Source organism: Acidovorax sp., from assembly GCF_046339755.1.
GTDB lineage: Bacteria > Pseudomonadota > Gammaproteobacteria > Burkholderiales > Burkholderiaceae_C > Acidovorax.
In genome coordinates, this window is sequence record NZ_JBKDTZ010000241.1 from 56026 (window position 1) to 110146 (window position 54121).

The 54121-nt window shown below is 69.0% G+C and carries 53 protein-coding genes and 5 pseudogenes (2 of these 58 running past the window's edge); 18 read left to right on the forward strand and 40 right to left on the reverse strand.

Translation table 11 applies throughout. From position 1 onward, the window contains the following. From phnE to phnG, 11 genes and pseudogenes are all read right to left on the reverse strand, one after another. A protein-coding gene (phnE, locus tag ACK59X_RS20915; protein ID WP_409960308.1) for a phosphonate ABC transporter, permease protein PhnE crosses the window boundary here: on the reverse strand, positions 1 to 768 show its 5' portion. The gene continues 39 nt to the left of window position 1, outside the view; only the first 768 of its 807 coding nucleotides appear in the window; it begins with the start codon at positions 766 to 768; the stop codon falls past the left edge of the window. Between the two features lie 25 nt (positions 769 to 793). Further along, a complete protein-coding gene (phnD, locus tag ACK59X_RS20920; RefSeq protein WP_409960309.1) occupies positions 794 to 1741 on the reverse strand; it encodes a phosphonate ABC transporter substrate-binding protein in 948 nt (315 codons plus the stop codon). A gap of 69 nt (positions 1742 to 1810) precedes the next feature. After that, positions 1811 to 2672: pseudogene (gene phnC / locus ACK59X_RS20925) on the reverse strand (phosphonate ABC transporter ATP-binding protein). A gap of 160 nt (positions 2673 to 2832) precedes the next feature. Beyond that, entirely contained in the window at positions 2833 to 3990 is a 1158-nt protein-coding gene (locus tag ACK59X_RS20930; protein ID WP_409960310.1) for an alpha-D-ribose 1-methylphosphonate 5-triphosphate diphosphatase, read from the reverse strand. 61 nt (positions 3991 to 4051) lie between these two features. Beyond that, on the reverse strand, positions 4052 to 4783 hold the full coding sequence (phnL, locus tag ACK59X_RS20935) for a phosphonate C-P lyase system protein PhnL (RefSeq protein WP_409960311.1): 732 nt from the start codon (positions 4781 to 4783) through the stop codon (positions 4052 to 4054). Then, entirely contained in the window at positions 4780 to 5571 is a 792-nt protein-coding gene (gene phnK, locus ACK59X_RS20940; RefSeq protein WP_409960312.1) for a phosphonate C-P lyase system protein PhnK, read from the reverse strand. The genes phnL and phnK overlap by 4 nt, the downstream gene beginning before the upstream one ends. 5 nt (positions 5572 to 5576) lie before the next feature. After that, positions 5577 to 6035 (reverse strand): N-acetyltransferase family protein, encoded by a 459-nt coding sequence (locus tag ACK59X_RS20945; RefSeq protein WP_409960313.1) that lies wholly within the window; start codon positions 6033 to 6035, stop codon positions 5577 to 5579. Next, complete coding sequence (locus ACK59X_RS20950) at positions 6032 to 6946, reverse strand: alpha-D-ribose 1-methylphosphonate 5-phosphate C-P-lyase PhnJ (protein WP_409960314.1); 915 nt, start codon at positions 6944 to 6946, stop codon at positions 6032 to 6034. Before ACK59X_RS20950 ends, ACK59X_RS20945 begins: the two co-directional genes overlap by 4 nt. Continuing rightward, entirely contained in the window at positions 6943 to 8055 is a 1113-nt protein-coding gene (locus tag ACK59X_RS20955; RefSeq protein WP_409960315.1) for a carbon-phosphorus lyase complex subunit PhnI, read from the reverse strand. The genes ACK59X_RS20950 and ACK59X_RS20955 overlap by 4 nt, the downstream gene beginning before the upstream one ends. A 4-nt stretch (positions 8056 to 8059) precedes the next feature. Beyond that, complete coding sequence (gene phnH / locus ACK59X_RS20960; protein WP_409960316.1) at positions 8060 to 8698, reverse strand: phosphonate C-P lyase system protein PhnH; 639 nt, start codon at positions 8696 to 8698, stop codon at positions 8060 to 8062. After that, positions 8695 to 9207, reverse strand: a complete 513-nt coding sequence (gene phnG, locus ACK59X_RS20965; RefSeq protein WP_409960317.1) for a phosphonate C-P lyase system protein PhnG — start codon at positions 9205 to 9207, stop codon at positions 8695 to 8697. Before phnG ends, phnH begins: the two co-directional genes overlap by 4 nt. Before the next feature lie 75 nt (positions 9208 to 9282). Here phnG and phnF point away from each other — a divergent pair, with 75 nt between their 5' ends. The 3 genes from phnF to phnN are packed head-to-tail and all read left to right on the forward strand — an operon-like array spanning position 9283 to position 11334. Then, positions 9283 to 10047: a phosphonate metabolism transcriptional regulator PhnF gene (phnF, locus tag ACK59X_RS20970; RefSeq protein ID WP_409960318.1), complete on the forward strand. Its 765-nt coding sequence runs from the start codon at positions 9283 to 9285 to the stop codon at positions 10045 to 10047. Beyond that, positions 10037 to 10765, forward strand: coding sequence for a DUF1045 domain-containing protein (locus ACK59X_RS20975; protein WP_409960319.1), 729 nt, complete (start codon positions 10037 to 10039; stop codon positions 10763 to 10765). The genes phnF and ACK59X_RS20975 overlap by 11 nt, the downstream gene beginning before the upstream one ends. Further along, on the forward strand, positions 10762 to 11334 hold the full coding sequence (phnN, locus tag ACK59X_RS20980; RefSeq protein ID WP_409960320.1) for a phosphonate metabolism protein/1,5-bisphosphokinase (PRPP-forming) PhnN: 573 nt from the start codon (positions 10762 to 10764) through the stop codon (positions 11332 to 11334). The genes ACK59X_RS20975 and phnN overlap by 4 nt, the downstream gene beginning before the upstream one ends. Here phnN and ACK59X_RS20985 read toward each other — a convergent pair. Continuing rightward, entirely contained in the window at positions 11331 to 11987 is a 657-nt protein-coding gene (locus ACK59X_RS20985) for a DNA-3-methyladenine glycosylase I (protein ID WP_409960321.1), read from the reverse strand. The genes phnN and ACK59X_RS20985 overlap by 4 nt on opposite strands. Positions 11988 to 12078: 91 nt before the next feature. Between ACK59X_RS20985 and ACK59X_RS20990 the strand changes: the two genes are divergently transcribed. Genes ACK59X_RS20990 through ACK59X_RS21005 form a run of 4 tightly spaced genes read left to right on the forward strand, consistent with a single transcriptional unit; the run spans position 12079 to position 14513 of the window. Further along, positions 12079 to 13194: an aminopeptidase gene (locus ACK59X_RS20990; RefSeq protein ID WP_409960322.1), complete on the forward strand. Its 1116-nt coding sequence runs from the start codon at positions 12079 to 12081 to the stop codon at positions 13192 to 13194. Beyond that, on the forward strand, positions 13187 to 13576 hold the full coding sequence (locus ACK59X_RS20995) for a polyhydroxyalkanoic acid system family protein (RefSeq protein ID WP_409960323.1): 390 nt from the start codon (positions 13187 to 13189) through the stop codon (positions 13574 to 13576). Before ACK59X_RS20990 ends, ACK59X_RS20995 begins: the two co-directional genes overlap by 8 nt. Before the next feature lie 8 nt (positions 13577 to 13584). Beyond that, the gene (locus tag ACK59X_RS21000) at positions 13585 to 14262 is read left to right on the forward strand and encodes a nitroreductase (RefSeq protein WP_409960324.1); all 678 of its coding nucleotides are present in this window, start codon (positions 13585 to 13587) and stop codon (positions 14260 to 14262) included. A 2-nt stretch (positions 14263 to 14264) separates the two neighbouring features. Continuing rightward, positions 14265 to 14513, forward strand: coding sequence for a hypothetical protein (locus tag ACK59X_RS21005; protein ID WP_409960325.1), 249 nt, complete (start codon positions 14265 to 14267; stop codon positions 14511 to 14513). A 2-nt stretch (positions 14514 to 14515) separates the two neighbouring features. Here the strand turns inward: ACK59X_RS21005 and ACK59X_RS21010 are convergent, their stop codons facing one another. The 3 genes from ACK59X_RS21010 to ACK59X_RS21020 all read right to left on the reverse strand — a co-directional run bounded on the left by ACK59X_RS21010 (position 14516) and on the right by ACK59X_RS21020 (position 16913). Continuing rightward, positions 14516 to 15598: an ornithine cyclodeaminase gene (locus tag ACK59X_RS21010; RefSeq protein ID WP_409960326.1), complete on the reverse strand. Its 1083-nt coding sequence runs from the start codon at positions 15596 to 15598 to the stop codon at positions 14516 to 14518. Positions 15599 to 15813: 215 nt separating this feature from the next. Beyond that, complete coding sequence (locus ACK59X_RS21015) at positions 15814 to 16545, reverse strand: IclR family transcriptional regulator (RefSeq protein WP_409960327.1); 732 nt, start codon at positions 16543 to 16545, stop codon at positions 15814 to 15816. A gap of 113 nt (positions 16546 to 16658) precedes the next feature. Beyond that, positions 16659 to 16913, reverse strand: a complete 255-nt coding sequence (locus ACK59X_RS21020; protein WP_179682334.1) for an acyl-CoA-binding protein — start codon at positions 16911 to 16913, stop codon at positions 16659 to 16661. Between the two features lie 151 nt (positions 16914 to 17064). On the opposite strand from ACK59X_RS21020, the gene ACK59X_RS21025 reads away from it, so the two are divergent. Beyond that, entirely contained in the window at positions 17065 to 18720 is a 1656-nt protein-coding gene (locus ACK59X_RS21025; protein ID WP_409960328.1) for a wax ester/triacylglycerol synthase family O-acyltransferase, read from the forward strand. A 4-nt stretch (positions 18721 to 18724) separates the two neighbouring features. Next, positions 18725 to 19285: a DUF922 domain-containing Zn-dependent protease gene (locus ACK59X_RS21030; RefSeq protein ID WP_409960329.1), complete on the forward strand. Its 561-nt coding sequence runs from the start codon at positions 18725 to 18727 to the stop codon at positions 19283 to 19285. Between the two features lie 6 nt (positions 19286 to 19291). On the opposite strand, the gene ACK59X_RS21035 is transcribed toward ACK59X_RS21030, so the two are convergent. After that, positions 19292 to 19870 (reverse strand): TetR/AcrR family transcriptional regulator, encoded by a 579-nt coding sequence (locus ACK59X_RS21035; RefSeq protein WP_409960330.1) that lies wholly within the window; start codon positions 19868 to 19870, stop codon positions 19292 to 19294. A 98-nt stretch (positions 19871 to 19968) separates the two neighbouring features. On the opposite strand from ACK59X_RS21035, the gene ACK59X_RS21040 reads away from it, so the two are divergent. Next, a complete protein-coding gene (locus tag ACK59X_RS21040; protein WP_409960331.1) occupies positions 19969 to 20436 on the forward strand; it encodes a DUF1348 family protein in 468 nt (155 codons plus the stop codon). Positions 20437 to 20439: 3 nt separating this feature from the next. Here the strand turns inward: ACK59X_RS21040 and ACK59X_RS21045 are convergent, their stop codons facing one another. Further along, the gene (locus tag ACK59X_RS21045; protein WP_409960332.1) at positions 20440 to 21537 is read right to left on the reverse strand and encodes a M14 family metallopeptidase; all 1098 of its coding nucleotides are present in this window, start codon (positions 21535 to 21537) and stop codon (positions 20440 to 20442) included. Positions 21538 to 21636: 99 nt separating this feature from the next. Next, complete coding sequence (locus tag ACK59X_RS21050) at positions 21637 to 22842, reverse strand: M20 aminoacylase family protein (protein WP_409960333.1); 1206 nt, start codon at positions 22840 to 22842, stop codon at positions 21637 to 21639. A 125-nt stretch (positions 22843 to 22967) separates the two neighbouring features. On the opposite strand from ACK59X_RS21050, the gene argE reads away from it, so the two are divergent. After that, positions 22968 to 24125 (forward strand): acetylornithine deacetylase, encoded by a 1158-nt coding sequence (gene argE, locus ACK59X_RS21055; protein WP_409960334.1) that lies wholly within the window; start codon positions 22968 to 22970, stop codon positions 24123 to 24125. Between the two features lie 128 nt (positions 24126 to 24253). Here the strand turns inward: argE and ACK59X_RS21060 are convergent. Next, positions 24254 to 24548 (reverse strand): annotated as a pseudogene (locus ACK59X_RS21060) (ABC transporter substrate-binding protein); the annotation flags it as partial. Positions 24549 to 24681: 133 nt separating this feature from the next. On the opposite strand from ACK59X_RS21060, the gene ACK59X_RS21065 reads away from it, so the two are divergent. Beyond that, complete coding sequence (locus ACK59X_RS21065) at positions 24682 to 26760, forward strand: molybdopterin-dependent oxidoreductase (protein ID WP_409960335.1); 2079 nt, start codon at positions 24682 to 24684, stop codon at positions 26758 to 26760. Between the two features lie 4 nt (positions 26761 to 26764). Here ACK59X_RS21065 and ACK59X_RS21070 read toward each other — a convergent pair whose 3' ends face one another. From ACK59X_RS21070 to ACK59X_RS21090, 5 genes are all read right to left on the reverse strand, one after another. After that, positions 26765 to 28387, reverse strand: a complete 1623-nt coding sequence (locus ACK59X_RS21070; protein ID WP_409960336.1) for an MFS transporter — start codon at positions 28385 to 28387, stop codon at positions 26765 to 26767. Next, complete coding sequence (locus ACK59X_RS21075; protein WP_409960337.1) at positions 28377 to 28787, reverse strand: DoxX family protein; 411 nt, start codon at positions 28785 to 28787, stop codon at positions 28377 to 28379. Before ACK59X_RS21075 ends, ACK59X_RS21070 begins: the two co-directional genes overlap by 11 nt. Further along, on the reverse strand, positions 28787 to 30676 hold the full coding sequence (locus ACK59X_RS21080; RefSeq protein ID WP_409960338.1) for an amidohydrolase: 1890 nt from the start codon (positions 30674 to 30676) through the stop codon (positions 28787 to 28789). Before ACK59X_RS21080 ends, ACK59X_RS21075 begins: the two co-directional genes overlap by 1 nt. A 98-nt stretch (positions 30677 to 30774) precedes the next feature. After that, positions 30775 to 31428: a hydrolase gene (locus tag ACK59X_RS21085; protein ID WP_409960339.1), complete on the reverse strand. Its 654-nt coding sequence runs from the start codon at positions 31426 to 31428 to the stop codon at positions 30775 to 30777. A gap of 50 nt (positions 31429 to 31478) precedes the next feature. Next, a complete protein-coding gene (locus tag ACK59X_RS21090) occupies positions 31479 to 32204 on the reverse strand; it encodes a pirin family protein (RefSeq protein ID WP_409960340.1) in 726 nt (241 codons plus the stop codon). A 184-nt stretch (positions 32205 to 32388) separates the two neighbouring features. On the opposite strand from ACK59X_RS21090, the gene ACK59X_RS21095 reads away from it, so the two are divergent. Beyond that, the gene (locus tag ACK59X_RS21095; RefSeq protein WP_409960341.1) at positions 32389 to 33291 is read left to right on the forward strand and encodes a LysR family transcriptional regulator; all 903 of its coding nucleotides are present in this window, start codon (positions 32389 to 32391) and stop codon (positions 33289 to 33291) included. Positions 33292 to 33322: 31 nt separating this feature from the next. Here the strand turns inward: ACK59X_RS21095 and ACK59X_RS21100 are convergent, their stop codons facing one another. The 10 genes and pseudogenes from ACK59X_RS21100 to ACK59X_RS21145 all read right to left on the reverse strand — a co-directional run bounded on the left by ACK59X_RS21100 (position 33323) and on the right by ACK59X_RS21145 (position 41094). Then, positions 33323 to 34006: a type 1 glutamine amidotransferase domain-containing protein gene (locus ACK59X_RS21100; RefSeq protein WP_409960342.1), complete on the reverse strand. Its 684-nt coding sequence runs from the start codon at positions 34004 to 34006 to the stop codon at positions 33323 to 33325. A gap of 43 nt (positions 34007 to 34049) precedes the next feature. Further along, the gene (locus ACK59X_RS21105) at positions 34050 to 35213 is read right to left on the reverse strand and encodes an iron-containing alcohol dehydrogenase (RefSeq protein ID WP_409960343.1); all 1164 of its coding nucleotides are present in this window, start codon (positions 35211 to 35213) and stop codon (positions 34050 to 34052) included. A 230-nt stretch (positions 35214 to 35443) separates the two neighbouring features. Beyond that, positions 35444 to 36052: pseudogene (locus ACK59X_RS21110) on the reverse strand (TetR/AcrR family transcriptional regulator); the annotation flags it as partial. Between the two features lie 111 nt (positions 36053 to 36163). Continuing rightward, on the reverse strand, positions 36164 to 36622 hold the full coding sequence (locus tag ACK59X_RS21115; protein WP_409960362.1) for a GNAT family N-acetyltransferase: 459 nt from the start codon (positions 36620 to 36622) through the stop codon (positions 36164 to 36166). Between the two features lie 83 nt (positions 36623 to 36705). Further along, a pseudogene (locus ACK59X_RS21120) lies at positions 36706 to 36924 on the reverse strand (LysE family translocator); the annotation flags it as partial. Between the two features lie 97 nt (positions 36925 to 37021). Next, positions 37022 to 37486: an SRPBCC family protein gene (locus tag ACK59X_RS21125; protein ID WP_409960344.1), complete on the reverse strand. Its 465-nt coding sequence runs from the start codon at positions 37484 to 37486 to the stop codon at positions 37022 to 37024. 95 nt (positions 37487 to 37581) lie between these two features. Beyond that, positions 37582 to 37923 (reverse strand): DUF6176 family protein, encoded by a 342-nt coding sequence (locus ACK59X_RS21130; protein WP_409960345.1) that lies wholly within the window; start codon positions 37921 to 37923, stop codon positions 37582 to 37584. A gap of 103 nt (positions 37924 to 38026) precedes the next feature. Further along, positions 38027 to 39004 carry a Bug family tripartite tricarboxylate transporter substrate binding protein gene (locus tag ACK59X_RS21135; RefSeq protein ID WP_409960363.1) on the reverse strand — a complete coding sequence of 326 codons (978 nt, stop codon included), beginning with the start codon at positions 39002 to 39004 and terminating at the stop codon, positions 38027 to 38029. Between the two features lie 51 nt (positions 39005 to 39055). Then, positions 39056 to 40087 (reverse strand): TraB/GumN family protein, encoded by a 1032-nt coding sequence (locus ACK59X_RS21140; protein WP_409960346.1) that lies wholly within the window; start codon positions 40085 to 40087, stop codon positions 39056 to 39058. After that, positions 40087 to 41094: a fumarylacetoacetate hydrolase family protein gene (locus tag ACK59X_RS21145; protein WP_409960347.1), complete on the reverse strand. Its 1008-nt coding sequence runs from the start codon at positions 41092 to 41094 to the stop codon at positions 40087 to 40089. Before ACK59X_RS21145 ends, ACK59X_RS21140 begins: the two co-directional genes overlap by 1 nt. A gap of 118 nt (positions 41095 to 41212) precedes the next feature. Here ACK59X_RS21145 and ACK59X_RS21150 point away from each other — a divergent pair, with 118 nt between their 5' ends. The 3 genes from ACK59X_RS21150 to ACK59X_RS21160 all read left to right on the forward strand — a co-directional run bounded on the left by ACK59X_RS21150 (position 41213) and on the right by ACK59X_RS21160 (position 43693). Further along, positions 41213 to 41995, forward strand: a complete 783-nt coding sequence (locus ACK59X_RS21150; protein ID WP_409960348.1) for an IclR family transcriptional regulator — start codon at positions 41213 to 41215, stop codon at positions 41993 to 41995. Positions 41996 to 42014: 19 nt separating this feature from the next. Further along, positions 42015 to 43172 (forward strand): DUF3108 domain-containing protein, encoded by a 1158-nt coding sequence (locus tag ACK59X_RS21155; RefSeq protein WP_409960349.1) that lies wholly within the window; start codon positions 42015 to 42017, stop codon positions 43170 to 43172. Between the two features lie 224 nt (positions 43173 to 43396). After that, positions 43397 to 43693 (forward strand): DUF3567 domain-containing protein, encoded by a 297-nt coding sequence (locus ACK59X_RS21160; RefSeq protein ID WP_409960350.1) that lies wholly within the window; start codon positions 43397 to 43399, stop codon positions 43691 to 43693. 18 nt (positions 43694 to 43711) lie between these two features. Here the strand turns inward: ACK59X_RS21160 and ACK59X_RS21165 are convergent, their stop codons facing one another. Next, positions 43712 to 44779: an AbrB family transcriptional regulator gene (locus ACK59X_RS21165; RefSeq protein ID WP_409960351.1), complete on the reverse strand. Its 1068-nt coding sequence runs from the start codon at positions 44777 to 44779 to the stop codon at positions 43712 to 43714. Positions 44780 to 44880: 101 nt separating this feature from the next. Further along, positions 44881 to 46398, reverse strand: coding sequence for a PLP-dependent aminotransferase family protein (locus ACK59X_RS21170; RefSeq protein WP_409960364.1), 1518 nt, complete (start codon positions 46396 to 46398; stop codon positions 44881 to 44883). 115 nt (positions 46399 to 46513) lie between these two features. Between ACK59X_RS21170 and ACK59X_RS21175 the strand changes: the two are divergent. After that, a pseudogene (locus tag ACK59X_RS21175) lies at positions 46514 to 47215 on the forward strand (GNAT family N-acetyltransferase); the annotation flags it as partial. Positions 47216 to 47255: 40 nt separating this feature from the next. Here ACK59X_RS21175 and ACK59X_RS21180 read toward each other — a convergent pair. The 3 genes from ACK59X_RS21180 to ACK59X_RS21190 are packed head-to-tail and all read right to left on the reverse strand — an operon-like array spanning position 47256 to position 52099. Beyond that, the gene (locus ACK59X_RS21180; protein ID WP_409960365.1) at positions 47256 to 47819 is read right to left on the reverse strand and encodes a hemerythrin domain-containing protein; all 564 of its coding nucleotides are present in this window, start codon (positions 47817 to 47819) and stop codon (positions 47256 to 47258) included. Then, positions 47815 to 48480 (reverse strand): nitroreductase family protein, encoded by a 666-nt coding sequence (locus tag ACK59X_RS21185; RefSeq protein ID WP_409960352.1) that lies wholly within the window; start codon positions 48478 to 48480, stop codon positions 47815 to 47817. The genes ACK59X_RS21180 and ACK59X_RS21185 overlap by 5 nt, the downstream gene beginning before the upstream one ends. A 49-nt stretch (positions 48481 to 48529) precedes the next feature. Beyond that, positions 48530 to 52099: an LAGLIDADG family homing endonuclease gene (locus tag ACK59X_RS21190; protein WP_409960353.1), complete on the reverse strand. Its 3570-nt coding sequence runs from the start codon at positions 52097 to 52099 to the stop codon at positions 48530 to 48532. A gap of 173 nt (positions 52100 to 52272) precedes the next feature. Between ACK59X_RS21190 and ACK59X_RS21195 the strand changes: the two genes are divergently transcribed. Next, positions 52273 to 53124 carry a ChaN family lipoprotein gene (locus ACK59X_RS21195; protein ID WP_409960354.1) on the forward strand — a complete coding sequence of 284 codons (852 nt, stop codon included), beginning with the start codon at positions 52273 to 52275 and terminating at the stop codon, positions 53122 to 53124. A gap of 12 nt (positions 53125 to 53136) precedes the next feature. Here the strand turns inward: ACK59X_RS21195 and ACK59X_RS21200 are convergent, their stop codons facing one another. Beyond that, positions 53137 to 54121, reverse strand: the final stretch of a protein-coding gene (locus tag ACK59X_RS21200) for a putative bifunctional diguanylate cyclase/phosphodiesterase (RefSeq protein ID WP_409960355.1). It continues 1001 nt past the right edge of the window; 985 of the gene's 1986 nt are visible here — the last part of the coding sequence; its start codon lies beyond the right edge, outside the window — the gene reads right to left on this strand; its stop codon occupies positions 53137 to 53139.

The window sequence follows — 54121 nt, forward strand, 5'->3', positions numbered from 1 at the left end:
GATCACGCTCACGGTGACCACGATGATGAGCATCACTGCGCAGGTCTCGGCGTACTGGAAGCCGCGGATGATCTCCCACAGCACCACCCCGATACCGCCAGCACCCACCATGCCCACCACCGAGGCCGAGCGCACATTGGCCTCGAAACGGTAGAGCGTGTAGGAGATCCACAGCGGCATCACCTGCGGGATCACGCCGTAGATGATCTCGTGCAGCGCGCTCGCACCGGTCGAGCGGATGCCTTCCACGGGCTGTGGGTCGATGGCTTCCACGGCCTCGGAGAACAGCTTGGCCAGGGTGCCCGTGGTGTGGATCCACAGCGCCAGCACGCCAGCGAACGGCCCCAGGCCCACGGCCACCACGAAGAGCATGGCGAACACCATCTCGTTGATGGCGCGGCAGGCATCGAGCACCCGGCGCACTGGCTGGTTCACCCACCAGGGCGCGATGTTGGACGAGGCCAGCAACGCCAGCGGAACGGCGGTGACCACTGCGAGCGCCGTGCCCCACAGTGCGATCTGCAGGGTGACCAGCATCTCCTGCACGTAGATGCGCCACTGCCCGAAGTTGGGCGGGAAGAATTCGGCCGCGTACTGGGCCATGTTGCCCGAATCGCGGATGAGATCGAGCGGGCGCATGTCGGCGCCCTTCCACGATGCGGCCAGCACCAGCAGCAGGATGCCCCAGGACAGGTACCAGGCGAGGCTGCGCTTGGGCGCCGTGGTGCCCGCCAGGGTCGCGAGCGAAGGGGTCAATGCGGAAGACATGGTGGTCACTGGCCGGATGCGTTGCTTACTTCAGCGAGGCCAGCTGCTGGTCGATCTCGGCCAGGCGGGTCTTCTTGTCGGCGTCGGCCAGCGTGGTGTCGCCTTCGATCTTGTTGCGCTTGCCGAACAGGTCGAGCTGGCGGATGGGCATGAGCTGCGCGTTGGTCGATGGCTTGAAGCCCGAGAGCTTGGAGATCTTCATGACGATTTCCTTCTCACGCGCGTCGGTCTTGGCGTAGTTGAAGAAGAAATCCTTGATCTTGGTCTTCTGCGCCTCGGGCAGGTCCTTGCGCATCACCAGGGGGTCCAGCGGGATCAGCGGCGAGGTCCAGACGATCTTCAGGTCCTTGAACTTCTCGGGCTGGCGCTCCTTGAATTTCTCCAGATTCTCGCTGTTGTTGGTGGCCACGTCCACCTGCTTGTTGGCCACGGCCAGGGCATTGGTCTCGTGGTTGGCGCTGCGCACCACCTTGAAATGGGTCTTGGCGTCGACCTTGTTCTGGGCGAAGGCGTAGTAGCCGGGCACGAGGAAGCCCGAGGTGGAGTTGGGATCGCCGTTGCCCAGGCTCAGCGACTTGCCGTTCTTGAGCACATCGTCCAAGGTGGCCAGCGGGCTGTCCTTGTGCACGATCAGGTGCGAGTAGTAGCCCTGGGTGCCGTCGGCGTTGACCATCTGCGCGAACACTTCGCCGTTGGCGCGGTCCACGGCTTCCATGGCCGACTTGTTGCCCAGCCAGGCCACCTGCATCTTGTTGAAGCGCATGGCTTCGATCAGGCCGGCATAGTCGGATGCGAAGAAGGCGTTGATCTTGAAGCCGGTCTGCTTGGCCATGTCGTCCAGCAGGGGCTGCCAGTCGGCCTTGAGGTTCTGCGTGGCCTCGGTCGAGATCATGCCGAAGTTGATGTCCTGGGCGAGAGCGCCCGTCGTCATGCCCAGGCCGATGGCCAGGGCTGCGCACAGTTTCTTGAACATGGAAGCTCCAGTGAAAGAGAGAATGGTCGGAGGGAACGCGGAAACCGCGGAGAGAAATCGGGGGAAGCTTCAGGCAGCCTGGGCCAGGGGCTGCACCCAGCCGTTGGCGGGCTGCTGCACTGGTGCGGGGGCGGGGGCCTGCGGCAGGCTGGCACCCAGGATCTCGTCGGCCTGCACGCCATACAGCTCGCGCAGCAGCGCGGGCGTGAGGGCGGCCGAGGGGCCGTCGTAGACCACACGGCCCTGGTGCAGCGCGACCACGCGCGGGCAGTACTTGATGGCCACATCCACCTGGTGCAGCGAGACGATGACGGTGCTGCCGTCCTCGCGGTTGATGCGCGCCAGGATGTCCATGACCTTGCGCGAGGATTCGGGATCGAGCGAGGCGATGGGCTCGTCGGCCAGCACCACCTTGGCGCCCTGCACCAGGGTGCGCGCGATCGCGGCGCGCTGCTGCTGCCCGCCCGAAAGCGTGGAGGCGCGCTGCGCGTGGCAGTCGGCAATGCCCACCCGGGCCAGTGCCTCCAGGGCCAGGGCACGCTCGTGCGGGCGGAACACGCGCAGCCAGCCGCGCCATTTGGGCATGCGGTGCATGCATGCCCACCAGCACGTTCATCATCACGGGCAGGCGGTCGACCAAGTTGAACTGCTGGAACACGAAGCCCACCTGGGCGCGCACCTTGCGGATGTCGCGGTGGATGCGCCCGCCCTGCTGCACGCACTGGCCTTCTACCTCGATCAGCGACTGGCTGTCGCCATCGGCCACCACCAAGCCGGCCACGTGGCGCAGCAGCGTGGACTTGCCCGAGCCCGAGGCACCGATCAAGGCCACCATCTCGCCGGTCTGCACCTTCAGGTCGATGTCGCGCAGCGCGTGCTTGCCGTTGGCAAAGTGCTTGTTCAGCTGCTGGATGCGCAGGGCAATGGGCATGGAGAACTCCAAGTCGTCTATACAAATGCAGTGTGAAAGCGCGCCGTGACAGTGCTTTGACAGTTGCGGGAAATTTGAATGTCAATCAGCGCCGAGGCAGCGACCCTTAGAACGTGTTCACGATCTTTTCGAGGCCCCCGAAAAGATCGCAACCACGTTCTTAGAGCACGCGCTGCCCCTCGCGCCAGACACCGCGCACCACGGCCTGCTGGGCGCCGCCCGGCAGCTCCACCATGTGCACCTGGATCAGGTCGGCACGCAGCCCCGGCGCCAGCTCGCCGCGGTCCGCCATGCCCGCGGCGCGCGCCGGGTTGCGCGTGACGGTGGCCACCGCCTCGGGCAACGTGAGGATGCCGTCGTGCACCAGGCGCATCACCGCGCTCAGCAGGCTGCCGGGCACATAGTCGGACGAGAGGATGTCCAGCAACCCCTGGCGCGCCAGCTCGGACGCTGCGACGTTGCCCGAGTGCGAGCCGCCGCGCACCACATTGGGCCCGCCCATCACGGTCAGCAGGCCGCGCTCATGCGCCGCCTGGGCTGCGGCCAGCGTGGTCGGGAACTCCGACATGCCCGCGCCTTCTGCATGGGCCTGCTCCACATGCGCCACCGTGGTGTCGTCGTGGCTGGCCAGCGCGATGCCATGGGTGCGGCAGTAGTCCACGAAGTAGGCGCGGTGCGGCTCGGCGTACTGCGCCTGCAGCGTGGCGGCATGCTGCACCTGGCGCTCGAACTTCTCGCTGCTCCAGCCCTTCTTGCCGGTGTAGTAGGTGCGCGCCTGCTCCAGGTTCTCCCACTGGCGCTGGCCGGGGGTGTGGTCCATCAGCGAGATCAGCGACAGGCGCGGGTGCCCGTGGAAGGGGCCGAACAGGTCGATGGTGTTGGGCGCCGGCAGCTCGCAGCGCACGTGCAGATGGTGGTCAGCACGCAGCAGATGGCGTTCGGTGCAGGTGTCGATGGTGTCGAGCACCTGGTTCCACGCGCTGCCGCGCAGGCTCTCCGCGTCCGCTTCGCCCACGCCCAGGGCGTCCAGCACCGTGGTGATGCCGGCGGCGGCGATCTCGGCGTCGTGGGCCAGCAGTGCGGGCATCGCAGCCCATTGCACCTTGGGGCGCGGCATCAGGTGGCGCTCGAAGTTGTCGGTGTGCACCTCCACCAGCCCGGGCAGCAGGTAGTCGCCGCCCAGATCGATGCCCTGCAGCGGGGCCGTGCCGCCCGAGGCCAGGGCGTCGATGCGCCCGCCCTGCACCGAAAGCGAGCCCTGCACCACCTCGCCGGGCAGCACCATGCGGGCGTTGTGGAAGACGGCGGTGGCGCTCATTGGAAAACCTCCGTGCTGCGCACTGCGGTGCGAGCTTGCTTGGGGCGGCCCGGCGCGGCGCTCATGCTGCCACCCCGCGGAAGTCCGCCACGTTCACGCGGCGCGTGGCGACGGCGGCGCCCACGTGCGCATCGTGGAAGATGCCGACCAGCGCCGCGCCGCGCTCCACGGCCTCGCGGATGAGGGCGATCACGGTGTCGGTGTTGGCCGCGTCGAGCGAAGCCGTGGGCTCGTCGAGCAGCAAGAGGGGCTTGGGCTTGATCATGTTGCGCGCGATGTTGATGCGCTGCTGCTCGCCGCCCGAGAAGGTGGCCGGCGGCAGGTGCCACAGCCGTTCGGGAATGCGCAGGCGCGTGAGCCACTGGCGCGCCGCTTCGCGTGCGGCCTCCTGGGCGCTTTCATCGTCTCCCGCGTCTTCGGACAGGGGTTCGGCCACCACATCGAGCGCGCTCACGCGAGGGATCACGCGCAGGAACTGGCTCACATAGCCCATGGTGTCGCGGCGCAGCCGCACCAGTTCGCGCGGCGTGGCCCGGGTCACGTCCACCGCGGGGCCGGTGGCCGGCTGCACGGTGATGCGGCCAGCATTGGCGCGGTAGTTGGCATAGACCAGCTTGAGCAAGGTGCTCTTGCCCATGCCCGAGGGTCCGTCGAGCACCACGCATTCGCCCGGTCCCACCGCGAGGTCCACATGGGCAAGCACGGGCAGCTCGATGCCGTTCTGGTGGTGCAGGGTGAAGCGCTTGGCCACGCCTTGGAGTTCCAGGATGGGTGGTTGCGTGTTCGTCATCATGGTTGCAGTACCGAGGAAACGAGGAGCTGGGTGTAGGGGTGCTGGGGGTCGTCGAGCATCTGGTCGGTCAGACCCGACTCGACCACGCGGCCGCGCTGCATCACCACCATGCGGTCGGCCAGCAGGCGGGCCACGGCCAGGTCGTGCGTGACGACGATGGCCGCCAACTGCATCTGCCGCGTGAGCTGGCGCAGCAGGTCCAGAAGGCGCGCCTGCACCGAGACGTCGAGGCCCGAGGTGGGTTCGTCCATGAACACCAGGCGCGGCCGGGTGACCAGGTTGCGTGCGATCTGCAGGCGCTGGCGCATGCCGCCCGAGAAGGCGCGCGGCGCGTCGTCGATGCGGCTGGCATCGATCTCCACGCGCTGCAGCCATTCGGTGGCGGTGGCGCGCAGGCGGCCGTAGTGGCGCTCGCCCAGCCCCATGAGGCGTTCGCCCACGTTAGCCCCGGCCGAGACGTCCATGCGCAGGCCATCGGCCGCGTTCTGGTGCACGAAGCCCCAGTCGGTGCGAGCCAAGAGGCGTTGCTGTGCCTCGCTCATGGCCAGCACATCCTGCATGCTGCCGTCGCGCCCCTGGAAGTGCACGCTGCCCGCATCGGGCCGGCTGCGCGCCGCCACGGCGTTGAGCAGGGTGGATTTGCCCGAGCCGGACTCGCCGACCACGGCCAGCACCTCGCCGGGCCACAGATCAAACGAGGCGTCCTGCAGCGCCATGCGCTGGCCATAGCACTTGCCGATGCCGCGCACGCTGAGCAGAGGGGCGGGAGATGAAAGAGTGGCGTCCATATCGATCAGGGTTCTATGGAGAAGCTCAGGCCATGCTGCGCAAAGCCCAGGGATTCGTAGAAGGCATGCGCATCGGTGCGCTTGCGGTGGGACGAGAGCGCGAGCTTGTAGCAGCCGGCCTCGCGCGCCTGCTGCACGGCATGGGCAATCATCTGGCGGCCGATGCCCTGGCCCTTGCGGTCCGCGGCCACCACCACGTCCTCGACGATGGCCGAGGGCGCGCCCCGGTGCGCCAGGTTGTGCATGACCAGCAGGGCGTAGGTGCCGACCACGTCGGCACCGGGCTCGGCGCTCTCGCAGGCCACCCACAGGCGGTAACTGGGGTAGTCGCGGAACCGGGCCAGGATGGTCCGGGCCTCGTCGAGCGTGAGCACGTGCTCGGGACTTTCCTCGACGCCCTGGTACAGCGCCAGCACCTCATCAAGGTCGGACTCGGTGGCTTCGCGCATGAAGACCGCGCTCATGCGCCCTCCCCGGCCGCCAGGGCCTGCGCGGAGCCCTGCCGCTCCTGGCAGTAGTCGGAGTCGGAGCACACATGCATGCGCGTGCCCTGGTCGTCGGTAATGACTTCGTCGAGGAAGCTGTCCGTGGCGCCGCACAGGGCGCAGGGGCAGTCCCAGCGCTGCACCTCGAAGGGGTGGTCCTCGAAGCCCAGGCTCTCCACAGGCGTGTAGGGCGGCACGGCATAGATGCGCTTTTCGCGGCCCGCGCCGAAGAGCTGCAGCGCGGGGTTCATGTGCATCTTGGGGTTGTCGAACTTGGGGATCGGCGATGGCGCCATCACGTAGCGGTGGTTGACCAGCACCGGGTAGTCATAGGTGGTGGCGATGTGGCCGTAGCGCGCGATGTCCTCGTACAGCTTGACGTGCATCAGCCCGTACTCGGCCAGGCCGTGCAGGGTGCGCGTCTCGGTCTCGCGCGGCTCCAGGCGCTGCATGGGCTCGGGCACCGGCACCTGGTAGACAAGCACCTGGCCCTCGGCCAGCGGCGTCTCGGGAATGCGGTGGCGCGTCTGGATCAGCGTGGCCTCGGCCGTGCGCGTGGTGGTGGCCACGCCCGTGGTGCGCTCGAAGAAGCGGCGGATGTTGACGGCGTTGACCGTGTCATCCGAGCCCTGGTCGATGACCTTGAGGCAGTCGTCCGGCCCGATGATGGCGGCCGTGACCTGGATGCCGCCCGTGCCCCAGCCATAGGGCAGCGGCATCTCGCGCGAGCCGAAGGGCACCTGATAGCCGGGGATGGCCACGGCCTTGAGGATGGCCCGGCGGATCATGCGCTTGGTGCGCTCGTCCAGGTAAGCGAAGTTGAAGTGCCCATCGGTGGGCGCGGTATCGGCGGGCAGGCCCATCAGCGCGGGCTCGTAGGGCGCGTTCATGCGTCGTCTCCCAGGGTGGTTTCTTCGGAGGGGTTGGCCGCTGCAGCGGCGCGCATGCGGCGCACCAGCTCCAGCTCGGACTGGAAGTCCACGTAGTGCGGCAGCTTCAGGTGCTGCACGAAGCCCGAGGCCTCCAGGCTGTCGCTGTGCGAGAGCACGAACTCCTGCATCTGCGCGGGCGACTCCACCGGCTCGCCCAGCTCGTCGGCGCGCAGGGCACGGTCCACCAGGCCCATGGCCATGGCCTTGCGCTCGCTGTGGCCAAACGCCAGGCCGTAGCCGCGCGTGAACTGCGGCGGCTGGTGCTTGCTGCCCGCGAACTGGTTGACCATCTCGCATTCGGTGATTTCCAGCTCGCCAATGGAGATGGCAAAGCCCAGCTCCTCGGGCACGATCTCCACCGCCACCGTGCCCAGGCGCAACTCGCCCACGAAGGGGTGCGAGTGCGCATAGCCGCGCTGCGTGGAATACGCCATGGCCAGCAGAAAGCCTTCGTCGCCACGCGCCAGGTTCTGCAGCCGCGTGGCGCGGTTGGCCGGAAAGCGCAGCGGCTCGCGCGTGAGGTCGGCCGGGGCCGGGTCACCTTCGGGCACGGGGCGGGTCTCGATCAGCCCTTCCTGGTTGAGCAGGTCCACCACGCGGGGGGTGGCGGCCGGTGCATCGGCCAGAGGCGCCGCTGCCGGGGCAACCGGCGCGTCGCCCTGCGCCAGCAGCGTGAAGTCGAGCAGGCGCTGGGTATAGTCGTAGGTGGGCCCCAGCACCTGGCCACCGGGCAGGTCCTTGAAGGTGGCGGAGATGCGGCGGTGAAGCTGCATGCGCACCGTGTCCAGCGGGCGTGTGGTGCCCAGGCGCGGCAGCGTGGCGCGGTAGGCGCGCAGCAGAAAGATGGCTTCCACCAGGTCGCCTGCGGCCTGCTTGATGGCCAGGGCCGCAAGCTCAGGGTCGTAGACCGAGCCTTCGGTCATGACGCGGTCCACCGCGAGCTTGAGTTGTTCGCGTATCTGCGCCACGGACAACTCCGGCTGTGCGGTGTCACCCCGGCGCTGCTCGGCGAGCAGGCGGTAGCTGTTGAGGATGGCGGTTTCCCCGCCCTTGACGGCAACGTACATGGTTTCAAGCCTCCACAGCGGGGGAATCGATGCGGGTGGTGCGCGGCAGGCCGGCGATGTGCGTGGCGGTCGCCAGCACCAGGTCCACCCCGCGCGGGAAGGCCCCATGGTTCGCTGCCCACTGGCGCTCGAAGTCCTCCGGCAGCCCCGCCACGCACAGGTGCTGCGCCACCTGGATGCCGGGGCCCGTAAGGCGCCAGGCGCCGGCCCCTTCGACCGCCGGGGCCAGCACGGACACGTCGATCACGCAGGTGGCGGACTGGTCGGGGTACTCGTCGCTGCCACGCTGCAGGCTCTCCAGCAGGGGCATGCCGTCCCCCTCGGCCACCCAGGCAAAGCGCGCCTGTGCGGGCACATCCACCAGCACGCAACCGGTGTGAAAGCGCAGCCAGGTGCCGGCCTGGCTGGCCGCCAGTGTGGGCGAGAGCCACAGCGTGCATTCGCTGTCGAGCAGGGCCAGCAACACCGCAGCCGATGCGGCATGGCCGGTGGCGGGCACCTCGGCATCGTGCGCGATGGCCACCGGGCTGCCCGGCTGCGACAGCGCCTGCAGCACCGAACGGAAGACAGCCTGGCTGCCCAGCGCCTCGCTGGAAAATCCCGCACCCAAGGTGGACAGGGAGCTCGTGGGGGTGGCACTCATTGCTGGTCCTCCTCGCCGTTGGTGCCGCCGCTCTCGCGCGCCACCGTGAAGAAATCCACCCGCGTGCTGGCCGCGCGGGCCTGGCGCTCGGACTGCGCCTGGACCAGGTGGCGGCGGATGGGGTCGAGCAGGGTGGCATCGAGCGCGGCCTGGAGCGCCGGGTCCTGCAGCAGCGCGTCGGCCAGGGCGGCCAGTTGCACCTGACGGTGCGAGCGCCCGAGCACGTAGGCCACGCCCACGGTGGCATCGGCGTCCTCCGAAGGCTGCACGCGCAGCGCGCAGCGGGTGACCGTGATCTCGCCCAGGTTGAAGCGCTCGCCCGTGCCGCCGGCGCGGCCCTGCACCATCATCAGCCCGGTTTCGGGAGCACGCAGCCAGCGGGCGGGCAGCGCCGCATGGGCCTGCAGCGCGGGCTCCAGGATGCCGACCGGCGCCCGCGCCAGGAGCGCCATCCAGTGCGCCCGTGCAAGCGGCCTTCCAGGGCCCGGGTTGTCAAAGGCTTGAAACATGGAAGTGGTACTCTCAAAGTTGTATAGACAAATTGAACAACTGGCGCCAGCTTAGACCGGGCGCATGTAGGTTTCATGACAGCCAGCACCACGACCTTTTCCGAGCCTTCGTCCCCCGCCCCACGCCCGGCCCGCGACAGCTTCTGGACCCGCATCGCGGCCGAACTGGCTGAGGCCATCGGCAGCGGCATCTACTCCCCCGGCCAGCGCCTGCCGTCGGAGCACGCGCTGGCCGAGCAGTTCGGCGTGAACCGCCACACCATCCGCCGCTCGCTGGCCAGCCTGTGCAACCAGGGCCTGGTGCGCATCACCCAGGGCAGCGGCACCTATGTGGAAGATTTCGCGGTGGACCTGGCGCTGGGCAAGCGCGTGCGCCACCAGCAGGGCCTGGCCCAGGCCGGCCTGCGCGGCAGCCTGGTGGTGCTGCAGGAGCAGAGCGTGCGTGCCACGGCGGCCCTGGCCAAGGCGCTGCAGGTGCCGGCCCGCAGCCCACTGCTGCAGCTGCGCGTGATCGGGCAGGCCGAGGGCCAGCCGCTGCATGTGAGCGAGCGCTACTTCCCCCTGCCCCGCTTCGAGGGACTGGCCGCCGTGGTGCGCGAGACCGGCTCCATCACAGCCGGCTTCAGCGCCCACGGCGTGGCCGACTACACCCGGCGCGAAAGCCGCATCACCGCCGAGCTGCCCGATGCCGTCGTGGCCGCCGAGCTACGCCAGCCCGCGGCGCGGCCCGTGCTGCTGGTGGAGAGCCTGAACGTGGACCTCGAAGGCACGCCCATCGAATGGGCACGCGCCTGGTTCGCGGGCGATCGCGTCAAACTCACGGTCACCCATGACGAATAACGCCAATCCCACCACCGCCCACCGCTACGCGGTCTACTTTGCCCCCCACCCCGGCACCCTGGCCTGGCTCGCCGGCAGCCACTGGCTGGGCCGCTGCGCCGCCCAATTGCAGCCCCTGCCGCAGTTGGACATCCACGGCGTGGCCAGGGCCGAGCTGGAGCGCCTGACCGCGGCACCGCGCCGCTATGGCTGGCATGCCACGCTCAAGGCCCCGTTTGCGCTGGCGCCCGGGGTGGACTGGCTCACGCTGCACCACGCCGTGCAGACCCTCGCGCAGGGCTTGCGGCCCTTTGCCATGCCGCCCATGGTGGTGGAGCGCATCGGCGATTTCCTGGCCCTGGTGCCCGCAGCCTCGCACCCGGCCAATGCCGAGATCCAGGCGGCCGCGGCTGCTTGTGTGACCCAATTGCATCCCCTGGCCGCACCGCTGTCGGAACCTGATCTGGCGCGCCGCCGTGCCGCAGGACTCTCGCCCCGCCAGGACGAACTGCTGCAGCAGTGGGGCTATCCCTTCGTGTTCGAGGAATTCCGCTTCCACATGTCGCTGACCAGCTCGCTGTCGGATGCGGACGGCACGGTGGTGGAGCTCGTGCAGGATGCTGCGGACCAGTTCTTCGCCGACCTGCCGCCGCTGCGTTTCAACAGCCTGGCCCTCTTTTCCGAGCCCACGCCGGGCGCCGACTTCGTGCTGCTGGACCACGTGGAGCTGGGCGCATGAGCGGCACATCCGGCCGGCTGCTGTATTTCATGGGCCCCTCGGGTGCGGGCAAGGACAGCCTGCTCGACTGGCTGCGCCAGCACCTGCCGGCGGAACTGCCCGTGCAGTGGGCGCGGCGCACCATCAGCCGCCCTGCAGCATCCGGCGGAGAAGCCCACGAGAGCACGACACCCGATGGCCATGCCGCACTGCGCGCTGCCGGAGCGTTTGCTCTGCACTGGGAGGCCAATGGCCTGGCCTATGGCGTGCGCCACAGCGAGCTGGCACCGCTGGACCAGGGCCGCTGGCTGCTGGTGAACGGCTCGCGTGCCTACCTGCCCAAGGCGCTGGTGCGCTACCCTGCCCTGGTGGCCGTGCACATCACGGCCAGCCCCGAGGTGCTGCGCCAGCGCCTGCAGGCGCGGGGCAGGGAAAGCAGCGACGAGGTCGAGCAGCGTGTGCAGCGCGCGCTGCGCTTTCTCGCGCCGCCGGGCACGGCCGGTATCGAGGTGCGCAACGACACCAGCCTGGATGCGGCGGGCCAGCAGTTGCTGCAGGCCCTGGAACGTCTGCCCGGCTGGCCGGGTTAGGGAACGGTGAAGTCCGCCCGCGCCTTGAGCGCCTTCTCGCGCGCGTGGCAACCCTCCAAATGGTCGTTGACCAGGCCCATGGCCTGCATGAAGGCATAGACCGTGGTCGGGCCCACAAAACTCCAGCCGCGCTTCTTGAGGTCCTTGGACATGGCCACCGACCCCGGCGAGGTGATGAAGGTGCGCGCCACCTCGCGGGTGATGCGCTCGGGCCGCTCGCCGGCCGGTGGCTCGTAGCGCCAGGCGTAGTGCGCGAGCGAGCCGAACTCCTTGCGCAGTTCCAGCACGCGCTGGGCGTTGTTGATGGTGGAGGCGATCTTGCCCCGGTGGCGCACGATGGCCGCGTCCTGCACCAGGCGCTCCACGTCCTTGTCGGTGAAGCGGGCCACCTGCTCGGCATCGAACTGCGCGAACGCGGCCCGGAAACCCTCGCGCTTGTTCAAAATGGTGAGCCAGCTCAGGCCCGACTGGAAGCCCTCCAGGCACAGCTTCTCGAACAGGCGCCGGTCGTCCGCCACGGGAAAGCCCCATTCCGTGTCATGGTAGTGGCGGTACAGCGGCGTGGCCTGGCACCAGATGCAGCGCGGGCAGCCGGCTTCATCGGCGAACAGGCCATCGGAGATTGCGGGGCTGGCAGCAGTGGCATCGGTCATGGCAGCCATTCTAGAAACCTGCCACGCCATGCTCCTGACAAGCCCTCCCGACCCCGCAGTGAACGCCATGTGTCTACACTGGTCAACCAATATGCCCACTGCCCAGCCTTTCCGATTCCGCCCCCTTGGCACGCTGCTCCTCGCCGGGGCCAGCCTGCTGCTGTCCGGCTGCGCCGGCAGCACCCTGGGCTACTACTGGCAATCGGTGCGAGGCCATGTGCAGCTGATGGGTGCGGCCGAGCCGCTGGAGGACTGGATCGCACGCGGCGACATTTCCGTGCCGCTGCGCGAGCGCCTGCAACTGGCCCAGCGCGCCCGTGCCTTTGCCGTCACCGAGCTGGGCCTGCCCGACAACCCGAGCTACCGCCGCTACGCAGACCTCAAGCGCACGGCCGCCGTGTGGAACGTGGTGGCCGCGCCGCCCTACTCGCTGACCTTGCACACCTGGTGCTTTCCGGTCACGGGCTGCATCGGCTACCGCGGCTACTTCGACGAGGCCGATGCCAAGGCCGAAGCCGAACAGCTCGCACAGCAAGGCCTGGAGGTCGAGGTCTATGGCGTGCCCGCCTACTCCACGCTGGGCTACATGAACTGGGCCGGCGGCGACCCGCTGCTCAACACCTTCATCGGCTGGCCCGAAGGCGAGTTCGTGCGCCTCTTGTTCCATGAACTGGCGCACCAGGTCGTCTACGCCAAGGGCGACACGCTGTTCAACGAATCCTTTGCCACGGCGGTGGAGCGGCTGGGCAGCGCGCGCTGGCTGGCCCAGCAAGCCACGCCCCAGGCCAGCACCGCCTTCGCGGCCAGCGAGGCGCGCCGGCGCGACTTTCGCGCCCTGGCCCAGGCCACGCGCGAGCGCCTGGCCGCCATCTATGCACAGGACGATGCCGCCGCCCGGCAGGCGCAGAAAGCCGAGGCCATGCAGGCCTTCCGAGCCAACTCTGCCGCCCTGCGCGAGCGCTGGCAGGCCACGCCAGCGCAGACCGCAGGCTACGACCGCTGGGGGGCCGGCGCGAACAACGCGAGCTTCGGTGCCCAGGCGGCCGACAACGAGTTCGTGCCCGCCTTCGAGACGCTCTTCGAGCGCGAGGGCCGGGACTTTCACATGTTCTATGAAGCGGGAAGCGCGCTGAGCGAACAGCCGCAGGCGCAGCGCCACGAGGTGCTGCGCGCCCTGCTACCCAAAGAGGAGACCCCTGGTGCCTGACATCCACATCCACCGCGAACACCACCTGGGCTTCAAGGAAGCCCGCAAGGTCGCCTTCTCCTGGGCCGAAAAGGCCGAGGAGAAGTTCGACATGGAATGCACCTACGAAGAGGGCGACACCGAGGACACGCTGCACTTCACCCGATCCGGGGTCAAGGGCACCCTGCTCGTCAATGCGAAGCGCTTCGAGATGAATGCGCAGCTCGGCTTTCTCTTCGGCGCCTTCAAGGACCGCATCGAAGCCGAGATCGGGGAACAGCTCGACGCCTTGTTGAAAGCACCCGCGCCTGTCGCCAAGAAGACTGCGGCCAAAAAGAAGGCCACCGAAGCGGCGCCCGCCAAGGCAGCAGCCAAGGCGCCGGCAAAAGCCAGGAAGGCCTGAGCGCGGCCATGACCACGCCTGCGCACGACACCCTCTGCGCGCTGCTGCACACGCGCTACAGCTGTCGCTCCTTCCTGCCCGAAGCCCTGCCGCGCACCACCATCGAGCAGATCCTCGCCACGGCGCAGCGCACGGCCTCATGGTGCAATGCCCAGCCCTGGCAGGTGCACATCGCCAGCGGCGAGCCGCTGGCCCGGCTGCGCTCCGCCTTCCAGCAGGCCATCGCCAGCACGCCGCCCGCACCCGACCTGCCCTGGCCGCGCGAGTACCGCGGCGTGTACCAGGAGCGCCGGCGCGAGTGCGGCTACGGCCTGTACGAGGCATTGGGCATTGCCAAGGGCGACCGCGCCGCATCGGCGCGCCAGGCGGCCGAGAACTTCAGCATGTTCGGCGCGCCCCATGTGGCCATCGTGAGCAGCGACGAGGCCCTGGGCGTCTATGGCGCGGTGGACTGCGGTGCCTATGTGGGCAATTTCCTGCTGGCCGCGCACAGCCTGGGCGTGGCCTCGGTGCCGCAGGCGGCGCTGGCCTCCTACCCCGGCGTGCTGCGCGAGGTGCTGGGCATCGGAGCGGACCGCACCATCGTCTGCGGCATTTCCTTCGGCCTGGCCGACCCGGCGCACCCTGCCAACCAGTTCCGCACCACGCGCGCCGATCCGGCCAGCAGCGTGGTCTGGCGCGATTGAGCATGCATGCACCCGGCACCCGCGTGGTGCTGCAGCACTTCAACGGCACCGCCGAGGGCCCGCCGGACGGCAAGCCCTCGGACGGCTATTGGCGCCTGATCGGCAGCACGGGCACCGTGCTCAACCCCGCCAACGCGCAGGGCCGGGTGCTCGTGCGCTTTGACAACGACGTGGCGGTGCTGGGACTGGCCTGCCACAACCCCGAGCCCAATAGTTTGTTGATCGCGACTACCGACCTGGCCACGGCCTGAGATCAGGCCACCGCCTGGAGCCGTGCGGGCGCAATGCCCTGCCGCAGCGTACCGAACAAATCCTTGGGATCGGCCAGCTCCGGAATCAGCTGGATGCGTTCGCCCACGCCCAGTTCCAGCGCGGCATCGCGCATGAAGCGCAGGGCCGAGAAGTCTTCCAGTGCAAAACCCACGGAGTCGAACACCGTCACCTCGTCATCGCTGCGGCGGCCTGGCTGGCGGCCGGCCAGCACCTGCCACAGCTCGGTCACGGCGAAGTCGGCCGGCATCTGCTGGATTTCGCCTTCGATGCGGGTCTGGGGCGCGTATTCCACGAACACCCGGCCGCGCGTGAGCACCTCGGCCTGCAGCTCGGTCTTGCCGGGGCAGTCGCCACCCACGGCATTGATGTGCATGCCGGGCTCGAGCATGTCGGCGGTGATGATCGTGGCACGCGCCTTGTCGGCGGTGATGGTGGTGACGATGTCGGCACCGCGCATCGCCTCGACCGTGCTGGCGCAGACGGTCACCAACAGACCCGAAGACTGCAGATTGGCCCGCAGCTTGGCGGTGGCGGCAGGGTCGGTGTCGTACAGCCGCACCTCGGTGATGCCCACCAGGTGCTGGAAGGCCAGGGCCTGGAACTCGCTCTGCGCGCCGTTGCCGATCAGCGCCATCACCCTGCTGTCCGGCCGCGCCAGCGCTCTGGCCGCCACGGCCGACATGGCGGCGGTGCGCATGGCCGTGGTCAGCGTCAGCTCGCTGAGCAGCTGCGGCGTGCCCGTGGCCGTATCGGCCAGCACGCCGAAGGCCATCACGGTGGACAGGCCCAGGCGCGTGTTCCTGGGGTGGCCGTTGACGTACTTGAAGCTGTAGGTCGCGTCATCCGCGATGGGCATGAGCTCGATGACGCCGTCTTGCGAATAGCTGGCCACCCGGGCAGATTTGTCGAATTGCTCCCAGCGCAGGAAGTCTTTGGTGATGCAGTCCGCGATACCGGACAGGCAGGCCGCCAGGCCCTTGCGGCGCACCAGTTCCACCGCTTCGGGGGCGCTCAGGTACAGGGTGGATGCATCGGCGTGTGGGAGGGTGGTTTCGGCTCGCATGGTGTTGTCTCCGGTTCGGTGGCATCCAGTGTCTGGCGGGCGAGAGGCAATGTGAATCGGCAAAAATGTGCCGATTTGCAGGCTTTTTTGCCACAATGGCAGGTCTGATTTACTTTTTCGCCAAAAAACTGGAGGGACGTGCCATGGACCTGCCCGGACCGCTCCCTCATCGCCCTGCATCCACCTGACGACCTACCGGTGATGGGACGCTGGCGTCACCCGACCTGCCCACCCAGGCTGCGCGCGGCTTCGAGCACGCTCTTCACATAGCGCTCGTCGTAGCGGTGGGCCGGCATGGTCAGCGTGACTGCAGCGGCCAACGAGCCATCTGCCGCGAACACGGGCGCCGAGATGCCGGCCACTTCGCTGAGCCGGTCGCCCACGCTGGCCAGGTAGCCGTCGGCGCGGATGCGCGCGTACAGCGCCCGGTCGTGCCGCCCGAGAGAGTTGGAGAGCGCTGCATCGAAAGCCACCAGCACCCGCCCGCCCGTGCCCCGGTCCAGCGGCAGCAGGTCGCCCGCACGGATGTGGTCGCGGATCGGGTGCGGCGAATCCACGCGGAACTGGCACAGCCGCGCATCGCCCTGGCGCACATGGTAGGCCGCGCTCTCGCCGGTGGCGGCCACCAACTCCCGCAGCACGGGCAGCACCACCCGGTCGAGCGAGAACGAGGCAGCATACAGCGCATGCAACCTCGCAACCTCGGGGCCGATGGCATAGCGGCCATCGTCGAGCCGCTGCACCCAGCGCGCATGCTCCAGCGAGGCCAACAGGCGCAGCGCCGTGCTCTTGTACAGCCGCGTGCGCGTGGCCAGCTCTGTCAGGGCCAGGGGGCCGTCGCCCTGGCGAAAGGCCGCCACCAGGCTCAGGGCGCGGTCCACGGCAGCCGCGCCGCCCGGGGCGGCATCGGCATCGGCGACGGATTCGGAAACGGCTTTGCGGGGCATGGCAGTGGATTGCGCAAGAGAACGGGGTTCCGTTCATTGGAACACCTGCCCACCACCACGTCCATGAAAAAAGGCGGCCGAAGCCGCCTGGGGGTGCGAAAGCCTGCGGGGCTTCAGCTGAGTTCGGTGATCAGGTCGATGTACTGCTGCTTGGCGGCATCGGACTCGGTGCCCTTCAAGGCATTCCAGGCATCCCACTTGGCACGGCCCACCATGTCGGAAAAGCTGGGCTTCTTCTCGGTGTTGTCGCCCACGGTGGCTTGCTTGTACAGCGCGTAGATCTTGAGCAGCGTGGCGTTGTTGGGGCGCTCGCTCAGGTTCTCGGAATTGGCTTTGGCGGCTTCGAAGGCGGCGTTCAGGTCGGCCATGGGGATGCTCCTTGGATATCGAAAAATGGGGGAGGGAAAGAACGGTGTCGGCAATTCTTTGCGCCGTTGTATCTTACGGGTTCGACGGGATGAGAGGCCCCGCGATCCATAGAGGCAAGCCCCCAAAACGACCACAACAGGTGTACATCCGATGGTGACCCGCATTGCAGCTCCTGACGCCACCCGCCCCGAGGGCATCACCAACCCGCTGAACACCGCCTCCCAGGTCGCCCGCAAGGCCCGGGACACCACGGCAGCCGCGGCCCGCCGCAGTGCCCAGGCCCTGCCGCCCGCCGCGCGCAAGGCCGCCGGGGCGGTGCAGAAGAACGTGCGCCGCGCGGCCACCGGCATGCTGGGCCTGTCCGGCGAGCGCATGAGCAAGGTCGACACGGCCTGGCTGCGCATGGACTCGGACAGCAACCTGATGATGATCAACGGCGTGTGGACGCTGGCCCCCGGCATCACCTGGGAAGCGCTGTGCGAGCGCGTGCAGCAGCGCCTGCTGCAGTACCCGCGCTTTCGCCAGCGCGTGGTGGAGGATGCGGCCGGTGCCACTTGGGTGGAGGACCGCCATTTCGACATCGCCGCCCACGTGCTGCGCGAGACCCTGCCGCAGGAGCCCGGCCAGAGCATGCAGCGCGCCCTGCAGGACCGGGTGGGTGAGCTCGCCATGGAGCCGCTGGACCCGCGCCGCCCGCTGTGGCAGATGCACCTGGTCGAGAACTTCAGGGGCGACGATGGCCAGCTGGGCAGCGCGCTCATCGTGCGCATCCACCACTGCATTGCCGACGGCATTGCGCTGATCTCCGTCACCATGTCCATCGTGGACGGCGGCGCCGAGCCGCCCAAGCGCAGCCGCAAGGAGCGCGAGGCTGCCGCCACTGCCGAGGACTGGATCGCCGACGCGCTGATCAAGCCCTTCACCGGCCTCACGGTGAAGGCACTGGACCTGGCGGGCGACGGCGCGGCGCGCTCGCTCAAGGTGCTGGGCGATCCCGAAAAGGCCATGCAGCACGGCCTGGCCGGCACCATGGACATGGCGCGCGTGGCCTACCAGATGGTGAGTGACGCGGCCGCCCTGGCGCTGATGCCCGACGATTCGCCCACGCGCCTGAAGGGCCAGCCCGGCCAGGCCAAGCGCGTGGCCTGGTGCCCGCCGATTCCGCTGGAGGAGGTCAAGGCCATCGGCAAGGCGCTCAACTGCTCGATCAACGACGTGCTGCTGTCCTGCGTGGCCGGCGCCATCGGCGGCTACCTGCGCAGCCAGGGCGACGACCCCACGGGCCAGGAGATCCGCGCCATGATCCCGGTGAACCTGCGCCCCATGGAAGAGGCCTGGAAGCTGGGCAACCGCTTCGGCCTGGTGCCGCTGGTGCTGCCCATCGGCGTGGCCAACCCGGTGGAGCGCGTGTACGAGGTGCGCCGGCGCATGGCGGCGCTCAAGGGCAGCACCCAGCCCATCCTGGCCTTCGCCATGCTCGCCGTGGCCGGCCTGATGATCAAGCCCGCGCAGGATGCGCTGCTCAACCTGTTCGGCCGCAAGACCACGGCCGTGATGACCACTGTGCCCGGCCCCAAGGAGCAGCTCACCTTGTGCGGCTCGCGCGTCACGCAGTGCATGTTCTGGGTGCCGCAGTCGGGCGACATCGGTCTCGGGGTCTCGATCTTGAGCTATGGCGGTGGCGTGCAGTTCGGCGTGATCACCGACACCACGCTGTGCCCCGAGCCCCAGCGCATCATCGACGCCTTCGCGCCCGAGTTCGACCAGTTGTCGCTCCTGACGCTGATGCTGCCCTGGGGAGACTGACTTCGTGCGTTGGCTGGCCACTCTGGCAGCACTGGCACTGCTGCAAGGCCCCGCCAGCGCCACGGTGCTCCAGGAGCATTCGCAACGCCCTTACCCCGTTCAGGTAGTGCCCGGACAGACTTTGCGCCAGGCGCTGCAGGCCGCCACGCCCATCGTGGTGGACGGCCGGCGCTTCCACGGCTACACGCGCTGGAATGTGCGCTGGAACTACCGCTGGTGGCGCGAGGCCTCGGGCCGCTGCAGGATCACGGAGGTCACCACACGCCTGACCACCGAGGTGCAACTGCCGCAATTGCGCGGCGCAACACCACCGCAGCAAGCAAGCTTCGACCGCTACCTGCGCGCGCTGTCGCAGCATGAGCAGGGCCATGTGCAGGTCGGACGCGATGCGGCCCAGGCCATCGACCAGGGCATTGCCCGCCTGCCGGCAGCCGCCGATTGCGCCACGCTGGAGCGCCAGGCCGATGCGCTGGGCCGCCGGCTGCTGCAGGAGCATGTGGAACGCGAGCAGCAGTACGACCGAGACACCGGCCACGGCACATCGCAAGGCGCGCGGCTGGACTGAGGGCTGCTATGCGGCGCCCCATGCCGACAGCAGGCGCGACACGCTGGCCAGCACCGCGGGCACGGGCTCACCGAGCTGCACCCGCACGATGGCGCCCTCAACCACCAGGGCCAGCGCCTGGGCATCCTGCGCCTGCGTAGGCGATGGCGGCAACAGGGTGGTGGCCAGCAGGTCCGCCATGTCCTGCTTGTGGCGGCGGGCGATGGCATTCACCTCGGGCACGGTATCGCCCAGCTCGCTCACGCTGTTGATGAAGGCGCAGCCCCGGAAGTCCTCACGCCTGAACCACTCGCCCAACGCAGGGGCCAGTGCGGCCAATCCGGTGCCGGCCTTGCCATGGCGCGCCAGCGCATCGGCGAACCAGGCCATCCACAGTGTGTGTCGCATCTCCAGGTAGGCGCAGACCAGGTCGTTCTTGCTCGGAAAGTGCCGGTAGAAGGTCACCTTGGTCACGCCCGATTCGGCGATCACCTTGTCGATGCCGGTGGCGCGGATGCCCTCGCGATAGAACAGCCGGTGTGCCGTGTGCAGCAGGCGCTCGCGCGCAGGCAGGTCGTGGACTTCGGTGATGGGAGCAAGCAGCATGGCGCCATTGTAGACAATTCTGTCTACATGTGTGTATGATGGCGACGTAGACAGATCTGTCTACGCCCTATCGACCTGCCCATAACGAGGTGCTACCCATGGAATCCCGCCCACCCTTGCCCCCTTTTTCGCTCGAAACCGCCATCCAGAAAGTCCGCCTGGCCGAAGACGGCTGGAACTCCCGCGACCCGGCCCGCGTGGTGCTGGCCTACACCGAAGACACGCGCTGGCGCAACCGCGCCGAGTTCCCGGTCGGCCGCCCGGCTGCGCAGCAGTTGCTCGAACGCAAATGGGCGCGCGAACTCGACTACCGGCTCATCAAGGAGATCTGGGCCTTCAGCTCGCACCGCATCGCCGTGCGCTTCGCCTACGAGTGGCACGACGATGCCGGCAACTGGTACCGCAGCCACGGCAACGAGAACTGGGAATTCAACGACGCCGGGCTCATGGCCGTGCGCCACGCCAGCATCAACGACCAGCCGATCCAGGCGGCGGACCGGCTGTTCCACTGGCCCCAGGGCCGGCGCCCGGATGACCATCCGGGGCTGACCGAGTTGGGTCTGTAAAAATCAGCGGCTCAGGCCGTCAACCGCTTGGAACATCGATTGGCGGGCCTGGCTCACGATCTGGCCCTTCCAGGCGTCGGTATCGGTGTAGAAGGCTTCCATCATCTGCGCCTTGATCTGCTTGGCCTGCTCGGCCGGGGCCTCTGGGTGCAGGTTGAGCCACTGCTCGGCGCGGATCGCGTTCATCACGTCGAGCACGGGCACGGTGCCGTACTCCATCGCAATGCCGGTGCTCTCGGCGTGCGGGCATTCGTCGTAGACCGCGTTCCACATCAGCCCCGTGAGGAAGGCCGAGGTCGAGGAGCCGTCGTAGATCGAGGTCACCGGCGTGGCGCCACCGCCATCCCACCAGGCGCGGGCGCGCGCCACCGAGGCGGCATCGTCCTTGCCGGCGTAGATGCGTTCGCCATGGCCATTCGGCCCCAGGCCGGTGTGCAGGTCGATCCAGGCGATCTGCGAGGCACTCGCGCCGTGCTGGCGCAGCACCTGGCGCAGTGTGCGGTTGCTCCAGGAGGGCTCGGTGCCGCCGAAGAACAGGCCCTGCGGAAACTCGTGCTGGCCGCGCGAGATGGCGGCCTGCCATGCGGCTTCGCCCTTGGTGTCGATGTACTGCTGCACGGCGGCCAGGTTGTCGAGGCCCGGCGGCCATTGCTCGGGCAGCAGCCGGGGCTGCACCTCGCGGTAGGCCTCGTTCACGGGCAGGGGCTTGGAAAAATCCTGGAAGTTGCGGTTCAGGTCCACGGTCTCGTGCGTGAAGCGGCGCACATGCGAGAAGCCGTACGGGTTGAGCGCATGGATGTAGAGCATGGCCACACCCGCCGCATGGGCCTTGTCGCGCCACTCCTGGTCGTGCAGCGCAAACACCTGCACGCCCGTGCCGCAGTAGCCTTCCACGCCATGGCAGGCGCTGCTCACGATGAGCAGCTTCTTCGCATCGGCCGGGCCGTCGCGCACCACGTCCATGGCCAGATCCTCGCCATCGCGGCCCTTGAGCGGGTGCGCATGCGACTCGATGGGCAGGCCTGCTGCGGCAGCGCCCTCCAGAAACTTCTTGCGGGCCTGGGCGTAGCTGGGCGAAAAGGCGTCGACGATGCCGATCATGGGGGGGCTTGCTTTCGTGGGTGGGGTTGGCAGGGAATGCACGCGGGCCCACGCAGCGGCGGGCCCGGCAGGGGCGAGCGGCGCCCCCGGGAGGAGGCCTCAGGCGGCCGGCTGGGCCAGCCACTCCTCAGCGAGCTTGACCCAGTAGGTCGCGCCCAGCGGGATCAGGTCGTCATTGAAGTCGTAGCTCGGGTTGTGCAGCGTGCAGGGGCCGCCGCCATGGCCCATCTCGCGGTGCGCGCCGTCGCCGTTGGCGATGAAGCAGTAGGCACCGGGCTTGGCCTGCAGCATGAAGGCGAAGTCCTCGGCGCCCATGGTGGGCTCCTGCACCAGCACGTTGGCCTCACCCACGATGCCGGCCATCACCTTGCGCGCAAAGTCGGCCTCGGCCGGCGAATTCACGGTGGGCGGGTAGTTGCGGTGGAAGTGGAACTCGCAGGTGGCATCGTGCGCGGCGCAGGTGTGCTCGGCCACCTGCTGCATGCGCTTTTCGATCATGTCCAGCACCTCTATGGAGAAAGTGCGCACCGTGCCCTGCAGCTCGCAGCTGTCGGGCACCACGTTGGTGGCCTCGCCTGCGTGCACCATGGTCACCGAGATCACGCCCGCGTCCACGGGCTTCTTGTTGCGGCTGATGATGGTCTGGAAGGCCTGCACCATCTGGCAGGCGATCGGCACCGGGTCGATGCCGTTGTGCGGCAGCGCCGCATGGCTGCCCTTGCCGCGGATGGTGATCTTGAACTCGTTGCTCGACGCCATCACGGGGCCCGGGCTCACCGCGAACTGGCCCACGGGCATGCCGGGCCAGTTGTGCATGCCGTACACGGCCTCCATGGGGAACTGCTCGAACAGGCCGTCCTTGATCATCTCGCGCGCGCCGCCACCGCCCTCTTCCGCGGGCTGGAAGATCAGGTACACGGTGCCGTCGAAATTGCGGTGCCTGGCAAAATGCTGCGCCGCAGCAAGCAGCATGGCCGTGTGGCCGTCGTGCCCGCAGGCATGCATCTTGCCGGCGTGCTTGCTGGCATGGGCGAAGGTGTTGAACTCCTGCATGGGCAGGGCGTCGATGTCGGCGCGCAGGCCGATGCCGCGGCCGTTGGCGCCCCCGTCGCGCCCCTTGACGATGCCCACCACGCCCGTGGTGCCCAGGCCGCGGTGGATGGGAATGCCCCATTCCGTGAGCTTGGCAGCCACCACGTCGGCCGTGCGCACCTCTTCGAAGCACAGCTCGGGGTGGGCGTGAATGTCCCGGCGCACCGCTGCAATACTGGCCGCCTGGGTGACGATGGAGTCAATAACGTTCATGATATGTGTCCTTACGATCTGACAGTCTAGTGCGAGAGTGGTCCATGTGTCAGTCCGGGTTAGTCCGGGAGCAACGTGCGTGCCAGCCCTCCAGCGTCACCTCCACACGAGTGAGTACCTTTTCCATGATTTCACCGCAAGCCCTCGAACTGGCGCAAACCCTGGTGCGCATGAACACCGTGAGCCAGAACTCCAACCTGGAGCTGATCCACTTCATCCGCGACCACCTGGCCAAGCTGGGCGTCACGAGCCGCCTGACCTACAACGCCGACAAGACCAAGGCCAACCTGTTCGCCACGCTGGGCGAAGGCAAGCCGAGCGGCATCATCCTCTCGGGCCACACCGACACCGTGCCTTGGGACGGCCAAGACTGGACGATGGACCCCTTGAGCGCGCTCGTCAAGGACGGCAGCCTGTACGGCCGTGGCAGCGCGGACATGAAGGCCTTCATCGGCATCGCGGTATCCCATGCCGAGCAGTTCTTGAACAGCGACACCCCCTTTGCTGTGCACCTGGCTTTCAGCTATGACGAGGAAGTGGGCTGCTTCGGCGTGAAGGAGCTGATCGCCGACCTGCGCGATGCCAGCATCCGCCCGCTGGCCTGCATCGTGGGCGAACCCACGAGCATGGTGCCCGCCATCGCGCACAAGGGCGTGTACCGCTACAAGTGCTGCGTGCGCGGCAAGGAGGCGCATTCTTCGCTCACCCCGCATTCGGTGAACGCCATCGAGATGGCAGCGCGCGTGGTGGGCCGGGTGCGCGACATGGCCGAGGGCTTCGAGCGCGACGAGCCGCGCTTCGAGGGCTTCGACGTGCCGTTTTCCACCGCCAGCGTGGGCCAGTTCCACGGCGGCATTGCCGACAACGTGGTGCCGCGCGACGCCGAGTTCCGCTACGAATTCCGCGATCTGCCCACGGCCAACGCGGCGCAGATGCAGTCCGAGGTGCTGGCCTATGCGCGCTCGCTGGAACCGGCCATGCAGAAGGTGGCGCCGCAGACCGGCTTCAGTTTCGAGACCATCTGCGAGATCCCGAGCTTTCTGGGCAGCAAGGACGACGCCGTGACCCGCCTGGCACAGGAACTGAGCGGCGAGCAGGGCACCACCCTGGTGGCCTTCGGCACCGAGGCCGGCCTGTTCAAGAACGCCGGCATCCCCACCGTGGTGTGCGGCCCGGGCAGCATCCAGCAGGCGCACCAGCCCGACGAGTATGTGAGCCTGGAACAGCTGAGCCGCTGCGAGGCCTTCATGCAAGGCCTGGCGCGCACCAAGGCCTTCGGCTGAGAGGGACGTTCAAGTCCTCACCTGGCCGTCGCCGGCCAGGTAGCCCTCCAGGCTGGAGTAGTTGGCCTGCACCTTGTCGCCCCCCTTCCTGATGGCGTCCAGGAATTCGCGCGTGAGCTGGCGCGAGGGCCGAACAGCGCGAACACGTCGTCGGCCAGGAGCTTTCGGGTGTTCTCGGCACAGCGCTCAGGTTCGTAGCCATCGTCCAGCGTGCGGATCTCCACTGGGCATTGAGCTGGTCGAAGAACAGCTCGGCGCCTGCTGGAACTGGATGCCGAGCTGCGCGGTCGGGCCGGTGAGTGCGGCCGACTGGCCCAGCACGATGCGCCCTCGCCCTGCGCCCGGGCCAGTTGGAAGCCGCAGAGGGCCGCCGCCCCCACATCCTACTGAAAACTGCCTGCGCCCTATTGGTACCTTGTTCATGGTGAAATCCCGTTCCTGGGGTGTGGACCCCCGTGAATCGCCGCAAGCCGAGCGAATCATTCTTCTGGACATGCGTGCCACAAGCGCGCCCCCCACCCAGCCCTGCAGCCAGCTTAGCGACCAGCCCCGAAAAATGCCCATGATCGAAGCGCCCGCCCCTACCGAATCCGCGCCCATTTCCGTGCGCGGCGCCTGCCCCCACGACTGCCCCGACACCTGTGCGCTGCTCACCACCGTGGTCGATGGCGTGGCCACCCGGGTGCAGGGCAATCCGGAGCACTCCCACACCGACGGCGTGCTGTGCGCCAAGGTCTCGCGCTACACCGAGCGCAGCTACCACCAGGAGCGTGTGCTCACCCCGCTCAAGCGCACAGGCCCCAAGGGCAGCGGGCAATTCACGCCCGTTGGTTGGGACGAGGCCCTGGCCGACATCGCACAGCGCCTGTCCACCATCGCCGCGCACGACCCCGAAGCCATCCTGCCCTACAGCTACGCTGGCACCATGGGCATGGTGCAGGGCGAGAGCATGGACCGGCGCTTCTTCCACCGCCTGGGCGCCTCGCTGCTGGACCGCACCATCTGCGCCTCGGCCGGTGCGGAGGCCCTGGTGCAGACCCTGGGCGGCAAGGTGGGCATGAAGGTGGAGTTCTTCGCCGAGGCGCAGCTCATCCTGATCTGGGGCAGCAATTCCATCGGCAGCAACCTGCACTTCTGGCGCTATGCGCAGCAGGCCAAGCGCAACGGCGCCAAGCTGGTCTGCATCGACCCGCGCAAGACCGAGACGGCCGACAAGTGCCACGAGCACATCGCCCTGCGCCCCGGCACCGACGCGGCGCTGGCCCTGGCGCTGATGCACGAGCTGATCGCCCACGACTGGCTGGACCACGACTACATCGCGCGCCACACCCTGGGCTGGGACGGCCTGCGCGAGCGCGCCCTGCAATGGCCGCCCGAGCGCGCGGTCGAGGTCTGCGGCATCCCGGTGGAGCAGATCCGCCAGCTGGCCAGGGACTACGGCACCACGAAGCCCGCCGCGATCCGCCTGAACTACGGCATGCAGCGTGTGCGTGGCGGGGGCAATGCCGTGCGCGCCGTCACCTGCCTGCCCGCGCTCACGGGCGCCTGGCGCCACCGTGCGGGCGGCATGCTGCTGTCCAGTTCCGGCCAGTACCCGGTGCAGCGCGCCGTGCTGCAGCGCCCCGACCTGCTGGCGGGGCGCCAGCCGCGCACCATCAACATGTCCACCATCGGCGACGACCTGCTGCGCCCGGCCTCGCCCGGCTTCGGGCCCCAGGTGCAGGCCGTGGTGGTCTACAACAGCAATCCCGTGGCGGTGGCGCCCGACTCGGGCAAGGTGGTGCAGGGCTTTGCGCGCGAGGATCTGTTCACCGTGGTGCTGGAGCACTTCCGCACCGACACGGCCGACTATGCCGACTACGTGCTGCCCGCCACCACGCAGCTCGAGCACTGGGATGTGCACCTGTCCTACGGCCACACCGACGTGGTGCTCAACAGGCCCGCCATCGCGCCGCTGGGCGAGGCGCGCTCCAACGCGCAGATCTTCCGCGACCTGGCCTTGCACATGGGCTACACCGACCCGTGCTTTACCGACGACGACGCTACCCTGTGCCGCCAGGCCTTCGGCGATGCGGTGGACTTCGCACTGCTCGAATCGCAGGGCTTTGCCACGCTGGCCATGCCCGATGCGCCGTTCGCCGAGGGGCAGTTCCCCTCCCCTTCGGGCAAGTGCGAGTTCTACAGCGCACGCCTGGCCGCCCAGGGGCTCGACGGTCTGCCCGACCACCTGCCCAACTACGAGCTTCAGGGCAGCTCGGCCGCCTACCCGCTGGCGATGATCTCGCCGCCGGCGCGCAACTTCCTCAATTCCACCTTCGTCAACGTGACGACCCTGCGCGACATCGAAGGCCGGCCGCTCCTGGAGATCCACCCCGACGACGCCGAGGCACGCGGCATTGCCAACGACAGCATCGTGCGCGTGTTCAATGCCCGGGGCAGCTACCGCTGCCACGCCAGCGTGTCGCGCCGCGCCCGGCCCGGCGTGGTCAACGGCATGGGCATCTGGTGGCGCAAGCTGGGGCTCGATGGCACCAACGTCAACGAGATTACCAGCCAGGCCCTGACCGACCTGGGGCGCGCCCCCACCTTCTACGACTGCCTGGTGGAGGTGGAGGCGGTGAACGAAACGGCCTGAACCGTCACGCCCCGGGCGCCAGCGCCAGGTAGTGGTGCACCACGGGCTTGTCCGGGCCCTGGTGGAAGCGCAGCGCCTGCGCCTGCAGGTCGGCATCGGCCTGGGAAACCCGGTCGTGCTGGCGCAGGTGCTCGGCCCAGGACTCGACCAGGAACCATTCGATCACGCGCCCGGGCTCGCCCGTGTGCTCGGCCACACCCCAGGCATAGGCCCCGTCGCGCCGGCGCTCCGCCGCCCCCAGCTGCATGGCCTGCAGAAAGGCCGGCTGGTCCTCCTTGCGGATGCGGTACGCCACCTGCACCATGACCGGGCCCCGGTCGTGCGCCACAGGCTCGGCCAGCAGGGGCTCGGGCCAGTGGCGCGAGGGCTGCAGGTCGGCCTCGCCCGTGGGCAGCTTGACGCGGTGGAACACGAAGGCCACCACCACCAGCCCGGCCGCGCCGATGAGCAGCGTGGTCGCCACCCCGAGTTGCCCCGCCACCAGGCCCCAGCCCAGGCTGCCGGCCGCCATGGCACCGTTGAACACCATGAGGTAGATGGCCAGGCCGCGCCCGCGCACCCAGTTGGGCAGCACCGCCTGGGCCACGCCGTTGAGCGTGGTCAGCGCAATGATCCAGCCCAGGCCCAGCACCAGCATCAGCGCCACGGCGGCCCATTGCGGGGGCGCCAAGGTCAGCAAAGCCATCACGCCGGCCGTGAGCAGCGAAGCGGTGAGCACCAGGCCATCGGTGTCAAGCCGGCGGCGCAGTTGGGGCAGCAGCACGGCACCCAGGATGGCACCTGCCCCTACGGCGCCCAGCAACACGCCATAGAACCCGGCCGAGCCACCCAGCATGCGCCGGGCCACCAGGGGCAGCAGCGCCCACACGGAACTGGCGAACAGGAAGAACACCGCCGCGCGCAGCAGCACCACGTGCAGCTCGCGGCTGGCACGGGCATAGCGCACGCCGGCCCGGAAGGCGCCGAAGAACTGCTCGCCGCGCCCCGTGTCCACAGCCGCCGGCCGGCGCCACCACAGCAGCGCCGCGATCACGAACACATAGCTCAGCACATCCAGGCCATAGGCCGCGGCCGCGCCGAAGCTGGCCAGCAGCAGGCCGCCGACCGCCGGGCCCACGGCGCGTGCGATGTTGATGCCCAGCGAGTTGAGCGCCACGGCATTGCGCAGCTCGCTGCGCGGCACCAGCTCGGGCACGATGGACTGCCAGGTGGGCCCCATGAGCGCCGCACCCACACCGCCCAGGAAGGTCAGCGCGATCAGGTACTCCACCGTGAGCGTGTGGGTGTGGGCCAGCAGCAGCAGGGCGCCGCTCACCCCGGCCAGCAGGACCTGCACGGCGATCAGAAAGCGCCGCCGGTCCAGGATGTCCGAGAGCACGCCGGCCGGTAGCGCCAGGAGGAAGATCGGCAGCGTGGCCGCCGTCTGCACCAGGGCCACGGCAGTGGGGCTGCTGGACAGCTCGGTCACCATCCAGGCGCTGGCCACGTCGCGCATGAAGCTGCCGATGTTGCCCAGGATGGTGGCGGCCCACAGCACCGCGAACACCGGCAGGCGCAGCGGTGCAAACGCGCCGCCGCTGGCTGCCGCAACGGGTTGCGCGGAGGGGTGTTGGTGATCATGCGCCATGCTGGCCTCCCAGGTCGTACCAGGCCACAAGGACGAATCCGCCCGCAAGGCCCCAATGTTCGAAGAATGCGTTGGCCGTGGCGCGGCGCTCTGCCGGGGCGGCCTGCCAGAAACGGTCGGCAACGAAGGCGGCCAGCACCGTGAACCCTGCGAGCGCCAGCGCCCCCAGCCAGCGGTACCAGCCCGAGACCACGAGGGCCGAGGCCCCGAGCTGCAGCGCGATGGTGGCCAGCGCGATCGGCGCGGCCGGCGCCAGGCCGAAGTGCCGCATCTCGGCCACGGCACCGCCAAAGTCGCGCGCCTTGGTGATACCGCCCTGCAGGTAGGCAGCGCACAGGCACAGCAGGGCCAGCGACTGCACCCAGGGTGCGGTCGCTGCGGAGTGAAGGGCCTCGGCCATCACACCGCCCAGCAGGCGCAGCCGAGCGCACCCCAGAAGCCCGTGAGGTCGGCAATCGGCAACTGGCTGCTCCAGGCCGTGGCGTGCTGGTGGCCGTGCACATTGCAGTCGTTGGCGCAGGCACAGGCGGCAGCCGCCTGGCGCAGGGCCGCCTGCAGGGGCTTGCCTTCCTGGTCGCCCCAACCACCGTAGCCGCCGAAGGTGCGCACCGGCGACCAGTCGGGCATGGCCGGCGGCGGCGCGGCGCCATCGTGCGCGGCGAACTCGCCCACGCCATAGACCACCTTGCCGCCCACCACGGTGAGCAGGGCCGTGGTGTCGGCGATGTCGGATTCGGGGCAGGCGAAGAAGTCGCGGTCGGGCACCACCAGGTCGGCCAGCTGGCCCACCTCGATGCGGCCCTTCTTGCCATCTTCGTTGGAAAACCAGGTCACGTTCTCGGTCCACATGCGCAGCGCGGCCTCGCGGTCCAGGCAGTTGCGCTGCGGGGTCAGCTGCAGGCCGCCCACCGTCTTGCCCGTGACCAGCCAGGACAGGGACACCCAGGGGTTGTAGGACGCCACGCGCGTGGCGTCGGTGCCGGCGGAGACCTTGACGCCTTTCTCCAGCATGCGCTTGACGGGCGGCGTGGCCTCGGCCGCGCCGGCGCCGTAGCGTTCGACGAAGTACTCGCCCTGGTAGGCCATGCGGTGCTGCACGGCCACGCCGCCGCCCAGCGCCGCGATGCGGTCGATGGAGCGCTCGGAGATGGTCTCGGCATGGTCGAAGAACCAGTTCAGGCCGGCCAGCGGCGTCTCGCGGTTCACCTTCTCGAACACGTCGAGCGCGCGGGTGATGGTCTCGTCGTAGGTGGCGTGCATGCGCCAGGGCCAGCGGTTCTGCGCGAGGATGCGCACCACGTCTTCCAGGTCGTCCTCCATCTCCGGGCCCATTTCGGGCCGGGGCTGGCGAAAGTCCTCGAAGTCGGCGGCCGAGAACACCAGCATCTCGCCCGCGCCGTTGTGGCGGAAGTAATCCGTGCCCTGCTTGTACTGCGAGGTGGCCGTCCAGTGCAGAAAGTCCTCTTTCTCCTGCTTGGGCTTTTGCGTGAACAGGTTGTAGGCCAGGCGGATGGTGAGCTGGTCGGCATCGGCCAGCTCCTGGATCACTGCGTAGTCGTCCGGGTAGGCCTGGAAGCCCCCGCCCGCGTCGATGGCGCCCGTGACACCCAGGCGGTTGAGCTCGCGCATGAAGTGGCGCGTGGAGTTGACCTGGTACTCGTGCGGCAGCGTAGGGCCCTTGGCCAGCGTGGCGTACAGGATGGCGGCGTTGGGCTTGGCCAGCAGCAGGCCCGTGGGGTTGCCCGCGCTGTCGCGCACGATCTCGCCGCCCGGGGGCGCGGGTGTTTCGCGGGTGTAGCCCACGGCGCGCAGCGCGGCAGCATTGAGCAAGGCACGGTCGTACAGGTGCAGGATGAACACGGGTGTGTCGGGCGCCACGGCATTGAGCTCGGCAATGGTGGGCAGGCGCTTCTCGGCGAACTGGTGCTCGGTGAAACCGCCTACCACGCGCACCCACTGCGGTGCGGGTGTCACCGCCACCTGGCGGCGCAGCATGGCCATGGCATCGGCCAGGCTGCGCACGCCGTCCCAGCGCAGCTCCATGTTGAAGTTCAGCCCGCCGCGGATGATGTGCAGGTGGTTGTCGATGAGGCCGGGCAGGACCGAACGGCCCTGCAGGTCGATGACGCGCGTGCCGGGGCCAGCCAGCGGCAGGATCTCGCGGTCCGTGCCGACCTGGGTGAAGCGGCCACCGGTGACGGCCACGGCGCTGGCCGTGGGCTGGGCCCGGTTGAGGGTGGTGAAGAGGCCGTGGTGCAGGATCAGGTCGGGCGTGCTGGTCTGGGCCATGGGGATTCTTTCAGGGACGGAAGGGGGAAGACAGGCGCCGCAGTATCGGGCACCTGCCGGGTCGTGGCGATCAAAAGAAGGGGCCAAAGCCCCTGCCGTCAGCCTTCGTGGGCGTTGAACATCGACTTGGCGTAGGTGATGCCAAGGCCGTAACCGCCACCGAACTTCTTGGCGATGCCCGTCGTCATGTCATAGGTCTCGCCACGTGCCCAGTCGCGCTGCAGCTCCAGCAGGTACTGCAGCGCGGTGATGGGCCGTGCGCCGGCCTGCACCATGCGCTCCATGGCGCGGTTGTGGGCCTCGGTGGAGATGTCGCCGCTGGCGTCGGCGATCACATAGACCTCGAAGCCCTGGTCCAGTGCCGACAGCGCTGGCCCCACGATGCACACGCTGGTCCACAGACCGGCCAGCACGATGCGCGGCTTGCCGATGGCGTTGATGCGCTCGATCACGGCCGCGTCCTCCCAGGTGTTCATGGAGGTGCGGTCCAGCAGGGCCTGGCCGGGGAACGGCGCCGTAACTTCCTCGAACATGGGGCCCGAGAAGCTCTTCTCGGCTACGGTGGTGAGGATGGTCGGCACCTTGAACCCCGCCGCCGCGCTGGCCACCAGGCCGGCGTTGGAGCGCAGCGTGATGGCGTCGATGGAGTGCGTGGCAAAGGCCATCTGCGACTGGAAGTCGATCATCACCAGGGTGTGGTCGCTCGGGGTCAGCAGCGTGGAACCGGCGGTGGGCTTGGCGATAGGCGTCATGGGAATCTCCTTGGAACGTTGGGAAAGAATGGTTGGGGGAAAGCAGGAATTCAGCGGGGCATCGAGGGCAGTTCGTTGGGGCGCAGGTCGAACACCAGCACCTCGGCCTGCTCGCCATCGGCAAAGCGCAGTGCCTCGGGTTCGCGGATGCGGGCACCGTCGCCTTCGGACAGGCGCTCGCCATTGACCGTGAGGCTGCCGCGGGCCACATGCACATACACATGGCGGTCGGGGCCCACGTCCAGCGTGGCGGATTCGTCGCCATCGAACAGGCCGGCGTAGACCCGGGCGTCCTGGTGCACAGCCAGGGAGCCGTCCGTGCCTTCGGGCGAGATGATCTGGCGCAGGCGGCCGCGCTTGTCGGCCTCGCTGAAGTGCACTTGCTGGTAACGCGGGGCGGCACCGCGCACACCGGGCACGAGCCAGATCTGCAGGAAGTGCACGGGCTCGTCGCTCGAGTGGTTGAACTCGCTGTGCTCCACGCCGGTGCCGGCGCTCATCATCTGCACATCGCCGGGGCGGATGACCGAGCCCGTGCCCATGGAGTCCTTGTGTTCCAGCGCGCCTTCGAGCACGTAGGAGAAGATTTCCATGTCGCGGTGGCCGTGGGTGCCGAAGCCTTTTGCGGGGGCCACGCGGTCGTCGTTGATCACCAGCAGGTCCGAGAAGCCTTGCTGCTTGAGGTCACGGTAGTGGCCGAACGAGAAGGTGTGGCGCGAGTGCAGCCAGCCGTGGTTGGCATTGCCGCGTTGGTGTGCTTTGCGGATGTCGAGCATGGTGGTGTCCTTTCTTCAGATTCGATATGGTTCACACTGAGTTCCTGGTCTGCCATCCGGCAGTTGTCAGAGAGCCGCAGTGCTCTGGTGAAGAAAGTATCTCGCCACGGAGGGGGCCCTAGGTTGAAACATCAAGCGCTTCATGATCGATAATTTCGATGATGAAGATTCCACACCATCCGCCATGCTCAAACTGACCCTGGAAGCCATCGAACTCGTGGACGCCATTGCGCGGCATGGCTCCTTTGCCGGCGCGTCCGAACAACTGCACAAGGTGCCCTCCACCATTTCCTACGCCGTGGGCAAGCTGGAGGAGCAGCTGGGCTTTTCCCTGTTCACGCGCAACGGGCCGCGCGTGACCCTCACGCCTGCGGGGCAGGAGATGCTCAAGGAAGGGCGCTGGCTGCTGGTAGCCGCCGGCCATCTGGAATCGCGCATGCGCCAGATCGCCACGGGCTTCGAGTCGGAGCTGCGCCTGGTGCACGACTCGCTGATCCCCACCAGCGCCTTCAACGACGACATCTGCGCCTTCGAGGACCTGCACTGCGGCACGCGCCTGCGCATTGGCTGCGAGGCCCTCACCGGAACCTGGGAGGCCCTGCGCGAAGGCCGGGCCGACATCATCGTGGCGGCGGGCGAGGGTCCGGCCGGCGGCGGCTACAAGGCGGTGGCCGTGGGCAGCCTGGAATTCGCCTTCTGCGTGACGGCCACGCACCCGCTGGCGCAACTCAAGCGCCCCCTGGCGCGGAACGATCTGCTTGAGCACACGGCCGTGGTGGTGGGCGATGGCGCACGCTCGCTGTCGGACCGCACGGTGGGCCTGCTGGCGGGGCAGCGGCGCATCACCGTGCCCTCGATGCAGGCCAAGATCGCCTGCCAGTGCGCGGGCCTGGGCCATGGCTTCGTGCCGCGCGCCTGTGTGCGCCACGAGCTGGAGACCGGCATCCTGGTCGAGCTGGTGGTGCAGGAGCCCCGAGCCGACGAAACCTTCTGGCTGGCCTGGAAGCCCGAGCACATGGGCGAGGCGCTCAAGTGGTGGCGCCAGCGGCTGGACCGGCCGCTGCTGCCCGGGATCCTGCCGCACTGAACACGCCGGGGCCAAGCCCCGGCTCCTGGCTTCAGCCCAGCTGCTGGAGCACGGCGTGCGCGCCCTGCTCCGACGAGGCCGGGTTCTGCCCGGTGATCAGGTTGCCATCGGTCAGCACATAGGGCGCCCAGTCGGCCCCCTTGGAGTAGTGGCCGCCTGCAGCCTGGAGCATGTCTTCCACCAGGAAGGGGACCACCTTGGTCAGTTGCACGGCTTCTTCCTCGGAGTTGGTGAAGCCGGTGACCTTCTTTCCGTCGACCAGGTGCTTGCCGTCCGGTGCCTTGGCGTGGCGCAGCACGCCGGGGGCATGGCAGACCAGGGCCAGGGGCTTGCCGGCCGCAAAGGTCTTCTCGATGAGTGCGATCGACTGGGCATCCTCGGCCAGGTCCCACAGCGGGCCGTGGCCGCCGGGGTAGAACACGGCGTCGAAGTCCCCAGGGCGCACGCTGGCCAGCACCAAGGTGTTCGCCAGCACCTGCTGCGCGTCGGCATCGGCCTTGAAGCGGCGCGTGGCATCGGTCTGCGCGCCGGGGTCGTCGCTCTTGGGGTCCAGCGGCGGCTGGCCGCCCTTGGGTGAGGCCAGCGTGATCTGCACGCCCGCGTCCTTGAACACGTAGTACGGCGCGGCAAACTCTTCGAGCCAGAAGCCCGTCTTCTTGCCGGTATCGCCCAATTGGTCGTGCGAGGTCAGGACCATCAGGATCTTTTTCGTCATGGTGTGGCTTTCAGGGGTGGGTGAAGGAAATGGAAAGGAGTGCTCAGAGAGCCGCTTCGAGCACGCGGCGGCTTACCGCCAGCGTCACGTCGCGGTGTTCGCCCAGCGTGTCCATGCCGTGCGCTTCGAGCTGCGCCACCAGCTTGGGCACGCTGTCCGCGCCCACGCCATAGGCCGACAGCCGCGTGGGGATGCCCATGCGCTCGAAGAAATCGCGCGTGGCTGCGATCGTGGCGTCGATGCGCTCGTCGTCGGTGCCGCTGCGGATGCCCCAGACCCGCTCGCCGTACTGCAGCATCTTGGCGGCCTTGGTCTTGCGCTGGGCATGGAGCAGCGAGGGCAGTACCACGGCCAGCGTGCGCGCATGGTCGATGCCGTGCAGGGCGGTCAGTTCGTGGCCGATCATGTGCGTGGCCCAGTCCTGCGGCACGCCGGCACCGATCAGGCCATTGAGCGCCAGGGTGGCCGTCCACATCAGGTTGGCGCGGTCGGCATACACCGGCTCGGGTGCGGCCAGAATGCGCGGGCCCACCTCGATCAGCGTCTGCAAAATGCCTTCGGCGAACCGGTCCTGCACCGCGCCGTCCACCGGGTAGGTCAGGTACTGCTCCACCGTGTGCACGAAGGCATCGACCACACCGTTGGCCAGCTGCTGCGGCGGCAGGGTGTAGGTCTTGGTCGGGTCGAGCACCGAGAACACCGGGTAGGTGTGCTGGCTGCCGAAGGCCAATTTGGCGCCCTTGGCGCGGTGCGTGATGACGCCGCCGTTGTTCATCTCCGAGCCCGTGGCGGGCAGCGTGAGCACCGAGCCGAAGGGCATCGCCCCGGTGACGTTGCGGCCATGCTCTTCCAGGATGGCCCAGGGGTCGCCGCCCTCGAATTGCACGGCAGCGGCGATGAACTTCACCGCGTCGATCACCGAGCCACCGCCCACGGCGAGCAGGAAGTCGAAGCCCCCCTCGCGGATCTGCGCCACGGCCTGCATCGAGGTCTCGTAGCTCGGGTTGGGTTCGATACCGCTGAAGGTCGCGTGCTGGCGCGTACCCAGCGCCGCGCGCACCTCGGCCAGCGTGCCGGTCTTCTCGGCGCTGGCGCCGCCCACCAGGATGAGCACCTTGGCCGCCGCAGGCACCAGGGTGGCGAGGTCGGCAATGCGGCCTTCGCCGAAAGCGATATGGGTAGGGTTGTGGAAGTCGAAGTTGAGCATGGGGTTCCGTGGGGTGGTGGTGAAAAAAGGAGAGGACTGGGTTTGAAGTAGACCGGTCGGCTAGTTTGGCAAAGGGGCGGGGCTGGGACTGGAAATATCCGCGTTCAGGCAGGCTGGCGGGACGCCTTGCCTTTGCCCGTGGCGGCGCGCGAAGCCCCCTGGCTTTTCTGTGCACGCGGGGCCTTCGGCGTGGCGGATTCCGATTCAGCGCCTGGCCCGGCATCTGCCCCGCCCAGCAAAGCTTTCGTGGCCTGCAGCGCATGCGCGAACGACGAGCCATCGCGCCGCAACTTTGCCATCAGGCTGTCACCCAGCAACATCTCGTAGAGCGTGAGCGCCAGGGCCTCAGGGTCGGTGGCGGCCGGCACCGAGCCGTCCTGAACCGCCTCGCGCAGGCAGCGTGCGAGCCGCGCCACGATCTGCGTGGTCCCGTCGCGCAAGGCGACGCGCATGGTGTCCGACATGTCAGCCACCTCGGCGCTGAGCTTGACCACCAGGCATTTGCTGCCCTGACCCGCACCGGCATCGCAGGCCGGACCGTCCGCCCCGCACTGGGACACATTCCAGTGCTGCCAGTAGCGCATCAGCCGTGCGCGGGCAGGCTGGCCATCGGCTGCCAGCATCTGCTCCAGGTGCGCCAGGTAGCCTTCCAGGTAGCTGGCCAGCAGGGCCTCGCCAAAGCGCTCCTTGGAGCTGAAGTAATGGTAGAAAGAGCCCTTGGGCACGCCGGCCGCCGCCAGGATCTCGGCCAGCCCTACGCCCACAAAGCCCTTGGTGGCAATGAGGCGCTCGCCACATTGCAGGATGTGGGTGCGGGTGGATGCTTGGTCGCTGGTCACGGCTCTATTCTGCGCCCATTAGACCGGTCGTCTAGAAACCGGCAGGTACGACCCTGCCGGGGCCAGTGTCTTTGCGCAGCCATTTGGGGCCCTACCACGGGCGGCTTGCCGCTACCGCGTGCGGTGCATCAACAACGCCAGTCCATCCGGCGTCCTGATTTCCCCCACCGGCCGAAAGCCTGCATGGACGTAGCAGCGGATGGCACGCGCATTGTCCGGGCTCGGATCCGTTTGTACCAGGGTCACAACCGTGTCGGCCAGCAGTTGCGCGGTGAAGGCGCGCACCATGGCACGGCCTATGCCCCGGTTCAATTGTTCTCCGTGGGCCAGGAACTGGTCGATGCCGCGCACGCCAGGGTCAGTGACGTCTTCCCACCAGCCATCGCCCGAACCCATGGCCACATAGGACTGGATGAAGCCGACGGGCGCCCCGTCGAACGAGGCGATGTAGGCCAGCGTAGCACCCGGGGAACGCTGGTCAGCCACATAGTCTGCATGCAGTTGGTCCATGGACTCCGCCGGACCCCACCACTGCGCGACATGGGGCCGCAGCAGCCAGCCATGCAGCATCGGCAGGTCCTGCACGCGCACCAGTTCAAACCGGAACTCGGATGCGCCAGGCAACGGCGCAGTTCCTCCCGTCACACCGGGCGACGGGCCACCAAGGCCCAGACACCGGCCGCGCCCAGCAGCGAGCCCCCTGACACGGCGAGCGCCGTCGAGTCACCGAGCGCCACGGCCGCGACCAGCGGCACGTTGGCGCGGCGTCCGTGGGCCATGGAATAGCTGATCACCGTGAGGATGGTGGGACAGGGAATGATGAGCAACACCGCACAGGCGGCGACGAAGGCGAACCAGATTTCGAGGGACATGGGTTGGCTCCTTGGGACGCATGCCCCATCACGGGCCGCGCAAAGCGCAAGTATGTCAAAAGCCCGCCGCCCGCCTGGACGGCAGGCCAGCGGCTGCTCAGTACCCAGCCGGGATGTCGGGCTCAACCAACTGGAGCAGCAGCGTCAACGACTCCTGCCAGCCCAGGTAGCACGACTCCGCAGGGATCACGGCGGGGATGCCTTCCTGCACCACGCTCATCTCGGTGCCGCAGGACACCGGGGTCAGCGTGACCGTGGTGGTCATCTCGCCGGGCAGGTTGGCATCGTCGAAGCGGGCGTTGTAGCGCAGGCGCTCGCCCGGCACCAGTTCCAGGTAGGTGCCGCCGAACGAATGGCTGCCACCCGCTCCGTGGTTGGTGAAGGACATGCGGTATGCGCCGCCCACACGGGCATCGAGCGCGTGCACCTCGGCCGTGAAGCCGTGCGGCGGCAGCCACTTGACCAGGGCCTGCGGCGTGAGGAAAGCGCGGTAGATGCGGTCGGGCGTGGAACGGATGACGCGGTGGAGGCGGACGGTGCCGGTGGTGGTAGCAGTGCTCATGGTGGAATGCCTGTGAAGAAGCAGAGGACGGCCCTCTGTGGACTACGACGTGCGACCATGGCCCAGATCGACACCGAGCACTCCAGGGTAATCCCTTATTTTTCGGAATCGGTGCGCGAAAGGTCTACCAGCAGGTCCAGCAGCCGCACGGCCTTCCAGGTCTCGCGCTTGAATGCACGGTGGTAGGCATCGATGGCGGCGGTGGAGCGCTCGGCAACAGCCTGGGCCGCCGCCTGCGAGCGCGAACGCATGTAGTAGACGAGATAGTCCCCCTCGGCGCCGGAGTCGAGAAAAACCGACTCCACCGCCACCCCCTCGGCGGCCAGGGTGGCCAGGGCTTCCTCCCCGTGGGTGCGCAGGTGCTCCGCCCATTCGCGCACCCGGGGCAGGGAGCCGGGTTCCAGCTGGATGCGGGCGCAGACGACTTCTTCGGGCATGGGTGCAACAGGCGGGCGCCATGAAAAAAGGGCCACTATCGCCGCTGCGCCCGGCGATGGCAACCCTTGGGGACTCGGGGCAGAGAGCCCCTGTGGAAACCGGTCAGTCGAGTTTTACGCCTGCCGCCTTGATGATCTCGCCCCAACGCTTGGACTCGGCGCGAGCCATGGCGCGGAACTGCTCGGGCGTGCCGGGCAGCGGCTCCATGCCGAAATCGGTCATGCGCTTGAGCACCGCGGGGTTGGCCAGCGCCTTGTTGAGGTCGCCGTTCAGACGCGCGGTGATGGCGGCAGGCAGGCCGGCGGGACCGAGGATGCCCTGGAAGGCATAGACCTCGGTGTTGGGCACGCCGGCCTCGGCCAGGGTGGGCACGTCGGGCAGTGCCGAGACGCGCTTGGCCGAGCCGATGGCCAGGGCGCGCACCTTGCCGCTGGTGATGACGGGCAGGCCGGCGGCCAGGTCCAGGAACATGCACGGCACTTGGCCGCCCATCACGTCCTGCAGCGCGGGGGCCGCTCCCCGGTAGGGGATGTGCGTGAGGAAGGTCTTGGTGCGGTTCTTGAACATCTCCATCGCCAAGTGGTGCGGCGAGCCGTTGCCCGGCGAGGCGTAGTTGAGCTTGCCGGGGTTGGCGCGCGCGTAGGCCAGGAATTCCTTGAGCGTCTTGGCCTCGAAGGACGGGTGCACCACCAGCGCCAGCGGAAAGCGGCTGATGCCACCCACGTAGGTAAAGTCCTTCTCGGGGTTGAAGGGGAGCTTGGTGAACAGGTGCTCGTTGAAGGCCAGCACGGCGTTGTCGGCCGACATGAAGGTGTTGCCGTCCGGTTTGGCCGTGGCCACCATCTGCGCGCCGATGTTGGTGGCCGCGCCAGGGCGGTTGTCCACCACGATCTGCTGGCCCAGGGTCTGGCGCATGGCCTCGGCCACGGTGCGCGCCAGCACGTCGGTGCCGCCGCCGGCCGGGTAGGGAACGACCCAGCGCAACGGCTGGTCGGGCCAGGCGGACTGGGCCTGCGCCCAGGGGGCGGCGGCGGACGCGCCGGCAGCGGCCAGGGCGGAAAGAACGGTACGGCGTTGCAAGGTCATGGTGGTTGTTTCCGTGATGATGAAAAAATTCGAATGGAACCAGGGTCAGCGCGGGACCTTGGCCGGCGGGCCCTGGCGCACACTTGGCGGCGCGTGCGGCACGCGCGTGACGCGAAAGCCCTTGGCAGCCATCAAGGCGGGCAGGCCCTCGGCGCCCACCATGTGCAGCACGCCCACGGCAGCGAACACCGCGTGGCCGGCCGCGTGCTGGGCGGCGATGCCATCGGCCAGGGCCGGGTTGCGCCCTTCGACGATGCGCGCGTAATCAGCGCGGTCTTCGGCGGTCTTGAGGCAGTCGCACCAGTTGCCATAGTCGCGCAGGGTGTCGAGCTGGCCCTCGGCCCAGGCGCGCGTGAGCGTGGCGATGATCTTGCGGGCCTGGCCGCCTTCGAGCTGGCGCAGGCCCTCTTCCAGCGTGCGGGCGACCTTGGCGGGGTCGTCCGACACCAGCAGCGCGATCTGCGCCTCGGCAGACTCCAGCGAGACGACCTTCTTGTCCATGGCGCGTGCCAGGCCCGCCAGGAACAGGTCGATGCCATAGGCCGGGTCGATGCCCACGCTGCGCGCAGCCAGGCCGACCAGCGATACCAGCTGGATCTCGGGCCGCAGGCGCACCAGGGTGGCATCGGCGCACAGGGCCTCGCGCTGTGCCCGCAGACGCCGGGCCAGCGCCTCGGGCAGCGGCGGGGCGTTCGGGGCCGGCAGCACGGCAGTGGCCAGTGCGCCGGCGACCGCCGGGTCCATCAGGTCGACTTCCAGCGCAATGCGGTCGGCCCGGCGCAGGGCTTCGCGCACCGCGGGGCCGGGCAGCACCCAGCCGCGCTCGGCCGCGTGGATGGTGCCGTAGAGCCAGCTGGTACGGCCGTCCTTCTCGATGCGCCAGAGCAGGCCGCGGTCGCGGTCGTCACGGCGGGCCGCCTCGGCATCGGCAGGGCCGATGGGGGTGGCGGCGGGCGGGCAGACGGGGCCGGTGTCTGCCTTGCCCTGTGCGTGCGCAGCCAGCGCCGGGACGGCAAGCGCCAAGCCCGCCAAGCCTGCGCGCAGCGGTCGCCCCAGGCCGCGCAGGCGCAAGAGCATCAGCTCGGCTCCACGATGGCCTGGTCGATGGCGCCGAAAATGCTCGCGCCGTCCTTGCCCTTGACCTCGATGCGGATGGTGTCGCCGAACTTCATGAACTCGGTGCTGGGCTTGCCGTCCTGGATGGTCTCGATGCAGCGCTTTTCGGCGATGCAGCTGTAGCCCTTGGGCCACTCGGTGCGGCCGTTCTGCTCCACGCCCTTGTTGCTCACGGTGCCGCTACCGATGATGGAGCCGGCGCGCACGTTGCGCGTTTTGGCCACATGGGCGATGAGCTGGCCGAAGTGAAAAGTCATCTCGGGGCCGGCATCGCACATGCCGACCTTGCGGCCGTTCCAGGTGGACTGCACCACCAGGTCCAGGCGGCCGTGGTTCCAGGCGTCGCCCAGTTCGTCGAGCGTCACGGCCACGGGGCCGAAGGCGGTGGCCGGCTTGCTCTGGAAGAAGCCGAAGCCCTTGGCCAGCTCGGCCGGGATCAGGTTGCGCAGGCTCACGTCGTTCACGATGGTGACCAGGCGGATGCCGTCCAGCGCCTGCTCGGGCGTGGCGCCCATCTTCACGTCGCCGGTGATGACGGCGATCTCGGCCTCGAAGTCGATGCCCATGGCTTCGCTGGGCACCACCACGTCATCGCAGGGGCCGATGAAGTCGTCGCTGCCGCCCTGGTACATCAGCGGGTCGGAGTAGAAGCTCTCGGGCACCTCGGCATTGCGCGCCTTGCGCACCAGCTCCACGTGGTTGAGGTAGGCCGAGCCATCGGCCCACTGGTAGGCCCGTGGCAACGGGGCCATGCACTGGGCCGGGTCGAACGGGAAGGCATGGCGCGCGCGGCCGGCGTTGAGCTGGTCGTACAGGTCCTGCAGCTGGGGCGACAGGAAGCCCCAGTCGTCCAGCACCTGCTGCAGCTTGCTGGCGATGCCGGTCGCATAATGGGCCGTGCCCAGGTCACGCGAGACGACGACCCGTTGGCCGTCGCGCGAGCCGTCTTTGTAGGTAGCAAGTTTCATGGTTTGGAGCCTCGGGTCTCTGGAACAGCGGTGCTGCCGACGCTACGGTACACGCCGGACATGAATTACGCTTGGGTAAATTGATTTAACTAAACAAAACCAGAGAATTTTAGTGCACATGGACAAAGAACGTGCAGGTATCCAGTCCGTGGAGGTCGGTTTTGCGCTGCTGGAGGGCCTCACGCGCGCCCGCGGACCGCTGATGCTCAAGGACCTGGCCGCATCGGCCGGCATGAGCGCTGCCAAGGCCCACCGTTACCTCGTGAGCTTCCAGCGCCTGGAACTGGTCACGCAGGACAGCCGCACCGCACGCTACGACCTGGGGCCCGCAGCGCTCAAGCTCGGGCTGGCGTCGCTGGCCCGGCTCGACGCGGTGCGCCTGGCGCGCGAGCGCATGCCCGCGCTGATGGAACACATACACCACACGCTGGCGCTGGCCGTCTGGGGCAACCATGGGCCGACCATCGTGCACTGGGAAGAGTCCTCCCAGGCCGTCACGGCCAATCTGCGCCTGGGCGATGTGATGCCACTGCTGTCCTCGGCCACGGGCCGCTGCTTTGCCGCCTACATGGCGCCCGACCTCGTGGCGCCCCTGCTCAAGGAAGAAATGGCGCGCGCCGCCAAGAACCGGCGCGCCGACCTGCCCACCACCATGGCCGAGGTGCAGGCCCTGCTGGCCGAGGTGCGCGAGCGCGGCGTGGCGCGCGTGGTGGACACGCTGCTGCCCGGCATCGTGGCCTTCTGCGCGCCGGTGTTCGATGCCGATGGCCATCTGGAGTTGGGCATCACCACGCTGGGCTCCGTCGCCACCTTCGACCCCGAATGGGGCGGCGCCATCGATGCCCCGCTGCGCGCCGCCGCGGCCCAGCTGTCACGCGACCTGGGCGCAGGCTGCGCATGACCGCAGGGCAGCCCCGCTGATGCCCCGGCGCGCGCTGATCGCCCTGACCGCGCTGGTGCTGGCGCTGCACTGGCTGCTGCTGCGCGGTGTGCCCCTGGTGTGGGACAGCCCGGCTGCCCCTACAGGCCAGGTATTCAGCACGCGCACCATTGCAGCGGCACCCGCACCCGTGGTCGCCCCCTTGCCACCACCAGCGGCCACCCCGGCCCCGCCGCCCGCTGCGCCGGCACCTGTGCCACGCAAGAGAACGCCACGCCCCCTGCCGGTTGCCGAAGCGCCCCCGCCCGCCGAGCTGCCAACGGCATCGCCGGAGCCCGTGGCGCCCCCCGAGCCGGCCACGGAAGCAGCAGTTGCGCCCGCAGTGGCCGAAACCACGGCACCACCTGAACCCGCAGCCTCCGCTGCCGTGGCGGCCGCATCCGCACCGGCCGCTCCTGCATCCACCCCGGCGGAGGTGGTGAACCCCACAGCCGCCGGCATCGACATCGCCCCGCCCGGCAGCGGCACCGGCCAGCAGGCCAGCGCCGCCGCGCCGCCGGTGCAGATCCCGGCCCCCGTGCGCCTGACCTACGAGGTCAAGGGCCAGGCCAAGAAGTTCGACTACACGGCGCGGGCCGAGCTGCTTTGGCAGCACGATGGCAGCCGCTACGAGGCGCGCCAGGAAGTGAGCGCCTTTCTCATCGGTTCGCGCAGCCAGCGCAGTACCGGCCTGGTGAGCGCCCAGGGGCTGCAACCCGAGCGCTTCGGGGACCGCTCGCGCAGCGAGCAGGCCGCGCATTTCGACTATGCGCAGGGCCGCGTGACCTTCAGCGCCAACACGCCACAGGCCGCCATCGGCCCCGGCGCGCAAGACCGGCTGAGCATGTTCATCCAGCTGGCGGCCATGCTGTCGGCCGACCCGGCCCGCTACACGCCGGGCACGCAGATCACGCTGACCACCGTGAGCGCGCGCAATGCCGACCGCTGGACCTTCAGCGTCGAAGCCCCCGAGACGCTGAACCTGCCCGTGGGCGCCATGCCCACCCTGAAGCTGCTGCGCCTGCCGCGGCGCGACTACGACCAGAAAGCCGAGCTGTGGCTGGCGCCCGGCCTCAACTACCTGCCCGTGCGCATCAAGCTCACCCAGTCCAACGGCGACTTCGCCGACCTGCTGCTGCGCGGTAGCGACAAACCCTGACCCTGCGTGGGCCCAGGCGCCGACGTGCACCGCCTGGTCGGCGGATGCGTTGTAGGAGAGCGTGCCGACAGGTGTTGTGTTCTTTCCACCGCCGGTGAAATACCCCTGTGGCGCCGCCGATGCGCACAATTCGTGAAATACTGTTACCACGCAGAGCCAGCCCACAAGCCTTGAACTCTGCCGACCCGCTGTCATCTGACATTCAAATCGACAAAGGGAACACGATGCACATGCTCTACGACTCCGAATCCTTTGTGGTGGTCCATATGCTGCCCGACGCAAGGGAGTCTGCCGCCCAGGCACTCAACGACACGGCACCGCCCAAGCCCCAGCTCGCACGCCACGGCTTCGAGATCGTGGACAAGCGCTCGGGCAAGGAGGTCTACCTGGATGGCTCGTGGGCAGAGATGTTCCAGCAGCAGATCCTGGCCTGGCAGCGCGACACCCCCACGCAGGAAGAGGTGGAAGACGCCCTGGACCGCTATGCGGGCCTGGCGCAGAACCCGGTCGTGGTCCACTGACCTGCGGCCGGTGGCGGATCACCTTGCGGGGTAGATCCGCCGGAACAGCGGTTCCACCAGGATCAGCACGGCAATCAGCCGGCAGACCTGGAAGGCCGTGACCACGGGCACGCCCAGCTGCAGCACCTTGGCGGTGATCGCCATCTCGGTGATGCCTCCCGGCGAGGTGCCCAGCAGCAGCGTGACCCAGGGCAGGCCCGTGCCCCAGGCCAGCAGGCCCGCGAACAGCGCGCAGATGCCCATGAGCCCGAAGGTGCCCAGCGCCACGCTGGCCAGCCAGCGCGGTGCCGTGCGCAGGAAGTCGGCCCTGAAGCGCACGCCCAGGCTGACCCCGATGACCAGTTGCGCCGCGTTGGACAGCCACTGCGGCACGGCAGAGAAGCTGATGCCCGCCATGGCGAAGCCCATGGACACCACCAGCGCACCCATGAACCAGGGGTTGGCACGGCCCAGTTTGTCCATCGCCAGCGCCCCTGCCCCGGTAAGCACGGCCATGAGCGCCAGGCCCGGCCAGTCCACCACGCGCGTGGCGGGGGGCAGGGTATCGATGCCGTGCAAGCCGCTGTACTGCAGCGCGAACGGGATGGTGATGGTCACGATCAGAAGGCGCAGGCTGTGGCTGGCGGCCACGAGGTCGGTGCGCGCGTTCTCGCGCTCGGCCAGCAGGGTCATCTCCGATGCCGCGCCGATGGCGCCCGAGAAATAGCTGGTGGCGCGCATCATGCTGGCGGGCACGCCGTGCATGCGCGGCGCATGCACGCGGTACAGCCAGGCTCCGAAGAGCCAGCCCAGCACCAGCGCCCAGACAATGCCCAGCGCAATGGCCCACCACAGGCTGGCCACCAGCACCATGACCTGGGGCGTGAAATACAGGCCCAGGGCCGCGCCGATGGTCCACTGCCCCCCATTGCGCAGCGGCCCCCAGCTCTCGGTGGGTGCGCCGGCGATGGACAGCAGCGAGGTGGCCAGCAACGGCCCGATCATCCAGGGCAGCGGGGTCTTGAGGGCGACGCAGGCGGTCGCCGCGGCCCAGGCCACGGCCAGAGTGAGCACCACACGGGTGGCGAATTGGAAATAAGTACGCATACGATGGGCGGGGACCCGCGAGTATCGCCTGTCGGCATGGCATGCCCGTGCGCCCGGCAATCGCCCCGTGGCATGGCAGGCATCGCGGCTGGTGCAGGCCTTCAGCCGCTGTAGGTGGCTTTTGCCAGCAGTGACAGCCGTCCGATCAAGGGCTTGAACAGCTCCACGGGCGTGTTGCCATAGCCCATCACCAGGCCGTTGTCCTCGGGCTGCGGTGCCATGGCGAACGCGGACAGGGCCGAGGGCGCCATGCCGTGGTCGCGCGCTGCCGCCGCGATGGCCTGGTCCGGGTAGGCGGGCGGCAGGCGCACCGTGAGGTGCATGCCGCAATGCCCGCCTTCGATGGCGTGCGGCACCTGCAGATGCTGCTCCAGTGCGCTGCGCAATCGCTGCTGGCGCTCACGGTACAGTCGGCGCATGCGCCCCAGGTGGCGGCTGAACTGGCCGCTGTCGATGAAGTCCGCCAACGCCAGCTGGGTGTGCCGCTGGCCGCCGCGCAGCATCTCGGCCAGCGGCTCGCGCACGGCGGCCATCACCGCCGCGGGCAGCACCAGGAAGCCCAGGCGCAGCGAAGGGAACATGGTCTTGCTGAACGTGCCCACATAGAGCACGGGCGCATCGTCCACCAGGCCCTGCATGGCGCCAATGGGCTCGCCCGCGTGGCGGAACTCGCTGTCGTAGTCGTCCTCGATGATCCAGGCACCATGCCGCCGGGCCTGCGCCATCAGCGCCAGGCGCCGTGCCACCGACAGCACCGCACCGCCCGGGTACTGGTGCGATGGCGAGGTGTAGACCAGGCGCGGCGTGCGCTTGCTCCAGTCAGTCTCCTGCACAGCCAGGCCCAGCGCATCCACCCGCACCGGCAGTGTCCGCAGGTCGCCCGCATGCATGGCCGACTTGGCGCCCCGGTAGCCCGGGTCCTCCACCCAGGCGGTGTCGCCGGGGTTGGTGAGCAGCCGCACGCACAGCACCAGGGCCTCCTGTGCGCCCTCGGTGACGACTACCTGCTGCGGCATGCAACGTACGCCACGCGCCAAGGCCAGGTGACGCGCTATGGCGGTGCGCAGGGTCATTTCTCCCAGGGGGGCGCCATAGCCCAGCGCCCCGCTGCCGCCCTCATGCACGGCACGGTCCAGGGCGCGGCGCCAGGCGGCGACTGGAAACTGGGACAGCGCAGGCGTGCCTGGACTGAGTGCTTGCACCGCTCCCGGCCGTGCCACCACCGGACGGATGCGCTCCAGACGGGCCGCCATGGCTGCGGTGGGGGATACTACAGCCAAAGGCACTGCGGGCTGCGGGCTTGCGGCGGCAGACAGGGCGGCCACGCGCGTGCCCTGTCGGTCCGACTGCACATAGCCCTCGGCCAGCAGGTGCTCGTACGCCGCCGTGACCGTGTTGCGCGAGATGCCCAGCTCCTCGGCCAGTGCCCGCGAGCCCGGCAGCGGGCTGCCCGCTGCAAGCCGCCCCTGCAGGATGGCTTGGCGCAGCCGCTGGAACAGCTGGCGGCGCAGCGGCGCGGCCTGCGGGCCATGGTCGAGTGCGCTGCCGAGCAGGCGCGGGACCGCGTCGATGGCGGTGGCTACGCCGTCCGAGGGTGGGGCAAGGGAGGCCTGGAGCATGCTGTGGGTCATGTCGTGGCACCTGAAAATAAACAAATCCTGGCACTTTCCACAAGGCCACGACAAGTTTACCGTGCAGGCTCCAACCGCTTCGCTCCCGATGACTTCTTTTTCCATGCCATCCACCCTGAACGAACACCAGCAACCCGTCGGCTCCTCCCTGCCCGGCTGGAGCCCCCGCCAGCGGCCCGCACGCGACACCATCGAAGGGCGTTTTTGCCGCCTGGAACCGTTGGACGCCGCGCGCCATGCAGCCCAGTTGCATTCCGCCTATGTGAAGGCCTCCGACGGCCGGGACTGGACCTATATGGCGGTCGGCCCGTTTGCCGATGAGGCCAGCTACCGCGCCCATTGCGAGCAGGCGGCCGCCAGCACCGACCCGCAGCACTACGCGGTGATCGACCAGCGTACGGACAAGGCCGTAGGCACGCTGTCGCTGATGCGCATCGACCCAGCCAACGGTGTGGTCGAGGTCGGGCATGTGATGTTTTCGCCCCAGCTCAAGCGCACGCCCATCTCCACCGAAGCGCAGTACCTGTTGATGAAATACGTGTTTGCCGACCTGGGCTACCGGCGCTACGAGTGGAAGTGCGACAGCTTGAACGGTCCCTCGCGCCAGGCCGCCGCACGCCTGGGCTTCAGCTTCGAAGGCGTCTTCCGCCAGGCCATCGTCTACAAGGGCCGCAACCGCGACACGGCCTGGTTCTCCATCGTCGACAGCGAATGGCCCACACTCAAGGCCGGCTTCGAGCGCTGGCTGTCTCCGGGCAACTTCACGGCCGATGGCGCGCAGCGCGCATCGCTCGCCGAACTGCGCGGCACGGCCACGCCTGCCGTCGCCGCCTGAAGGCGGCTATTCACCGCTGCTGGCGCCGAGCCGCCATCTCGCGCCCCATGGGCACCAGGGCAGTTGGAGGAAGCAGCGCCTGCACCGCCGGGTAGGCGATGCCCTCCTCGTCCTCGATGTGCTGGATATATCGCTGGGCAAAACGGTCCAGCACCGGATCGTCCAGGGGGCCGAAGGCATGGGTCCGCCCCTCGGCCAGCGCCAGCAGCGGCTGCCGCGCGACGGCCCAGTCGTCCACCATGGCCGCATGGTCCTGCAGCAGGCGCTGCACCATCGCGGCGGTCTCGGCCGGACCCTGCGCGAGCAGCGGCGGGAACACATGCAGCTCCTCGTCCTGGTGGTGCAGCGGCGCGGCCACATCGAAATAGCGCAGCACGTCCAGCGCGGCCTGGCGGGCCGGCCCGTCGGCCCCCACGTTCTTCACGTGCTCGCGCAGGCGCTGCAGCAGGTCCAGCGTGCGCTGCACGCGCTCATGGCAGGCCTCCAGCATGGCAAAGGGCTCCTCGAAGCCCACGGCCGGGGTGTTGAACCCGGGCAAGCCGGTCGGTCGCGTGGCCACGCCGGTGGCCTCAATGGTGACCCAGGGGCCGCACGCGCCCGTCCGCCCCGAGCGTGCCCACATAGGTGCGCGCCGCGGGCCGCACGCGCACCGCCGTCTTGCGCGCCTGCACGGTGCCCATGCCCAGGAAACACAGCGCCTGCTCGCTGTCGCGCAGGCCGAAGAGCGCACGCAGTTGCGGCGCCTGCAGTTCCTCGCCACCCGAGAGCATGGTGCCATAGCCCTGGGCCGCCGCCATAAGCAGCATGTTCTGCAGCGCGCAGCCCGCCGACACCAGGCGCGCGGACAGGCCCATGCCGCAGGCCTCGTCCGGCCCGGCATCCACCACGGCGAGCAGCAGGGCGGGGGCCTCCAGGGCCTTGCCCTGCGCAAGGTTCGGCTGCCCGGGGGCCGGAGGCAGCGCCTGCGCGCACACGCCGGCCACGGCGGCGCGGGCCGCATCGGGCACCAGGACCAGGCGCCAGGGCAGCGCCTGACCCGGATCGGGCACGTGCGCCGCGGCGTCCAGGATGGCCGCCAGCTCCGCCGGGCCGGGCCCTGGCGCAAACAGCCGCCCGGGCTGCACATGGCGCCGGGCCCGCAGCAGCGCCCAGGCACTGGAGGCATCGGGCTGCGCGGCCGCAGCCCCTCGTCCGCGCGGGCCGGCAGGCTGCAGCGGCCAGGGGATGACGGTCATGGCCGGCCCTCCCCGGGCAGGCGGCAGGCGCAGGGCGCACAGCGCGCAGTCATCCGCACGCCCCCGTGTGCCCGCACTGCGTGCAGTAGTCGCAGCCATCCTTGCGGATCACGGCATGCGCTCCGCATTCCACGCACTTCTTGCCCGCCATGGCCTGCGGCACGGCCACGGGCGGCGCTGCCGGCTCATCCAGCGGCAGCAGTTGCTGCACCGGGTCGGCCACACGGCGCGCCAGAATGTTCTGGATGGCATAGGCCATGGCCGCCACTTCGGAGTCGTGCCACATCGGCACCTGCGTGCCATCTTCCCGGCGGTGCGTGCCCAGGCGCACCGGGCCGCGGTCCCAGGCCACCTTGCGCATGTCGCTGAGCGCGCGCTCCAGGAAGCCGCCGCGCGCCGCCAGCGACAGCATGCGCATGCTGGAGGTGATCCACTGCTGCGACTCACCGCTCTGCCCCACGGGCATGAAGAACTCGATGGCCCGGTCCACCGTGGCATTGCCCACGCCCGTGGGCACGGGCAGGAAGGAGACCAGCAGGTACAGGGTCTTGCGGCCCTCCTGCGTCCAGTACTCGACCTTCTCGGCCACGGCCGAGAGGCCGCCCTTGGGCCGGCTCTCGATCACGGTGCGCATCGGGTCCACGGGCGGTGCCGCCGGGGCGGGCGCAGGCGCCGGGGCGCTGTGCGTTTCGAGCACCGATCCCAGGATGGTGTTGGGCCGGTAGGTCGCCAGGCCCTTGAGCCGCGCGCGCCAGGCCTGCAGGTACAGGTCCTTGAAGCCTTCGTACGGGTAGTCGGCCGGAATGTTCACGGTCTTGGAGATGGCCGTGTCCACACAGGGCTGCACGGCCTCCATCATCGCGATGTGGCCCTCGGCCGGCATCTCCAGGGCCGAGACGAAGTACTCGGGCAACTGGTGCACGTTGCCGCCCAACTCGCGGTACAGGCGCCAGGCATGGTCTTCCACCGCGTACTCGCTGGTGCTCCCGTCGGCCTCGCGCTTCCTGCGCTTGTAGGTCCATGAGAACGGCGGCTCGATGCCGTTGGAGGCGTTGTCGGCAAAGGCCAGGCTCACCGTGCCCGTGGGCGCGATGGACAGCAGGTGGCTGTTGCGGATGCCATGCGTGCGAATGGCGTCCTGGATCGGTTCGGGCAGGCGGCTCGCGAACGTGCCGGCCGACAAGTAGGGCCCGGCCTCGAACTTCGGAAACGCACCCTTCTCGCGCGCCAGGTCCACCGAGGCCAGGTAGGCGGCATCGCGCATGGCCGAGGCAATGCGCACCGCCATCTCGCGCCCCTCGGGCAGGTCGTAGCGCAGGCACAGCATGGCCAGCGTATTGCCCATGCCCGTGAAGCCCACGCCGATGCGCCGCTTGGCCATGGCCTCGTCGCGCTGCTGCGGCAACGGCCAGAAGGTCACGTCGAGCACGTTGTCGAGTGCCCGCACCTGCAATGCAACCGTCTGCGCGAAGGCCTCGAAATCGAACGCAGCCACCCCGCCAAAGCCGAAGGGGTTGCGCACGAAGCGCGTGAGGATGATGGGGCCCAGGTCGCAGCAGCCGTAGGAGGGCAGCGGCTGCTCGCCGCAGTTGTGCGCCACGATGCCGTTGGCGTCGAAGGCGTGCACGTCGGCCACGGTCACGTCGCAGACATCCTCCACGCCATCGTCCACCAGCGCCTGCACGGTGGCCGTGAAGCGCTCACGGTCCAGCTCGCGGCGGTAGCCCGCCAGGGTTGTGTCGAGTCGCTGGGCCTTGTCCGTATCCGCAAAGCCGATGGCTTCGGCGAACAAGGCGATGTTGTCGCCGCAGAGCACCAACTCGTGCTGGGCCCGTGTGCCATACAGCCGCAGGCCGCCCTTGCCGTCGGGCATGGGGCGCTCGGCCGCAGCGCGCCAGTCGCGGTGGAGGGTGGAGGCCATGCCCAGGCGCAGCAGCATGCGCTGCACGGTCTGCAACAGTGCTTCATCGCTCTGCGCAAGCCTCACGCTCACGCCCTTGTCCTGGCTGTCCTGCACCGATCCATCGGCATCGAATAGGCCGCGCAGCAGGCCGCGTGCGAAGTCCGACGACTGCCGCTCCATGGCGGGCGTGATGGTCTGGCGGCCCGGTGCCATGCCCAGGCCGAACGCCAGGTCGCGCAGCGCAGCGCTGGCCATGCGCGCCTCGCCCCGACCCGCCACGGGCCGCTGGAAGCCGCCTAAATCGGCGCGGTGCGCCAGAGTAGCTGCGGCAGCCTCGGCTGCCTGCACGATGCCCGCGGCACCTGTGGCGGCATAGGCCACCGCGCCCTGCCCCACGGCCTTGAGCTCGGGGGTCCAGACCGAGAGCACGACCTTGTCGGCCTTGAGCGTGCCGTCGCCGATGAGCAGGCCCAGCAGGTAGCCCTCGGCCTCGCTGCCGGCGCCGGCCCAGCCCTGCAGGGCCCGGTGATCGTGCAGCACGATCTCGTCGCCGGGCGAGAGCTGCGCCGCCTCGGTCCACTCGACCTCCAGGCAGTAGCGCGTCTTGCGCGCCACGCGGCGCACGCGGTGCTCGGCCGTGAGGCGCAGCGCGTGGCCTTCGCGGGTCTGCAGGCGCAGCACAGGGCGCGTGCCGGTCTGGAAGAAGCCCTGGCTTTCCACCCGGTAGGCGCGCCCGTCGACCACAGCATGGAAGGGCTGGCCGACCAGCTCGGCCACCTGGCGCGGCCCCTCGGCGGTCAGCACCCAGGTATCGGCCGTCACGCAGGGGTTGGTGGCCGCGATGTCTTCGCAGTAGTGCAGGTTGTTGTCCTCGTTGATGTGGTCGAGGAACAGGATGCCCGGCTCGGCGAAATCGTAGGCCGACTGCATGATGGTGTCCCACAGCGTGCGCGCCGGCACCGTGGCATAGACCCACTGGCCATCCGCACGCTGGTGGGCGCCCTGGTCGATCAGCGGCTGGCCGGGGCGGGCCCGGTGCACCAGCTCCCAGGGACTGTCGCTCTCCACCGCCTGGATGAAGGCGTCGGGCACGCCGACCGAGACATTGAAGTTGTTCCAGCGCCCAGGCGTGCGCTTGGCCGTGATGAATTCCTGCACATCGGGGTGGTCGATGCGCAGCACGCCCATCTGCGCACCGCGCCGCGCGCCAGCGCTTTCCACCGTGGAGCAGGACTGGTCGAACACGTTCATGTAGCTGCACGGCCCTGAGGCCGTCGACGCCGTGCCCACCACGCGCGCGCCCTTGGGGCGGATGCGCGAGAAGTCGTAGCCCACGCCGCCGCCGCGGCGCATGGTCTCGGCCGCTTCGCGCAAGGCCTCGTAGATGCCCGGGTAGCCGCCCTCGTCCACGCCTTGGATGCAGTCACCCACGGGCTGCACGAAGCAGTTGATCAACGTGGCCTGGATGTCGGTGCCTGCCGCGCTCATGATGCGCCCGGCACCGATGGCGCCGGCTTGCAGGTTGCCGAGGAACAGCGCTTCGTACTTGTCGCGCAGGGCCGGGGCCTCGACCGAGGCCAGGGCGCGGGCCACGCGCCGGTAAAGATCGTCGGCGCTGGTCTCGCCGTTCTTGAGGTATTTCTCGCGCAGGACGTCGAGGCTGATGGCTTGCATGGAGGTGGCGCCGGTCAAAGCACTAGATGTTTCGCGTTTCATGGCTGAAGGTCCTTGCGCTCCATCAAACAAGACAGGGTTCCCCGCACGCTGCAACCGGGTGGCCGGGGCGAAGGCAGCACCATACATCGGCCCTATAGCCACACTGCCACCGTGGCCTCAGTCCCCAGTGGCTGCTCCAAGAGATCGGCCCTCAGGGCCGTTAGCATTGCGATATGAGAATCATTACATCTTCGGCCATCTCCTTGGCCCGCCGGGCCCTGCCCCTGGTAGCAGCGCTGGCGCTCGCCGGCTGCGCGCACCAGCCTTCCGAAGTGGCCCCCGCCTGGCCCGCCCGCCTGCAGCAGGTGCTGCCTGCGGACGTGCTGCTGCTGGGCGAGCAGCACGATGCCGCCGAGCACCAGCGCCTGCAGCGCGAGGCCGTGCAATGGCTGGCTGCGCGCGGCATGCTCGCCGCTGTCGTGATGGAGATGGCCGAGCAGGGCGGCAGCACCGCCGGCCTGCCGACGGATGCCACCGAGGCCCAGGCCCAGGCCGCCCTGAACTGGCAGGACAAGGCATGGCCCTGGGCGAAATACGGACCGGTGGTGATGGCTGCCGTGGGCGCGGGGACGCCGGTGCTGGACGGCAACCTGCCGCGCAGCCAGATGCGCGCCACCATGGGCCAGGCGCAGTGGGATGCGCACCTGCCCGCCCCGGCGCTGCAACGCCAGTACACGGAGATCCGCGACGGCCACTGCGGCCTGCTCCCCGAATCGCAGATCGCGCCCATGGCGCGCATCCAGATCGCACGCGACGCCAGCATGGCGCAGGTGGCCACGTCCGCCCTGCAGCCCGGCAAGACGGTACTGCTCATTGCCGGGGCCGGCCATGTCTGGCGCAGCCTGGGTGTACCCACGCACCTGGGCAGCGGCGTGAAGGCCCAGGTCGTGGTGGCGCAGGCCGGCGGCGAGGCCGACGCCACGCACGCCGATGCCGACCTGCTGGCCCCTACGCCCGCGCTGCCGCCGCGCGATGCCTGCGCCGAGCTGCGCGAGCAGTGGAAGGCCGCACCGCGCAAGCCCTGAGACGCCCGCGGATCAACCGCCCTCAGCCCCCCTGGGCTGCGCGTTCTTCAGCAGCACCTCGAAGTCCTGCGCCCGCAGCGGCCGGCTGCACAGGTAGCCCTGGTAGTGGTTGCAGCCGCGCTCGCGCAAGTAAGCGAGCTGCTCGGGCGTCTCCACCCCTTCGGCCAGCACCGCCAGGCCCATGCTGTGGCCCATGGCGATGATGGCGGCGCTGATGGCCATGTCGTCGGCGCTTTGCGGAATGTCGCGGATGAAACCCTGGTCGATCTTGAGCACGTCGATGGGAAAGCGCTTGAGCTGGGCCAGCGACGAATAACCCGTGCCGAAATCGTCCACCGCGATGCGCACACCCAGGCCGCGCAGGCCCAACAGCACCTGCAGGGCCTCTTCGGCGCGCTCGGCCAGGGCCGATTCGGTGATCTCCAGCTCCAGCAGCGCGGCCGGAAAGCCTGCATCGGCCAGCGACGCCGCCGTGCAGCCGGCCCCATCGGTCAGGTGGAACTGGCGCGGCGAGACGTTGACGGCCAGCGTCAGCTCGGGCAGGCCGGCTTCGCGCCACTGCTGGCCCTGGCGGCAGACCTCGCGCAGCACCCACTCGCCCAGGGGGCCAATGACGCCCGAGGTCTCGGCCACGGGGATGAAGCGCGCCGGGGAGATCAAGCCCTCCTCCGGGTCGTTCCAGCGCACGAGCGCTTCGGCGCCCAGGATACGGCCGCTGGCGATGTCCACCTGCGGCTGGTAGTACACCTCCATATGGCCCTGGGCCAGTGCCAGGCGCAAGCGCGATTCCAGCGCCAGGCGCTCGCGCGCGGCCTGGGTCATGGTCTCGTGGAAGAAGCACCAGGCCCCGCGCCCGCGCGCCTTGGCGCCGTGGACGGCCGCATGCGCCCCCTGCTGCAGGCCCTCCACCGTGTCCGCGTGGGTCGGGAACATGCAGATGCCCACGCTGGCGCCGGCCACCACCTCCAGCCCGTCGGGCGAGCGCCAGGGTTCGGCC

What these genes read in the sequence shown, in the direction of transcription:
- phnD (WP_409960309.1), bottom strand. Translation starts at nt 1,741, where the DNA reads ATGTTCAAGAAACTGTGCGCAGCCCTGGCCATCGGCCTGGGCATGACG.
- ACK59X_RS20930 (WP_409960310.1), bottom strand. Translation starts at nt 3,990, where the DNA reads ATGAGCGCCACCGCCGTCTTCCACAACGCCCGCATGGTGCTGCCCGGC.
- phnL (WP_409960311.1), bottom strand. Translation starts at nt 4,783, where the DNA reads ATGATGACGAACACGCAACCACCCATCCTGGAACTCCAAGGCGTGGCC.
- phnK (WP_409960312.1), bottom strand. Translation starts at nt 5,571, where the DNA reads ATGGACGCCACTCTTTCATCTCCCGCCCCTCTGCTCAGCGTGCGCGGC.
- ACK59X_RS20945 (WP_409960313.1), bottom strand. Translation starts at nt 6,035, where the DNA reads ATGAGCGCGGTCTTCATGCGCGAAGCCACCGAGTCCGACCTTGATGAG.
- ACK59X_RS20950 (WP_409960314.1), bottom strand. Translation starts at nt 6,946, where the DNA reads ATGAACGCGCCCTACGAGCCCGCGCTGATGGGCCTGCCCGCCGATACC.
- ACK59X_RS20955 (WP_409960315.1), bottom strand. Translation starts at nt 8,055, where the DNA reads ATGTACGTTGCCGTCAAGGGCGGGGAAACCGCCATCCTCAACAGCTAC.
- phnH (WP_409960316.1), bottom strand. Translation starts at nt 8,698, where the DNA reads ATGAGTGCCACCCCCACGAGCTCCCTGTCCACCTTGGGTGCGGGATTT.
- phnG (WP_409960317.1), bottom strand. Translation starts at nt 9,207, where the DNA reads ATGTTTCAAGCCTTTGACAACCCGGGCCCTGGAAGGCCGCTTGCACGG.
- phnF (WP_409960318.1), top strand. Translation starts at nt 9,283, where the DNA reads ATGACAGCCAGCACCACGACCTTTTCCGAGCCTTCGTCCCCCGCCCCA.
- ACK59X_RS20975 (WP_409960319.1), top strand. Translation starts at nt 10,037, where the DNA reads ATGACGAATAACGCCAATCCCACCACCGCCCACCGCTACGCGGTCTAC.
- phnN (WP_409960320.1), top strand. Translation starts at nt 10,762, where the DNA reads ATGAGCGGCACATCCGGCCGGCTGCTGTATTTCATGGGCCCCTCGGGT.
- ACK59X_RS20985 (WP_409960321.1), bottom strand. Translation starts at nt 11,987, where the DNA reads ATGACCGATGCCACTGCTGCCAGCCCCGCAATCTCCGATGGCCTGTTC.
- ACK59X_RS20990 (WP_409960322.1), top strand. Translation starts at nt 12,079, where the DNA reads ATGCCCACTGCCCAGCCTTTCCGATTCCGCCCCCTTGGCACGCTGCTC.
- ACK59X_RS21000 (WP_409960324.1), top strand. Translation starts at nt 13,585, where the DNA reads ATGACCACGCCTGCGCACGACACCCTCTGCGCGCTGCTGCACACGCGC.
- ACK59X_RS21005 (WP_409960325.1), top strand. Translation starts at nt 14,265, where the DNA reads ATGCATGCACCCGGCACCCGCGTGGTGCTGCAGCACTTCAACGGCACC.
- ACK59X_RS21010 (WP_409960326.1), bottom strand. Translation starts at nt 15,598, where the DNA reads ATGCGAGCCGAAACCACCCTCCCACACGCCGATGCATCCACCCTGTAC.
- ACK59X_RS21015 (WP_409960327.1), bottom strand. Translation starts at nt 16,545, where the DNA reads ATGCCCCGCAAAGCCGTTTCCGAATCCGTCGCCGATGCCGATGCCGCC.
- ACK59X_RS21020 (WP_179682334.1), bottom strand. Translation starts at nt 16,913, where the DNA reads ATGGCCGACCTGAACGCCGCCTTCGAAGCCGCCAAAGCCAATTCCGAG.
- ACK59X_RS21025 (WP_409960328.1), top strand. Translation starts at nt 17,065, where the DNA reads ATGGTGACCCGCATTGCAGCTCCTGACGCCACCCGCCCCGAGGGCATC.
- ACK59X_RS21035 (WP_409960330.1), bottom strand. Translation starts at nt 19,870, where the DNA reads ATGCTGCTTGCTCCCATCACCGAAGTCCACGACCTGCCTGCGCGCGAG.
- ACK59X_RS21040 (WP_409960331.1), top strand. Translation starts at nt 19,969, where the DNA reads ATGGAATCCCGCCCACCCTTGCCCCCTTTTTCGCTCGAAACCGCCATC.
- ACK59X_RS21045 (WP_409960332.1), bottom strand. Translation starts at nt 21,537, where the DNA reads ATGATCGGCATCGTCGACGCCTTTTCGCCCAGCTACGCCCAGGCCCGC.
- ACK59X_RS21050 (WP_409960333.1), bottom strand. Translation starts at nt 22,842, where the DNA reads ATGAACGTTATTGACTCCATCGTCACCCAGGCGGCCAGTATTGCAGCG.
- argE (WP_409960334.1), top strand. Translation starts at nt 22,968, where the DNA reads ATGATTTCACCGCAAGCCCTCGAACTGGCGCAAACCCTGGTGCGCATG.
- ACK59X_RS21065 (WP_409960335.1), top strand. Translation starts at nt 24,682, where the DNA reads ATGCCCATGATCGAAGCGCCCGCCCCTACCGAATCCGCGCCCATTTCC.
- ACK59X_RS21070 (WP_409960336.1), bottom strand. Translation starts at nt 28,387, where the DNA reads ATGGCGCATGATCACCAACACCCCTCCGCGCAACCCGTTGCGGCAGCC.
- ACK59X_RS21075 (WP_409960337.1), bottom strand. Translation starts at nt 28,787, where the DNA reads ATGGCCGAGGCCCTTCACTCCGCAGCGACCGCACCCTGGGTGCAGTCG.
- ACK59X_RS21080 (WP_409960338.1), bottom strand. Translation starts at nt 30,676, where the DNA reads ATGGCCCAGACCAGCACGCCCGACCTGATCCTGCACCACGGCCTCTTC.
- ACK59X_RS21085 (WP_409960339.1), bottom strand. Translation starts at nt 31,428, where the DNA reads ATGACGCCTATCGCCAAGCCCACCGCCGGTTCCACGCTGCTGACCCCG.
- ACK59X_RS21090 (WP_409960340.1), bottom strand. Translation starts at nt 32,204, where the DNA reads ATGCTCGACATCCGCAAAGCACACCAACGCGGCAATGCCAACCACGGC.
- ACK59X_RS21095 (WP_409960341.1), top strand. Translation starts at nt 32,389, where the DNA reads ATGCTCAAACTGACCCTGGAAGCCATCGAACTCGTGGACGCCATTGCG.
- ACK59X_RS21100 (WP_409960342.1), bottom strand. Translation starts at nt 34,006, where the DNA reads ATGACGAAAAAGATCCTGATGGTCCTGACCTCGCACGACCAATTGGGC.
- ACK59X_RS21105 (WP_409960343.1), bottom strand. Translation starts at nt 35,213, where the DNA reads ATGCTCAACTTCGACTTCCACAACCCTACCCATATCGCTTTCGGCGAA.
- ACK59X_RS21115 (WP_409960362.1), bottom strand. Translation starts at nt 36,622, where the DNA reads ATGCTGCATGGCTGGCTGCTGCGGCCCCATGTCGCGCAGTGGTGGGGT.
- ACK59X_RS21125 (WP_409960344.1), bottom strand. Translation starts at nt 37,486, where the DNA reads ATGAGCACTGCTACCACCACCGGCACCGTCCGCCTCCACCGCGTCATC.
- ACK59X_RS21130 (WP_409960345.1), bottom strand. Translation starts at nt 37,923, where the DNA reads ATGCCCGAAGAAGTCGTCTGCGCCCGCATCCAGCTGGAACCCGGCTCC.
- ACK59X_RS21140 (WP_409960346.1), bottom strand. Translation starts at nt 40,087, where the DNA reads ATGCTCTTGCGCCTGCGCGGCCTGGGGCGACCGCTGCGCGCAGGCTTG.
- ACK59X_RS21145 (WP_409960347.1), bottom strand. Translation starts at nt 41,094, where the DNA reads ATGAAACTTGCTACCTACAAAGACGGCTCGCGCGACGGCCAACGGGTC.
- ACK59X_RS21150 (WP_409960348.1), top strand. Translation starts at nt 41,213, where the DNA reads ATGGACAAAGAACGTGCAGGTATCCAGTCCGTGGAGGTCGGTTTTGCG.
- ACK59X_RS21155 (WP_409960349.1), top strand. Translation starts at nt 42,015, where the DNA reads ATGCCCCGGCGCGCGCTGATCGCCCTGACCGCGCTGGTGCTGGCGCTG.
- ACK59X_RS21160 (WP_409960350.1), top strand. Translation starts at nt 43,397, where the DNA reads ATGCACATGCTCTACGACTCCGAATCCTTTGTGGTGGTCCATATGCTG.
- ACK59X_RS21165 (WP_409960351.1), bottom strand. Translation starts at nt 44,779, where the DNA reads ATGCGTACTTATTTCCAATTCGCCACCCGTGTGGTGCTCACTCTGGCC.
- ACK59X_RS21170 (WP_409960364.1), bottom strand. Translation starts at nt 46,398, where the DNA reads ATGCTCCAGGCCTCCCTTGCCCCACCCTCGGACGGCGTAGCCACCGCC.
- ACK59X_RS21185 (WP_409960352.1), bottom strand. Translation starts at nt 48,480, where the DNA reads ATGACCGTCATCCCCTGGCCGCTGCAGCCTGCCGGCCCGCGCGGACGA.
- ACK59X_RS21190 (WP_409960353.1), bottom strand. Translation starts at nt 52,099, where the DNA reads ATGAAACGCGAAACATCTAGTGCTTTGACCGGCGCCACCTCCATGCAA.
- ACK59X_RS21195 (WP_409960354.1), top strand. Translation starts at nt 52,273, where the DNA reads ATGAGAATCATTACATCTTCGGCCATCTCCTTGGCCCGCCGGGCCCTG.